This is a genomic window from Shewanella sp. GD04112, from assembly GCF_029835735.1.
In the GTDB taxonomy this organism is placed as follows: domain Bacteria; phylum Pseudomonadota; class Gammaproteobacteria; order Enterobacterales; family Shewanellaceae; genus Shewanella.
Genome location: NZ_JAOEAL010000002.1, coordinates 57,085 through 114,755, shown reverse-complemented (window position 1 = coordinate 114,755; position 57,671 = coordinate 57,085). Strand labels below are relative to the sequence as shown.

Below are 57,671 nucleotides of genomic sequence, written 5' to 3'. Positions count from 1 at the left end.
TACATCACCATCTTCATCGGAAATGCAGCAGGTGTTCACAACGAACTCCCAAATGCCGCAGTTATCCGCGTCATGGTTCTTGCGATGCGTATACGTCGCGATTTCTTCAATCCATGCCCAGACAGGCGTTTGCTCTGGCGTATCGTATTCAACGTATTCAGCCACATTGATGTCAGCAATATTCAGTATATCCACTACCCTTCCCTCTCAGAATTATTGAGCCATTTGACTCATGCTCATTAACTCATATCGGGAAATTCACGCAAAAATTTGGGGTTCCCAGGCTCGATACTGCTTACTCTGTTAACCTATCACTTAAATATTTCTGGTCATCAAATATGACTGTAAATTACGCACAAAAAAACCGCTCCAATGGGAGCTGTCTTTGAAGCGCTGGGTTATTTTCGTAATCGTCTAGCTAAGGCGAGGAAAACGAGACTGATATACCCTAATGACCCGCCACCACTAGATGATTCCGGCTCTGGTGTTGTTGGGGTGGTTGGAGTAGTCGAGGTAGTCGGCGGAGTCACCACAGGTAGTACATCGTCATTGTTGATAGTGATCGCCATCGTACTGCCCGTCACCTTCAATAGTCTTGGGGTAACAAGTTCCGCCACTAAACTACTGTTTTCAGCGGTTGAGGCATTGTCTATGATGCTTACTACAACAGATTTAGTGCTTTCACCGGCGGCAAACTTCACATCAATAAAATCTGAATCCAGCAGTGTTACCGCGTTATCAATGAACACTTTCACCGACGCTGACTTTGATAAATCGCCGTTACGAGACACAACAAAACTCAGGCTTTCATCGCCACAAACACTACCATTTACAATCACTTCAGGGGATGAATAATACAGTTTGGTGTCCGGAGATGATTGCCAAGTCATTACCGTATAACCGCCATCACAAGGGGAATCAGTAGCACGTTTAAATTTAGCGATATTATCGGTATTGCGGTGCGCTAGGTCATGATCGGCCAAGTACACATACCCTATTTCATGCACAACGGTGTTCGGGCAGGTATTTACACCATGGGACGTAAGCTGTGCAGCGTTAAATCCAGCTGAGCCACAGAGTGTTTTTTCGAAATCACTGTATTCAGGCTCGGCTAAACGACCATAAATTTCAATGTCTGGGCTGTAATCTAACAGCATCTTGGTATCTTCTGGCAGAGTCTCAATACCCATTCGCCCACTTAAATAAAATGGTAAATAGTTCCACGACAGATTTAACATCCCTTCAGCGCCATAATAATACTTAGTCCACTTTTCACCTTGGTAGGTGTAGCTAGATGAACGATTGTTATAGGCATCGAAGCTGTTTGGCACTTCATCCAAACCCACAGCGAGTAATTCTTGGTATTTTTCTTCCCCGCCATATAAAGCCACTTCGAAATCTCGATAGCCAGCAAACGTCGGCTCTTCAAATGCTACCAGTTTGAGCTGTGCAGGAGTATTTTGAGCTAACACCCTATTTGTTGTAGCTATTTCTTCTCTGATTGCTTTAAATGCCTGCCCCTTCGATGGCATTTGCTCCATCCAACGAGGGTGATAAAAGAAAATCACATCTGCTACGGTCTTGGAGAGATCAACAGGTACAGTGGTGCAATCCTGAACCAGTGTTTGAGAGTATTTACCACGAGGATATGGCTTGCAGTTAATCTCTGCGTTCTCAGCATCAGCGTTTATATTGATGTTAGCCGCTGACAACGCTACCGCCTTTGCAATAATCGAAGGAGAACCCCCTGCTTGCTTGAGCTTTGTCTCTATAGACCTATCCAATGGAATAGAGTCAGCGGGTCTGTCCAACAACATCGGTAACTCACTTGCGTGGATTGGGCCAGCAAGAGAGACTGTGATGGCCAATGATAACATCTTGTATTTCAGAGAAACATCCTTATATAGCACTATAGAATAATTTAAGATTAATGTTTGCGGATAACATCGATTTCTTTCAAGCAAGCATAAATTCGCTTTCCTTTCTCCCGAAGCCATTAAACCCATATTCGAAAACCTTTTGGCTCCGACTTATTGGGATCGGCCAGTTAAAGGCACGGCGCCGCAGGCTTTATGAGCCCCTGTGGACAGAACAAAAGCCGCCCGAAGGCGGCTAGTTCAACAAACCCTAAAGGTTAACGGTGGTAGTTATAAGCCTGTTGCTGAGTATTTTGTTGGTGACCGCCCTGTGGTTGCGCCTGATAACCGCCTTGCTGCGGTGCATTTTGCTGGTATCCATGCAGCAGCGGTGCGTTTTGCTGGTAACCTTGCTGCTGTGGTGCGTTTTGCTGATAACCAGAGCTTTGGCCTGCATTATCCTTTGGTGAACCACCTAAAAGCTGTACTTGACCATCAAAGTCCACGACAACTTCTGTTGTGTAGCGTTCTTGGCCATTGGCATCTTTATATTTGCGAGTCTTTTGCTTGCCTTCGATGTAGACCTGACGGCCTTTTCCACCGTATTGATTGATAATCTCAGCCAGCTTGCCCCAAACAACAATCTTGTGCCAATCGGTCACCTCTTGCTGAACACCCTGTTGGTCTTTCCAAGTGTCACTCGTGGCCACACTGAAATTTGCTACGCTTGTACCGCTAGGAAGTGTCTTAAAATCAATTTCCTGACCGATATTGCCAACAATGATAACTTTATTAACTGAACCCATTTTGCTCTCTCCAAAGAAGTAATTAACGAGCACATTAAAACACAAACTCATAATCACACAAATTTTGTATATTTAAATATTTATTGCCACCAGTTCCACACAAAACGGTGATACCGCCCTACCTACTCGCTTAGAAATCGCTTTCATTAGCAGAGTAATCTGCACGTATGCGGCAATTAGCTTGCTACGACTCGGATCTTCTAGTCGTATCCAGAGAGAATGAAATGGGTCGTTTACGATGTTGCTTTGACAACCGTTAGCCAGCTGTAACAGATAACCCTGTACATCCAGCCCCGAACCGGACTGCAATGATGAATACGATTTCACAGTTAATGGCTGACGATCACCGGCATGGATACACAAGCGGAAATCCTGATTGTCGTGAGTAAACCCTGCATCGGCACCATAAAAACTAATTGCTTTTCCAATGGGGTCGAGATTACCGCTCGATAACTCTGAATAGACAGCCTGAACAAACAACGTCTTTTGAGCGGGAGTAATATCCGGCGTTGGCTGCTCGCATACTCTGGCGCCGTGATTAATTAACGTGTCAAACAATGAAAGCAGACCTTGTAAGGCGTTAACTTCGTTATTGGGCCAAACGGAAGACAGTAAATCGGTTAACTGGCTAGAACTGGATACTTTCATGAATGCCTCGCAATCGGGGAAAGATGGCCCGATATTGGCCTCTGAATCAATTCACGCAAATTTGCGCTCCCCTCCCTGCCACGATTTACTTCAAAATTCCAATAAATAAACCGTGTGAGCCCGAGATTTTACTCGTCTACTCATAGATTTTTCTCGTCATCTTTAGAGTGTCATTCACAGTTGGGTTGTCAAAATCAATGCTGATACACAAATATTTATATCGAAATCTATGTAAACCATTAAAAACCCTTTTAAAACAATACCTAACGATTTTTTTTAGACTTCATTTTGCCTTTAAATAATCTGATTCAAAAATTTAACATATTTGTGCAAAAAAAATACAGATTTTTACTTGCAAGATCCCGTTGTTCACCGCCCACACTTAACTCTTATATAACAATAACTTACATTTACAGAGTTAATTTTGATCACAATTTAAGACGAGTAAACTATTTGGATTACACGAATAAAATATAGGTATATGACGAGTAAAATATTGTGTGAACACGAAAAAAATATGGAGATACACGAAGAAAAGATAGGGATTGAAATTTAATAGTTGGGTCAACACGAAAAAAATATGGAGGGAATACGAAAAAAATATGGAATGAGAAAATGGCGAACGCTATATTGATGCATAGGGAGGATGCCATGACAGATAAAGCAAACAACAAACAGGTACTACAGGGTTCAGATGGGGTAACTACAACATCGAAGAAAGTCAAAACTGACAAATTCGATGTACATCCAGAAGCGCAATTACCGCAGACGTATAAGAAAAACCACAACTTAATCTACAGTCGTATATCGATGACGACCCATGAGCAAAATCTACTTGCCCTATTTCTGATCCAGATGCAAAAGACAGAGTGGAAAGAAGAAACCCAGCTCGAAATTTCTATCCCCGCCTCTAGGTTGGCTGATTGGCTTCAAGTTGAATCCAAAAGCCTTGCGGCAACAATTAAACCTGTCGCTCTTAGGCTTCAGAAACGAACGGTTTTAGCAGAGCATCCGACGACTCATGAATTTGAATCATCCGTCCTTTTCCCGACAGTGAAATATGCACGTGGAAAGTTAACAATGGTACCAAATTATGACTTGAGAGACTTTTTTCACGACGCGTCAAAAGGATACGCTTCCGTTAACGTGGCTAGATTCCTACGACTGAGGGGAAAATACTCTAAACCAATGTATGACCTATTATCGAGGTTCAAAACCCCTGAGAAGCAGTTGTATAAGACAGACGTTATGACTCTCAAAGGTATTTTCGGGTTAGTTGACGACAAAGATAACTATCTGCCAGGCAAGAAAACCATGAAGGACACATCGGTATTCGTCAATCAGGCGCTGGTAAAGTCGATTGAAGAAATAGAGGAGGCTTGTAGTGACGAGGTAATGTTTTTCAACACAGATCCTTCTGGTAAAAAACGTCATGGCATCATTGAAAACAAAACAGGCAACAAAATTACCAGCATTGAGTTCGAGTACCTTTGGATAGATCAATTCATCAAATTGCATCCAATGGATCTTGAAGCAGCAGCGGAAGTCGCAATGAATGCAGAGAATCGTCTGCGTATGAAAAAAGAAACGCTTACTCAAGAAGAGACTGAGCAGCTGGCCGTAGCTTACTACGTTCTCTCATCACACTATGAGAAATACAGACCGCGCTGTAGAGAATTATTTTACGACATTTACAAACACTACCGAAAAATATCGATTGAGAAAGCAGAAAACGAATCTGAACAAACTGAACGACCAAAACTGAAGAGTTCTGCACTCGATAAGTTAGATTTCTTGTTAAACGTCAATACCTGATCCCCCTCCCCTCCATATCAAACCTTTGGTCTTTCTCAATAGTTTACTCAAATACGAGTAAACTATTGGGTTAGTGCACGAAAAAAATATTGAGTTGGTCACGAATAAAATATAGACATGGGTACGAGTAAACTACAGGTTTAGGAGCGAATGAACTACAGATAAAGGAACGAGTAAACTAATGGTTATAGATGCGAGTAAACTATCGACATGTGAACGAGTAAACTATTGATATAGAGGCGAGTGAACTACAGACATATAGACGAGTAAACTATTGATATAGAAGCGAGTGAACTACAGATACTTGAACGAGTAAACTATTGATATAGAAGCGAGTGAACTACAGATACTTGAACGAGTAAACTATTGATATAGAAGCGAGTGAACTACAGACATATAGACGAGTAAACTATTGGTATCGAAGCGAATGAACTACGGACATATAGACGAGTAAACTATTGATATAGTAGCGAGTGAACTACCGACATATGAACGAGTAAACTATTGGTCTATTTTTGGGTTATTTTAAAATTGGATGCGACAACGAACTGATTTTTCATAAATACGAGTAAAGTACAGTCTTTCACACGAATAAACTCTAGGGGTCACACGAATAAAACACATGAGAAAGTATAAAATTCAATCAATACAGGCGCATCTACTCTGTGTTTAGGGCAATAAACAACCAAAACTCTTTACTGTGGATAACTACACGAGTAATACTTATGGGTAACACGAGTAAAATCAGTGTATTAAACGAGTAAACTTTTGATCTGTCACGAGTTAGATCTTGGCATAAAGCGAGTGAGATCTGGGAACCTGACGAGTAAGATCTAGGTGTAAAGCGAAAAAACTATTTGAAAAACACGCATAACATATTGATTCAAAATAAAAAAACTCTACCCTATAGATCTTTATATCTTTAATAGATCTTAATAAAAAGATCATATCTTTTTATATTCCCAAGCAGATAGATCTTGTTTTTGATCCTTTTAAGATCAAAAGAAGAAACAGGATTCTATTCGATTCTAGTTCAACTTCCCGAATGCTCCATAGCAAACAAGTAAACCTACAACCTACAGTCTTCACCTATAAAGCATCATTGCCCTTTCATGATATGAAGCTGAGTGTATATCTAATATCATCAGACACTAACATCCAGGTGAGGAAATTAGCACACCATTAAATAGGTGCGGATTTTAATGTACCAAATATTGAAATCCACACCTTTTAGCTGTAATCTTATACGCAATTGATAAATGGAGTTAAATTGCTATGAATGAACACTTCAAAGCTCGTATGAGAACGACTGCTGACAGGGCACGAAAAATGCTTAACACCATGTCTGACTCTATTACACAGCACAAAATCGAATTTGGTTTAGATACATTTCACCAGCGTTACTCAAAAGGCGCATTAGCTAACCTGAGAGGCCTCACTCGTAAGATCGTAGAAAAATCGATTAATGAGATGGAAGCTACTGGTTACCAGTTCGATAAGAAGCTAAACGGTAGCGTTGAAGTTTATGATCTAACGGTTGAGCAAGTAGTCGATATTTACAAGCATCGTGGACATAAAGCATTGCGTGAGAAATTTGAACGCGGCTATGTAGTATTCCTTTGTAACCTCAAAGGCGGTGTAAGTAAGACTGTATCAACCGTAAATATTGCCCAAGCGTTACGTTGCCATTCTGAAATGCTTCAGCATGATTTAAAAGTGTTAGTACTGGACATTGATCCTCAAAGCTCAGCCAGTATGTTCATGAGCCATAAAAACTCCATTGGTACAATTGATAACACTGTCGTTCAAGCCGTATTTCAAGACTTAACTCGTGAAGAGCTGTTAGACGAGTTTGTCATACCTACTCAAGTGCCTGGTGTTGACATCATACCGTCAAGCATTGCAGATGCTTTTATAGCATCTCAATGGGAAGCTCTATGCGCTCAGCGTTTTGGTTCGGAAATTAATCCGTTTGAGGCGTTATCTCGCAACGTCTGTGAAAAGCTAATCAACGATTACGACTTTATCTTTATCGACTGCGGCCCACACTTAGACTCACTTTTAAAAAGTGCATTGTGTGCAGCTGACGTTTTAGTGACTCCACTTCCGCCCTCAACCGTTGATTTACATTCAACATTGCAATACGTGACTCGTATTCCAGAAATGCTGGATCATTTAGAAGCAGAAGGCGCAACAACGAATTTGAAAGGCCATTTGGCTTTTATGTCTAAGTATTCGCAGAGCGAGCAAGATATTAATAGCTCAATGATTGCCAACGCTGTATTTGCTGAAGACATGATGATGGCTAGTATTCCTGAATTATCTGCCTTTAAGCGCTGTGCAGAAACATTTGATACCGTTGTGTCAGTACATCCTGGAAGCTACACAGGGGACTCAAAAGCTCTTAAAAAAGCAAGAGAGTCGCTAGACCAATTTACTTTGGCGCTATTCCAACACATTTCAAGAATTAGAGGTTCAGAATATGGTATCTAATGCTAAAGAAGCGCGTAAGCGCGTTCCATTTGGCAGAGCCTTAGTTGACTCTGCTGGTTTAAATAGTCAATTACATCCAGAAACTACTGAGTCTGCATTTGTTGCTAATACTGATGTACTGAACGACTCTGCTACTTCAATTAAAATTAAATTGTCCAGTGGGCGTACTCTTACATTCACTCGTAAGCACTTAACGGCGGAAGAACTCAAAACAAAGTCTTTCGTACACCCATTTAACCCGCGTCCAGCCGGTGATGTAAAACCAAATTCATTACTGCGGATCCGTAAAACTATTGCAAAGGTGCAATTTTCTGATGCGTTGGCAACACGGGATTCAACTGGTTATCACTTGTTTGATGGTCAGCGCCGACGTATGGCAGCAATCTTAGAGAATGCTGGATTAAATGTGCTGTATACCGATTTTGTACTAACAGAAGAAGAAGTTCACGAAATCGTTAAATACGTCCAAACCTCTGAAAAGTATAGTTATCGAGATGCGGGTTTTCAGATGAAAAAGGCACTCGCGAAAAACGAGCTCGAGATTGCCAACAACAAAACAGTTAAGTTATCTCTGAGAGAGCTAGCTGCTCAATTCGACGTATCTTATTCGTATGTAACGAGAGCACTTAAAGCCGCAGAAATTCCAGATGAAATTATTGAGTTGTTCCCCTGTCCTTCTGCTTTAAGTTCAACACAAATTATGGCTCTTTATGACATTACTCAAAAGCATCAACTTTCAGCTTTATTGAGCGAGCAGTTACTTGAGAAAATTGAAAAAATTTGCATCGATGCAAATGAAGGCGAAACATCGGTAGCGGGACTATTTGATGTCGATGGCCAGAAAAACAGTCAGATACTGAAGGTGTTCGAAGACTTTGATAAACAATCAAAACCCAAAAAGCTGGCAAATGATAAAATTGCCGAGGGTGACGACCGCAATCGTTGGGCTAAATTATCGACCCAAAATCGAAAGACCAAGGTCGAAGTAACAAGATTGTCGGAGCAAGAGATTGAGAAGCTAAAACAATTCTTAATTGATTTAGTAGAAGCAAAAAACCAGTAGTAAAAGAAACTGACAGGCCGACCGCCAAGCCTGACCTGTCATGCACTAACAAACATACTTATTCGGAGTATTTATGTCAGCAGAAGTGATGTTAACACTAGCCACGGCCTTAAACAACGCGATTACCAATAAACTACCATTCAGACTTCCTGCAATGAAGTTCTATGAACTGGAAGAACTAAATCGTTGTAGCGCGAAAATGAGACAAACAGCCAATTAAGAAAGTAAAGCCAGCAGAGATGCTGGTTTTTTTATGGAGTGATTCGGTGGAATCAAGCGTTAAATTCTGAGTTTTTTAGCATAAAAACAATAATTTAACGAGGTTATAGCTTGGTGCTGCTTTTAGATGGAACGAAAATATCTGCACCAAGCATTTTTAATGGTAAAATGTTGAAGATAAAGAAAATTTTCGATTATTAAACCCGTGATTCCACCGAATCAAGCACAGATTAATACTGTCTAGCGCTTACATACTTTACAGGAACTTACTTCAAATGATTGCGCTGTAATGGGTGATGTACCCTATGTGGATTATTGAGATGAGAGTTTGTTATTCAATTCCGTAAATTATGGTGTGTTATTGTTGGTATCCTCTCCGCCTTTTAGGGCGGGCATTCCTACCGCTAGACGATTATACCCGACAGTAAGCATGTTCTTGGCTGTTTCGGACTACTTGCGGGGATTTCCCTACAGCACGAACAAGTTTGGGTTGTGTAACTTTCGTTGACCTCTTCAAAAACAACACCTGCGTGAGCGCATTTGTATTCCATCATTGTTTTCAACATCCACCTGCCTGCATCCAACGCTGATTTGGCCAGCTTGGTTTTGAACATCGAAAGGGAATTGACGTTACCAACGAAGATGACCGCATTGCTATCGACTAGCTTCCGATTTTATTTGTGTAATTCGTTCTTTCGACGTTTGCGGATTTTGGGGTGAATTGCTTTGACACCCTAGTTTGGGTGAATCAAAAAACTAATTTTTCCCATTTCATAGACTTGAATCTTCTCGACTGAGTTAGCATCATGTGCGCTTTGCACTAATCGGCAAAGTTTAGAAATAGACTTTACATTGTGTGTAGCAATATTGTGTTGGAATCGTCTCAATTCACCCAATGTACATGCACGGTAAGCTCTCTCGATAATTTTGTTCTTTTCCAGAAGACGCTTTTTTTCCGGGGATACTAATTCCAAAAGTTGCAAAATTTTGCTTATTTTATCGCGCAAATGTTCGATAGCATCAATTTCAGTCTCTACACCATATTTTTTCCACACGGGTTCGTGATGGGAAACCCTGTTTCGGAATTCTCTTACGGTTTTGACCAAAATGCGCGACAAGCCCCGTGCTTTTAGCGCGGGGAAGGATAGCGCAAGTTGCGAAGCAACTTAATGCGGCCTATCTTGTTGCTCAATATATTGCCTTAATACGTCTATTGGAGCGCCCCCAACAGATCCTGCAAAGTAGCTGGGCGACCAAAGTGCATTTTTCATGTAGGCTGGCTTATGAAGATTTGGATAGTACTGTTTCAACTTCCTGCTAGAAACCCCCTTTAGACTATTAACCAGCTTCGATATAGCCACTTTCGGTGGGTAGTTCACTAACAGGTGAACGTGGTCTTGCTCCCCGTTAAACTCTACGATCTCAGCCTCAAAATCCGCACAGACCTTTTCCATGATGTCTCGCATCGTTTTTAGATGCGCATCCGTAAATAACTTGCCACGATATTTAGCAATAAAAATAAGATGCACATGCATCATAAATACGCAGTGCCTTCCTCTTCGTAATTCCATAGGCCAACCTTTACAATCAAGCTTAAAGAACCTATATTAGTGCATTATGAGCATTCAGACCAAAACTTTAAGTGTTAGGGTAAAAGATAAACATGCGAAGCTGTTAAGACAGATGGCGTATGAAGTAAATCAATGCTTTAACCTGGCCAACGAACTAACCATGAAAGCGAGTCGCAACTATAGCGATGCTGGCGCGGTTAGACCTGTCTGGATGTCGGCTTACGATGTGCAAAAACCGATTCTAAGTTTTAGGAACGAATCTGGATTTATTATTCCATCCCACACAGCTCAAGAGGTCTGCGCCAAACACGCCCAAGCAAGAAAACAATTCAAACGAGCGAAGTTACGTTGGCGAATAAGCTCAGGCTCTAAACGCTCTCTTGGCTTTGTGCCGTTTAAAAAAGGTTCTGCTAAGTGGAAGAGTGGGCAAGTCTTATTCGCAAAACAGCACTTTAAGGTTTGGGATACCTACGGGCTTTCACAATACGAGTTTACTTCAGGATCTTTCTCTGAAGACTCAAGAGGACGCTGGTACTTTAATGTGTGTGTTCATGTAGGCGCCTCAGCGCCCACCTCTGGAAAGACAGCCATCGGTATCGATCTAGGGTTAAAAGATACGGCAACTTGCAGTGATGGGGCTAAATTAGAACGGGGGAACTTCTACCGCGATCTAGAGGCGGATTTAGGCGTTGCCCAAAGAGCAAATAAGAAAAAGCGAGTCAAGGCCATTCATGCGAAGATCAAGAATCGTCGCAAAGATGCTTTGCATAAATTTAGTACGCGGCTGGTCAATGAAAATGCCGCAATATTTGTTGGCGATGTGAGCAGCTCCAAGTTAGCGAAAACTAAAATGGCAAAATCGGTTTTAGACGCAGGCTGGTCAATGCTCAAAACACAATTGGAATATAAAGCGATAGCGCGGTCAGTTGTGTTCGAAATAGTCAATGAATCCTACTCCACCCAGACCTGTTCGAGCTGTGGGGCGATCCCCGTCAGCAGTCCGAAAGGTAGAACTGGTCTTGGAATAAGAGAATGGGTGTGCTCTGAGTGCGGAGCAGAGCACGACCGCGATATAAACGCGGCAACCAATATTCTCGCGGCGGGGCATCGCCGTCTAGCTGTAGGAATCCCCGTGCTTTAGCGCGGGGAGGATGTCAATAGATCTTTTGTATTGATTAGCAGCTCTTTGGTCTTAGTTGTGTTCCATTCTCCTTTGAAAACGGTACCCAGGTGAGTTGGCCAAATCAAACCTGGCCCCATGAACTCTTTACTAAGAATGTACTCCCATGTGGAAAATTCAGTTTTTGCTATTATCTCTTGATGCATCGGAGTTGGATTGGCAATGTTATAACGTTTCTTTTTGTCTTGTTGAACTTGCTTTGTAGCCTTAGAGAAGTTTTTTCTGATAGCTTCGACTTCAAATGGAGGATTCTTATCAGGCTGTTCTGGGTCGAAACTTTTAAAATGGAGTTTGTTCTTCTTCCACCAAAAGTAACCTAAATCCGAAGAAGTTAGTGCAGAGTCAATTGCGTTGCGTAGCGCCACTTCTGTGGCACTAAGCAAAGGGTATATAGCAGAACAAACGTGGGTGTTCCATAAGTAAGCCCCGAGCAATTCAATATCGCTTTGAGTTTTAAACGTGACCTTATAACTTCTTAGACGTTCTTCTGTAATAAAATCTTCTATAATTTCCTTATAGCTAATTGTATGTGGCATTTATCGTTGCTCTCGAACTTCGTTGTTGACGTCGGCGTCAGTATTAAATATAATTTTTGTCAGGTTGACGTCTGGCTCTAAGGATTATATCCAAGACCTTGCGTAAAGACCTAAAGAATTTGCCCCAGCCTTGAGCTGGGGTTTTCAATTTCAGGAAGCCTAAAATTCTTTTCAAGTCTACAATGTTGGATTTAATCTATATATCTGCACCAGCTGAAACTGTGAATAAGTTACTGATAATAAATTGTATTTTTCACTTTTAAACCTCTGATTCCACCGAATCAAGCCCGAGTTTTCTGCCCAGCCCAGGTATAGTGTTAAGCTCTGACGGATTTCGTTCCGCCCAGTCCCGCATTATTTCAATCAATGCTGGATTGTTTTGCTTAAACGCTGCTGCATAAGCCTCCCCTTTTAGCACAAACCCGTTTGCACCGGCATTTAGTATCGCCTTAGCAATCTCAGGCTGATTTGATGTAATTGCCGCACGCAGCAAAACACCATCTTTGAAGTTCAATAGATTACCCGTGAGCCCTGCTGAGATGTACTTGGCCACCAAGTGAGGTTTTTTGTCGTAAATAGCCTTAAGTGCTTTGAGTTGCAGATTCATATTCCTTCACCACCCTATCGAGTTGCAGCCAGAGAAGATTTGCGTCTTGCCAATTTGATAACAGACTTACCTTGTTCGGTGTAGCCTCGGTACTCGTTTTTCTTAATGCTATTTTTCATATTCTGAAGAATGATTGGCAGATCTTGCTCAGCGATAACCCAATCATCATCGTGAAGCTCAAACACTTCACAAATTGCACAATCACCCGTTTCAACGGTGATGAGTGGGAATAGACGCTCTGCATACTCGGTTTCTTTCAAATGTGGCTTAATCACTTTTAAGTAAAACACAGCTTGCAAATCGTAACGTAAGTCTGCGAACTGGTAGGCCGCTAACGCTGGGTTAGCACTGCGCGTGGTTTTCAAATCGCAAGGAACAATGAAATTTTTAACGGCTGTTAACCAATCCACTTTGCACTTAAGCATCAATCCGGTCTCAGGATCTCTTGTAAAGAATGCGACTTCCGCCATACCGTTTTTACGATTTAAAAATTTGTTCGCGTGAGCGTTGCGTTCAATGGCTTGATTGAGTCCTATAACGCTATCAAACATCTCCTTTGACACTGGCAGCTTAAGCGCCTTCATCGCGATATGTTGATTATCCTGAAGTAATTTAATGATTGCTGCACAGGTCACCGCTGACTGTAGTTCTGTATCACATAACGCAAAACACTCGTCACCAATGTTCGCTTTGATCCACTCCAATTGACGTGACTCAAACGGTTTTTGCGGAGCGTTGGCTTGCTCAAGGCGTTTGATTAATTCAGCAATGGTGCCGCTGGTTGTTAGTTTGTTGGCTGTGCAGGCATCTTTAAGCTCGGTTAATGACTTTGGATCATCTGGGAATTGCTCTGAGTCGAGCAGGGCAAATCTGCGAGCATTAAATACATCGGCTCCCTCTAGTGTTAATTCGTGGCTTAGAACACCGGACTCGCGGGATTTGGCGCTGAACTGTTTACCTTTACCGTTGATATACGCTTGTTCGTATTTCATTGGGCTATCTGCATAGCACTTAACCTGACTTGAGCTAATGGCATCTAATGAGTGATACACATCGTTTGGAATGTCTGAGTAAACACCTTCGATAAGTTCACCGGTGTCAGATAAGAATTGTGGTTTGCCGTCCACATAACCAGGCTTGACTAAATGCGTCAGGCTTGCAGGGATGATGCTTGAGGTTTGCTGGCAGGTGATGGTAACCATGCTCACGCTGGCAGGGTCAAAAAATGCGTTCATAGCAGAATTTAACGCATCTAAATCAAAATCAAATGAACTCATGATACTCACTCCAAAAATCTAACTCTTCAATTGAAACCATCATTACACGGCTTCCTATTGAGGCAAATTTCTAGAAATGGAGCAAAAAAATGCCCGCAAGAGCGGGCTATTGGAGTGAGCTTTTAGCTATTAGCTATAAGTTCTAGTTGTTTTAATAATGACTGCATCATACCAATCAAATTTTAATGCACAAGAAATTCACGAAAAATGACTTGAAAATTGACTTGTGGCGGCAAAACTGCTGAAATATGCAACACACTTTTTAAGTTGTAAGTGCTATGAGTATCAAAAGAAAGGTAACCAAAATTGCGTTAGCAGTATCGCTTGGTTTGTGTCATCCGCTGGCTATGGCCAACAGTGGCTTAGATGCTTTGTTAGAGGCAAACAAATCAGCTAAGCAGGTACAAACACAGCCAGAGAAAATGCCGGAAAGTGAGGGTAAGGAGCTTATCAAGAATGCTTTCTCGATGTTAAACGACATCGTATGGTCTCAAGCGCTTCCCGTGAAAGGTATGGTGATGATGGTGTCTCGAGATGGTACTCAAGTGCTCGCCTCCACGGATGGCAGGATTCTCGTTAAAGGCGGCGAGGTATTCGATGGCTGGAACCGTTCACCTATAGCAACTGAAGCCAACGCAAAGGCGGTATGGCTTGCCAAGATTGATAAGGTCTTAGGGGTTTCTGTTAAGGATATGGCTGCATATTACATTGGTGATTTAGCAAAAACAGAGCCCGATCTAGTTGTATTTGTGGACCCTTTATCGAAGTTAAACGCAGACCTATTCAATAAGCTCCTTTCGATTAAAGGTAAGCAAATCGCGTTACTGCTTACCCCATTAGTGAATGGTAAAGAGGCTGCGATTAGAGCGAGGGAGCTGTGGTGCGCCAAAGACCAAAGTGAATCCCTACGTTTGCTAGTTAACAGTGATTTCACCACAGCCCCGGAAACCCTCGAAAACTGCGACATTAAAAAGCTATCCACCACGATTGGGGTTACTCAATTTCTACAGATCCGTCGTTTACCCTATTTCGTTAACGGACACGGACTGCACAACGTCGGATTACCCGATTCATTAACTGATTTCATTTCCCAAACGGAGAAATAATGATTACTCGAGCATTAAAATTAGGCATGGTCGCTGTTAGTTTGGCAACTATTTTTGGATGTCAATCGATGTTCGAAACGGGTGAGGAGCCTACGGTTTGTGTAAACACTCAAAACAGCGGATTACCCTGTACCACCACTAGAGAAATTCTGAAACTGGCTGATACGCCTGGCGGCATTGAGGCAGAAAAAGCGCGGCGAGCAGCTGAAAGCGATGAAGATTGCCCAGACTGTAAAGTACCTAAAAAGTCAGTGGCTAACTCCGGCGCCATGGCCGGCTATGGCTTGGACGCTAACGGCCAACCAATCACCCTGAATGAAGTCACTAATGCTTACATGTTTACGGCTGATAACAACCGTGCATTACCCGCTCCAGAGCCTATCGCTGTTCGGCAGGCGCCCAAAATGCTTCGTGTTGCATTTGCTCCATGGCAAGACGACAAAGGCCGTTTACAGAACGTCGGTTATGTCTATACCGAAATTGAAACCCGTAAATACACCTATGGCCGTGAAGCATTCAACATGCCTGCTCAAATCACTCCGCTTTATATTCGTCAGCAATCCATTGAAGAAGAGCGAAGGGGTAACCCAAGCGAAATTAACGGAGTTGGCATTAAGACAGGTAAACCTGGGCGTAATAATTTCAATGCTGATCTAGAAGCGGCAAAGGCCACTTTGGATCAAGCGCCAAAAGCTGTTCAAGAAGCGTTACGCGCTAACGGCAATTAACACGGGTGCGAAATGACAACTGTAAATAACTGGAAAAATAGTCTAGGCATTGAGAAATATTCCTCAATCATCCCAATCTTAGATGAATTTGTGAGTGAGGAAGGGGAACATCTTGGTTACATCCTAGAAGGGGGTTACCTTGGCGTAACGTGGCTATGCCCACCGTCAGGTGGTTATGGTGCGAGTACGATTTCCACGCTGGATTCGATTTTCAAAAAAGTCTATCCAGAAGGGACTGTGCTGCAATTCTCGCTAGTGGCTTCAGACGACTTAGTAACAGTGTTAGACAATTACCGACATTGCCGTGGCAAGCGTAATCGGTTCGATACGGTCATTGATAATGACAATATGACCGAATACATGGTTGATTATTATAAAGCGCTTGCTGATACCTCAATCCCTTCGCGAGATATGGAAGGTGTACCGCTTCGCAACTTCGAGGTATGGGCGTCAATCAAGGTGCCTATCAAGAAAGCAATGCCGTCTACAGAGGAAGTCGAAGATTTTGTCGATATGGCTAACAACCATGAAGCGTCATTACAACAAATCTTTGGTGTAGCGACCAAAATGCAACCGGAGATCCTAATTAACCGATTGCAGATGATCCACAACCCATCCCCGAATGCAGTTTGGCGCCGTGGAATTAAAGTAGATGGCAGACAAGGCTGTTACCGTTCTTCTCAGCCCATCCGTGCGCAGTTACTTGAACCTGGCACTGAGGTCAAAGTCGATGGTTCTGATTACATGGCGATTAAAGCGGAAGATGGTTCTAAACGATTTATTCAAAGTGTGAGCATTAAAGAGTTCCCAGATTCCATTTACCAAGGCACGTTACATTTAATGACTGGCGATTGGTTGAAAGGGGATGATGGCGCTATTCCCGGCAATTTCATGATCAACCTCGTGGTTGAAATGAGCCCTAAGAAAGTAGCTAAGGATTACTCCAAGCGCCGCCTAATGGCTAAACAGATAGGTGAAGGCCCGTGGGCTCGTTGGATTTCGTCTTTGAAATACGGCCTGCAAGATTTTGAATACTACGAGCATTATCTAGAGCGCGAAAAGGCTCAGCATTGCCGCTTTCATTTAAACTTTCAAATGTGGGGACCGACTTTAAAGTCAGTTAAGAACAGTACTAAAAAACTAATCACGCGCATGGAAGGCTTTAGTTGGTCAGCTGGCGTGGATAGCTTGATTGGCCGTTTCACTTGGCTAAATGGTCTGCCAATGTGTACCTCAAGTGAAGTCAGTAGTTTCATTGAACGCTTTGACTTTCTCCCGAGTAACTTGGTCAAGTTCTTCGTTCCTATGGTGGCATCGTGGCCAGGGAACGCAGTGCGACATCCTGTGCTGACATACATTGCCCGTGATGGTCAGTTAATCACCTTTGACCCATTAAAGTCAGACTCCAATTACAACATCTTTATAACCGCAACCTCTGGCGCTGGGAAGTCGGTCTCTGCTAACTATTTGATTGAAGGTCTACTTTCAACCGGAGAAAACCGTTATCCAGATGCACTTGGTAATATCCACGGTGATCCTGATGGTGGCCGCGTGTTCATCATCGACTCAGGCCGCTCATACGTTAAAACAACAGAGTTGTACGCAGGACAGTTCGTTGAGGTTATGCCGGACAACCGATTTGCGTTTAACCTATGTCCTTTTAAGAGTATCGACGAATCTCAAAAAGATACTGATGAAGGCGTTGTAGATAGTGACGCTAACAACTATTTAGGCGCTCAAGGTGAAATGCTGTTGAACGTCCTGAAGTTGATGGCTTTCCCACTTGGAGACTGTAACAGCTATCAATACTCTGCAATGTCAGTATTGCTCATGCAACTGTGGAACGAGAAGGGTAGGGAAACCACTATTGACGATTTCGCTGATGCTTGTGCAAAACATCCCCGTGAAGAAGTGCGGCAAATCAGCGACCAATTGACTCCTTGGTGTTACTTACGCGGTGGCCAAAACAGTTGGATGTTCAACCCTAACAAGCCGCCCATTCAGTTTGAGAAGGATTTAGTGGTGCTAGAGCTTGACGGACTTAACGGTTCAGACCAGCTCAAAGCAGTGTGTATCATGCTGTGTATTCAACGTATTCAACAGGAAATGTTTAGGCATGACCAACTGCATATTGTGAAAGCCTTTATTCTCGATGAAGCGTGGGAGTTCTTGAAGGAAAACAAGGGTGTAGATGAGCAGACCCGTCAGGTTCTTCAAACTCTGGCAAAATTCCTCGAATCAGGTTGGCGTCGTTTCCGTAAGTACAACAGCTTGGGTGTGTGTATTTCGCAATCGATGAAGGATGCCAACGAATCGCCTGCGGGTATCGCGATGGCCAGTAACTCGGCTCACTTATTCTACCTCATGCAAAACGGTGAGGAACTGGCCCGACTCAATAAAGAGGGTAAGTTCATTGAGCAGGATTACCTTTTACTGAGGAATATCAAGACGGTTAGGCCGTTTTTCAGTGAAGTTCTGTTATGCAGTGGCGGAACAAAATCTGTAGGCAGGCTATATCTGCCAAGGGCTAAAGCACTGACTTACTCTACCGCTCCAGACGAGAAAAAACAGATTGAAATCATGATGAAAGACAAGGGGGTCGATATGTTTACCGCTTGCCAGATGATTGCTGAAAGGGAAGGAAAAGATCTAGTCGGGACATGGCGACGTCGATTCGACGCCGAAAATGAATCTTAGGACTGATGCTCGCAGGCCTCCCGAAAGTACTTAAAAGAATAGATTAGCGTTGATACTGGAAACAACTTCTATAATCTGTCTCTCAGGGAGGCTCGAATCTACTCCAGGGAAGGGGGATAACCGATGTTTATGGGCAACAGCGGAAATCGCTAATGCGATACTCGAATGATCATTGGCAAGATACAGCTCAATTGCTTGCAGTGTTTCTTCAGGGAATGACCAGTGTCGAATGAACACAGGAAGTAGTTCAAGGTTGAGTGCTGTGCATTCACCAATTGTGACATTAATACCCATGTGATCAGCGTAACCAGCTACCAGCATAGCTCCACCGAATAACGCAATGCCTGTGATATACGAACTGGGCTTGCGCTGAATGCTGTCGAGTGCGATGGCGGTATCGATTGAATAGTCTATGAGTTGTGTACTGACGTCATAAGCGGAGCTAGGCAACAGTTGTCTTAGCATGTAGGTAATGATCAGATTGACACTTCTGAGCGTTCCTAGTTTGGTGATTGCACGTTTTAAATCATCAAAGTTTTTAACGACGGGTAATGAAGCTGAATTTGCTACACGAAGGAACAACGCAGCGAGAGCAGCATCATTACGAACAAGTCGGTAAAGTTCATTAATGGGATCGTCGTGCTTCAAAATTTCCCTAATCTCCGGCACGGGAACATTTTTGATAAGTAAATCAAACTGAGCGCTTTGGGTAGCATCAGTTATTGATTTAGCCGAGAGGGTGTAGTTAACCATGAATCATCCATTAATTACCGCTTAGACTGAAGAGTATCATGAAACACCTGATTGAGTGTAATCGTACATCAGTATCTATAACGTACAAAAAATTAATTAGTAGAAACTACTTTAACTATGGGGGCCGCATGTTGCGAAATATAAATTATATGGTGTTAGGTTTGGTGCTGTCTGTTTTTTATACGTTCACGGCGCCAGCATTCGCATCACCTGCGCCTAATGAGGCTGAAAGCTGTGCTGTTGCTATGGCCCAGTTTCGCTATTACGCACATGGTTATGAGACAGGGGCTAAATGGATCCCTGGCAGTTTAGAGGCTCCTAAGTACGCTGAAAGCGAAGTCAATCCAGAAGGGGTGATTATTGATTATTACATTGCTAAAGAGTACACCGAGGGTAGCAATCAGATCCCTGTTGAAATTACTCGTCGATTAATTCACACGGCCTATAACAACTATCAATCGGGTCATAGCGCATCGTTTGGGAGCTACTGGACGTTGGCCTCGTGTATGGGGGTTATTAATAAGCCAATCGAGTTCCTAGGACGCTGTGACGAAAGAGAAGCGCAGCCGACGAAAAGGGGATTCCAAGAGTTCGTTCAGTGTGCAAGTCCCAACCGCTAATTCTCAAAATTTGCCTCAATCAAGAAGCGTGATCTAATGGAGACATAGAACACGAATCGGATTGGGGCATGACAGACACGTCTTTAGAGCAGTTATCCAAGTTTGGCATAACTGAGTTATGGCAAGTTGGACTTGTCATGCCTCTGCAATACAAAGATTTACGCCTTGTTCAATATGACTTGAATCCCTATCAACGCTTCTCTGGGATGACACTTTTCGGCGGTCATATTCACTCTGTATCTGACATCAAGTTAGGACGCACTAAAAAACGCAGTCCCTTCATCATTGTTGAGCTGACAGACCAACTGGGGTTTCGACTTAAAACCTTCGTTTACGACACAGCTGAAAATCTAAAGTCGTTGAGCAACGGGCTCGCGATGGCTAATCAGCATCACCCTATCTATGTCTATGGCTTACCGGAATATCAAAACCAACAACTGATCTTAAAAAATCAGGAGTTTATTGCCCCCGATGATTTAGGGCGTTTGCATGTGTGCTATGAACTGGCCAAGGGAAGGAGCAAAGCGGAACCCAATGTAATCGATTTTCTCAGCCGCTTACTGTCAGAACGTGATGTTATCAAGGAGTGTGCTGACAAGATTAGAGAGCTGCTTTCAGCTACCACCGTAAGTAACAAACGACTAAAGCAATTTCTGGGTGCAGCCCCGAGTGACAACATCGAGCAGATGTTACAGGAGATCCATTTCCGCGATTGTGTTCAACGAGGTTACGCACGGATTCGGCAAGTCAGTAAGTTAGCAGCAGTCCTCATTGGTGCGGAGGCAAAGGAATTGGCGTCACAGTGGGGAGTAAAGCGTGTCCCGTTGCATTTTGAGTCAGAGGCGATAGATAACCGCATTAAATCGTTACCATTCCAAATGACCGAGGAACAAAAATCCGCGGCATTAAGTATGGTCGCGCAAATGACCTCGGCAGTATCTCAACACATGATGTTAATTGGTGACGTTGGCACCGGAAAAAGCTGTGTGATTGGCACCTGTGCCGCCTCAGTTGTGGATGCCGGTGGGCGAGTGGCCATTATGCTGCCTACTTCGAATTTAGCGCGTCAGTTACATAGAGAGTTCTCTGAGTATTACCCTGACATCAGCCCGACGTTAGTCATTGAAGGGGAGATCATTGAAGAGATTTCCCAATGTCGAATGTTGATTGGTACCACGGCGATTTTACACAAACAGTGGCCATTCACATTTGATCTGACCGTCGTGGATGAACAGCACAAGTTTTCAGTTGAACAGCGCGAGCTGTTTTGCGCTGACGGGGCGCATTTACTGGAATCGACAGCAACCCCAGTACCGCGAACAGCGGCTTTGCTAAAACATGGAGTGCTGAAGGTGTACGAGCTAAAGCATTGCTTCGTAGATAAGCGTATTGAGAGTCGTTTGTTAGAGCATTACGCAGGTCGAGACCTGGCAATAAGAGCGTTAGCGACGCTTCAAAGCGGCCAAAAGTTATTGATCGTTTGCGCCCTAAAAGATGAAAGCAAGTGTGAGGCATTTGCGGATATTCAGAATGCGACAGAGACATACGAGAAATGGTGCCGATTCATCCATAGTAATCGCCACGTCCTACCGGATGGTAGCGGGGTTGTTCTGGCGCATGGAGGGCTAACAAACGAAGAAAATGCAGCTGCAATCGATGCGCTCAATACGGGTGATGCAAACGTGCTGGTCGCGACGACATTAGTTGAAACTGGGCTGACTATTAAAGGGTTAACCCACTGCATTGTGATGAATCCAGACAGGCTAGGTCTTGTCCAACTCCATCAGCTTAGAGGGCGCTTAGCAAGGCACGGAGGGGTAGGGTACTTTGATTTACTGTTACCCCCTGAAATAAGCCCAAAATCAAAGGATAGGCTTGAATTAATTTCTCAAATTTCACATGGCGTGACGCTAGCGATTGAGGACATGAAACTGAGAGGATTTGGCGATTTAACCAAATCAGGTCGCTCGCAAACGGGAGTTAATCAGCGATATTTGTTCGGTTACAAAATCAATCTTGATGATTTAAACGATGCAATTGAGTTGATTGATACCTCAAGTTAGGTCAGAATCAACACAATTTTAATAACTCAAGAGCTTTATGGTTTATGGGTAAGGTATGAAACTACAATCGTTAAGTAAAAAATCGTTCATCGCATTTATTGTTATCTTGGCTCTTGCCCTTCTCGTTTGGGTAGTGAGCCAGTTCAACAGCTATAAAACATCACTACCAACGGGTGTCGCCAAAGATGGCCCTCCGGCCCTAGCAACTTTGTTAAGCAGTAACGCCAATAACAAAGTGATCCAGAAATGGAGTGTCACCGACGGTTCGCAAAATATCACGGGTTGGCTGGTGGATCTGAGTGGCCAAAAACAAATTTATTGGAGCACGGGCGACTTTGTTATTGCTGGTGGTCTGGTGGATGCGAATGGCGTCAACTTAACGGAGCAGTGGGCGACGACGCTGGGCATCTCCGAAGCCGATAGGAATCAGCCACAACAAGCAGGTCGAGCACAACGCGCACCTGTTGCTCAGCAAACTTACACTGAGCAGGATTGGCAAAGTCTCACTGCGGCGAAATACATTCAACTGGGCTATGAACAAGCGTCAGCTGAGAAAGCGATTTATGTATTCTTTGAACCCTTCTGTAGTGCTTGCAGTAACTTACTCGCACGTTTGAAACCCGAGATTGAAAGCAAACAGTTGGATGTGCGCTTGGTGCCGTTAGCGTGGATCAGCGCCAACTCTGTCCCAGCAATCCAAGCCATGATTGATGGCGGTAAGGACGCGGTGTGGAAGCACGAAGAGGCGAAGCAAACTAAAGCTGCTTATGCCACTGCAACCCCAACCCCAGAAACTAAGATGGCCATCATCCAAAACTCTGAGCTCATGGGTACACTGGGCATCCAAGGTACGCCGACGCTGTTTTATCGCAATGGTGGTGAAATGGTCAAAGTGGTGAATAACTTTGCCGCAATCTCCCAAGCCATAAACTCGCTACAACTCACCGCATCAGTCAATTAATTTCCCAACTCCATAAGGAGATCCCATATTGGGATCTCTTTGGTGTTATAAGCACATTTGATTAATTTAATGTGCATTAATTCATCGCAAAATTCCCATTAATTGCTCAAAAAATGGGTAAATAAATTTATCCATTTATATAATTCTGATAACCTATGTAATCATAAAAAAATGTTGGGTTCAGAATGCGCGACTTAACTTTCAGTAAATCCGCTATAGCGCTACTTATACTAGCGCAATCGGCGTGGTCATTTAACGCTTTAGCTGTATCCGGTGTAACCATCACTGGTGAACTGTCTGCAAAAATGCCCGAAATCGTCTTGACCCCACCTTCAGGAGTGGTGGCAAACGTCCAGCAGGTGCAAATCAAACCAACTCAAGGATCCGGTGCGGGTTGTAGCTTAACGACGGATGTAGCGGCGGCAAAAGCCTTTACGCAATCCCAAGGTAACATGCTCTGTTTACTGGAGTGGAGCTTGCCATCAGGGTTAAGCACTTACAGCGATGGTATTCAGGGTTACTTTAATAACTCTGGCAATAACATCATCGGGTATACCGTAAGTATTTATTCTGGCAGTGGCAGTGAAAAAGTGCTGGTTGAAACAGGTTCGATGACTGTGGAAGCGGCGCAAGCTATTTCCCCAAACATCGTTGAAATCGTAAGTGACTTAACCACTGGTATCCAGTTAGGTTCGGACGTAACCAGCAACAGCAAGGGAAACATCCTCAAAACCGTCCAAGTTAAGACCGATTCAAGGCCATATACCCAAGTAGTTAATGCGCCGAGTCTCGGGGCGTGTACCATCCCGATTGGCAGCACATCATGTACCATGTCCACAGCTGGCACGACTATTGTTACCGACACAAGCAGTTCGACGGGCTCAACCAACTACAGCATGAGCGTAGATTCGGATAATGGCTATTTCAAAACCATCAATGGCCAATATCAGTCGCAATACAATCTCGCATGGGACTTCAGGACCGCGACACTCGACGATTATATGATGCAAGCGGTGGCCTCGGGTAACGAGGTGCCAATCACTAAAACATTTGCTGACGGCACGACACTAACTATCGATAACGAAAAAGCGCTATTAACAGTAGCTACCCCTCACGCGGGTAAATCCGGTACGTGGTGGCATCCACAGGCGACTATTACGCTAAAACCAGATCCACAGTATTCAATCAAACAACCAAGCTATAACCTGGCAGGAAATGACATTCTCTCTACCGATGTTATTACCTTACCTACGGGAGAACTTAAGCTGAGCCCTAAGCTCGTTGAGCAGCATTCCGATGTATGGGCATTCGAGTTTGACCTGTCTTCGCTTCCAGATGGCGTTTACATCCCATACGCGACGTTGACGGACGCTTACAGCAACACCTGGGAAGGTGTCGTAGGTGAGTCCAGTAACATCGATAGAAATCCTCCAACTATCAGGATTTACAACACTAACGGCGGCATTGTTAACGCTGCCGACCCTATTTATTTCTTTGATGATATTCTCGTTGCGGCTGTTGATTCCATGTCTGGTGGGGGGAAGGTGATTGCTGCGTCAGTGGATGGCCAATCAGTTCTTGGAGATGGTATTGATGAAGGGATTGAGTATTTAAAAATGCTCAAAACTCCAGATACTCCATTAGAGCCCAATACTGATAAATTACTATCTGTGGTAGTCCAGGATAATGCTGGTAACACATCAGTACAGGAAGTCTCAATTCGATATATGCCAGTAAAATGGCAGATAGATGACAGAAGCCAGACCTATCGAAGAGGTGTTCAAGCGGTCTCTATGCCACTCAAAAACACCGAGGGGGTTGGTTGTCGCATGTATGCGTCAGCTGAGCAGGCACGTAAAGCTGGTGGTCAGTTAAATTATCGCTGTTTTATTGAATGGCTACAATTCCCTGATGGCACAGGCTCTCAATGGTCTAACTCTCAGCAAGTCCTCGCGGGTACGTTCCAAAAAGCGACCAGTACATCCTCACTTAACGAGGCTAAGTACAAGGTTTGGATGATCAACCGAAAAAACTCAGAAGCGCTCAGCTTTGTGGGTTCGCAAGAATTTAAAGTGACTGAGCCGGAGCCGCCAGTAGTAACTGTTGCTAAATACCGTGAATTTAAACCTGACATTTTTACGACGACAGTTGATGGTGGGGTGATTACCTCCACGTCAGCTGAGTTTATTAACGGTGATTTAACTTTTTCAATCACTAGCAGTGATGGCACTCAGGTGTCATACCCTTACACACAATCAGGCTCAGCTCAGTCTAAAAAGCGGATTGGTAAAGTTTTAAGTGTGGGGGCATCTGCCTTGTGGACCACAAGAGATATTGAGCTAAAAGCTCAGTACACTGGGGACAAAACCGCGTTAGGCACTAAGAAGGTTAAAGTTCTGACTGTGCCAGCTAATACTATTGTAGCGAAGCTAGAAACCCCCGAGGTACTTCAAAACACTCAGTCTACGATCACTGCTAAAGTGAGTATTGGCTCTCTGGACTTCTTAACTCGAAAAATGACTTACGATAAAGAGACTATGGGTGATTGGTCTGCGGTCATTGCATTGGAGTCGCGAAACAAAGAAGGTACTAGCTATCAAAACCTAACAGAGCCATTAAAGCTTAACAGTGAAGGTGTGGCATCTGCGGAAATCCCATTCAAGGACTTTTCTATCGGCAGTTCTCGCTTAGTGGCTCTGGTGACTGTGGACAGTAAACTGGCTGATTACCAAAAAACGATTAAGAGTAATTCTGCATTTTTCCAGATTTATAAAGGTGAGGCTATTGACGGAGATATCCTGATAAAGCGCATGGCGGGTAAAGCGCCATTCCCGGCTCAATTGCTATACGTACCTAATACACTAAATGACCGTCGTGCTAAAGGCGACGTGACTTGGGAAATGTCGAAAGATAGTGGCGGTACATGGGAAGAAATTGCCACTAACAAAGACTTTGTGCAAATCCTGTTATCTAACAAAGGTATCTATCAATTTAGAGCCCAGATTGCTAACAAGTACAGCGGTATTAAACAGACCACCGATTTCCAAGAGGTGTTGGTGTACGACCAACCAGAACTGAAGATTGAGGGTGTTAGTGCATTACATGCTGGCGAGATTGGCCAATATAAGCTGCTTGATAATGATGAATCAGTCGATTTGACATCAACCGAAGTAGAATGGTCGTTAGATGGCGTGAACTGGGTGAAAGGTGATGATAGTTTCACGTTAACGATGGACAGTGAAACTCGCTATAACATCTATGCTCGCGCAGCTTATGTGAATACTGATTTGGCTGGCGACGCCAGGTATGCGAAGGCTACTAAGATTGTACGTGCCGCACGTTTACAACCTGTGCGAATGGCATTGCCGGTGATCAAGGCGATGGAAGAAGGCGTTCCGTACACACTGGAAGCGACTACGAAGCTAGCGGATACCGCTGCGGGTACGCCAATCATCACTGAGTGGACATTACCAGACGGCACCAAGACGTTAGCGCCGTCCATCAGTTACACGCCAACGGCTGAAGATGTCACTAATAAACTGGTGAATATCCAAGTGCGATCATGGGCCGAAGGCTATCAGACTGAGACAGAAAACCTGAAGCGCTTAACTCCAGCAGCATGGCGTTATAGTTTCCCATCGTTTGAGATTATAAGTAAGACGAGCAGCAGCTATGCGCCGACGTCAGGCTCTATGTTGATTAACACTCCGACTGACCTTCCTCCGTACTACTCGGGAGTGACGTTCTCGGTTGAGTGGACAATTCCCGAGACATTTGAGGTGGTGCGCAAGACCGACAAACAAGTAGTGTTCAACGTAAAAGAAGCGGGTACAGAGAATGTGCAGGCGACTATTACTGACAACCGTGGTAACGCTAAGGTCGTTTCTAGCTACATCGGCACCAACCAAGCGCCGGAGCCGCAGTTGAACATTGAGCCACGTTATAGCAACACTATGATGCGTGAGCCACTAACCGTGATTGCAAACTTGTCGGGTAAAATGGGCCACCCATTAGACCGCATTAATACGGTCAGTTGGTATCTCGATGGCAAGCTGGTGGAGCCTACCAATCTGAGGGTGGTGGTAAATGGCGTTGAAGCGGGTGTACATAGACTAAAAGCGGTTATGACATCTGTATTCAACATCCAACGGGAGTACGAAATGGAAATCCCCGTGGCCAAAAACGTAGAACCCAAATGTAACGTGAAGGAAAGCAATTATTCCAACATTCGCCGACTAGATCTGATATGTACTGACGAAGATGGTAAGATGGCGAAATACGAGTGGAGCATTAACGGTGAAATATCACCCTACATTGGCTCTTATATTTACGTAAGTAAGTCGACTGGTTATAGCGCTGTGATTATCGCTAGAGGCGTGGATGACTCTGGCGCTTACTCAAATTCTATTGAGAAACATTACACAAATTAAACCGTTCAAATAAAGAATCCCGCTATTGTTGCGGGATTTTTTATAACTAGATTATCATGTGAGACATTAAAATTTGTCAAATGAGACTTGTAGTGCGATAATTATACATAAATTTGGAATGCAGGAGTCATTGATATGGCAGTTCAACAATTACGTGAGTTCAGATTAAAACCTAAAGTACATCAATCTATCTGGGCTAAAGTGGGGTTGCCTGCTGGCGAAGGCCCTGTGCTAAGTGACGCAATAAATCATGGGTTTAGTATTGATGTTGTGAATCGCTTTGCCGAAGCCGTTTCCATGCCCGTTACGAACCTTGTCCAGTATGCCGGTTTAAGCCGGGCAACCTTCGCCCGTCGGGTAAAGGATAAAGAACATCGACTGAAGCCTAGTGAAAGCGAAGCGTTTGCACGGATGATACGAATGTATGAAGCAGCAACTTTGATGCTTGGTGGAAACAAGGCTGATGCTATTCAATGGCTCAATGAACCCGCAATTGGATTGAACGGTAAAAGACCAATTGAGTTAATGGGCTCTGAGTCGGGCACAGTAGATGTCATTCGTCTAATTAATAGATTAATGCACGGAGTTTACATGTGAAGCTCTATCGCATTGTATCAAAGCAGTACGTGGATTCTGCATGGAATGGACAAGGGGCTGCAATGTATGGGGGGCGCTGGAACTCATTGGGAGTACCGATGGTGTATACCTCTCCTACACTATCTCTAGCAATCCTAGAAGTCTTAGTGCATCTCAATTCACCCCGAAGATTCGATAACTTCGTCACGCTTGAACTGGAATTGCCCGAAAGTGAATTGATGATGTTGCCACAAAGCGAATTGGCCGAGGGGTGGCGATACAACGACATAATGTCCAGAGGGCTTGGAGATTCGTTTATAGAGTCTGAATCGGCGGCTGGACTGATGGTGCCCTCGTTTATTGTGCCCTTGGAGCACAATGTGTTGGTCAACCCTTCCAATCCAGTTGTAATTGAGTCGGTTAAGAATGCCGTTGATTTAAAATATCAAATCGATCCAAGACTAATTTAAGTTGTTGATTAGCTAGCATAGACAACTCGGTTAAGCGGGTTCTCATTTTATTTATCGGATAGTGCGGAAAACCTCGCCGTTCAGGGCGAGGATGAATAGCGCAACGGCGAAGCCGTTCTGAGGGCTACGCCGGAGTTTGTTGCTGCTCAATATACTGCCGGATGATCTCAATTGGCGCACCACCACAGCTCCCCGCAAAATAACTGGGCGACCAGAGCGCACCTCCCCAGAGTTTCTTTTTGATCGAAGGGTAATTCTTTTTTCGGATCATCCGGCTGGATACACCTTTGAGACTGTTAACCAGATTCGACACGGCCACCTTCGGCGGGTAATTCACCAACAAATGCACATGGTCGTCTTCACCGTCGAACTCAACCAGCTCTGATTCAAAATCAAGACAGACCTTTTCAAAAAAGATTTTTAGATCATCCAGCACTTCTTTGGTAAAGACATTTCGTCGGTATTTTGTTACAAAGACCAAATGAACGTGCATTTTAAAAACACAATGCCTGCCATGCCTTAAATCGCTTTCAATTTCCATAGACCAATCTATAATTGAGTTGTATTGACACAGTATGAGCAAGCCATGCAACGACTGCAAGCCTACAAATTCGAACTGATTGTCACTGGAGAGCAGCAGCGCCAGATGCGCCGCTTCTCCGGTGCTTGTCGGTTTGTCTATAACAAGGCGCTGGCGTTGCAAAAAGAACGACATGAGCAGGGTGAAAAGAAACTATCGGCCTTTGAACTGAATAATCTGTTACCACAATGGAAAGCAGAGCCAGAAACAAAATGGCTGTCTGATTCACCTTCTCAAACGCTGCAACAGTCGCTGAAAGATTTAGATCGGGCGTACAAAAATTTCTTTGCCAAACGAGCAGACTTCCCGCGCTTCAAAAAGAAGGGTCAGTCAGATAGCTTTCGCTATCCACAAGGGGTGAAACTGGAGCAAGGCAATAATCGACTCTTCCTGCCCAAGCTCGGCTGGCTGCGTTACCGCAACAGTCGGACGGTGGAAGGTGAGATTAAAAACGTCACGGTCAGTCAGGTTTGTGGTAAGTGGTATGTATCGATCCAGACCGAGCTGGAAGTTGAAATTGCCGTGCATCAGGGCGATGCCATCGGCATTGACATGGGCATTGCCCGCTTTGCCACCCTGTCCGATGGCCGTTTCTACGCCCCGCTCAACAGTTTCAAACGGCACGAAACCGCTTTGCGCAAGGCGCAGCAGGCCATGAGCCGCAAGGTAAAATTCAGCAATAACTGGAAAAAGGCCAAAGCCAAAGTTCAGCGCATTCATTCCAATATCGGCAACAGCCGCCGTGACTACCTGCATAAAATATCAAACGACATTAGCAAAAACCACGCGATAGTCTGTATTGAAGATTTGCAGGTCAAAAACATGTCAAAATCAGCGGCAGGAACCGCCGAGCAACAGGGTAGGAATGTTAGGGCGAAGTCAGGCCTGAATAAAGCCATTCTTGATCAAGGCTGGTTTGAGTTCCGTCGCCAGCTCGATTACAAGCTGGCATGGAATGGCGGCCACCTGATCGCCGTTCCACCGAAAAACACCAGCCGGACGTGTCCGTGCTGTGGTCACATATCGAAGGATAACCGCGCCACGCAAGCTCGGTTTGCCTGTGTGGAATGTGGCTTTGAAGAAAACGCCGATGTCGTCGGCGCGATCAATGTATTAAGGGCGGGACACGCCCGATTAGCCTGTGAAGTGAGTGGTGCAACAATGCCGCCAGCAGCAGGAACCCACCGAAGCGAGTCCGGCGTTCGCGCCTAACCGCAGTAGGAATCCTCGTCGTTTACGGCGAGGAGGATGTCAAGACAAGTAAAATCTAACCCAAACCAAAAAAAACCGAGGTGGTTGAGGCCTCGGTTAAATGGGTCTAAACGGAAGATGGTTGTTCACTATTGAGCTAGTTTGCTTAATGAATCGATCGAAATATCGGATATTGAATCATTAGCAGCATTTGCGGTTGCAACTTCAATTTGCATAAAGTAGCTAAGAACATAGGTATCATTAGGGCTGCTGGTGCTGTTGAATAAACTAAATGTGGGGTCTAAATAGTAGTCGCCACGCTTTAACCATCGATGATCTAGCGCGATTAAATTATCACCTATCGCGACAATCACGATCCCTTGCACTATAAGTTCAGCATTCAATATGCTCTGAGTTCTACAGCAATTCACAAAACTCTTCCCACATTCTACGTGTGCGGAAATGCGGTCCAACTCTTCAATTGTAAGACCTGTAATATTCACTGGGATCAGTGTTGTCGGGTCAATTCCTAGTTGATTCAAAATTAGCTCTAAGTCATTCACAGTAGATTTCATCGCCGCTCTCGTTGTTGCTGAACTGCATTCCGTCTAGTAATATACATGAACTGTATACTAATAGAAATGTGTAGATGATCAAATTCGACAAGGCTCACTGGCGTCACACGTATTTACTTCCATTTTGTATTGCTGCCGTCATTACAGCTGCTACTACGTGGTTTAGTCATAGCTATAAACTGATATTGGTACTCAACAGCGATAAATGCATTCCAGGTTCAGTATTCGTGGTAGACACACGACAAAAACACGTTAATAGCGGCGAGCTGGTGATGTTCATGTCTCCTCAAACCGACATTCTTCCGTCAGGGATCAACATCATAAAGTTAGTGGCAGGTGTCGAAGGAGACCTCGTAGAAATAGGGAGGTTTAGTGTGACCAACAAAAAACACAGGTTCCCAGCACCTATCGACAATGCGGCGAATGCGCTGAATATCGATGTACAAAAGCTCATTGGTACTCGGACTGTAGAGAATGGCGGGATCTTTGTGTTAGGCACAGAACCTGGCAGTTATGACAGTCGTTTCTTTGGTTCAATCAAAACTCAGCAGGTGATTGGTCGTGCTTACCTCATTATCTAATAGACAGTTTCTTGTTAGCTTGTTTGTGGCGGTAACGATGTCTGCCATTTATTTCGATGCAATGGCTACAGACGATAACCAGCAGTTTATTCTGGATGCAAAACGACAGATGGATGAAGTCCGTAGCCAAATCGAGGCTATGAGGCAGAACAATACCCAGCAGCCCCAAGGTGGCCTCCCCGCTGCTTGGGGGCAGCAATCTTACATTTCACAAGCACAAATGCTCACCCAGCAGGCCGATGCGATCAGGCATCAAGTGCTGCCAAAGCCAGAACCTGTCACGCCTGTTGTGCAGCAAGAGATAGCCGCAAACGGAGAGGTATTCATTTTCGCTTCATTCGGTATGCCAGCATACACGCTGAAATCAGCGCTGAGAGCAGCATCTCAAAGCCAAGTTAAAACAACAGTCGTATTTAGAGGCCTGAAAGATGAATCTGAAAGTCTGCGTGATGCCTCCAACGCCATTCATAGAGTGATAGATGAAGCAGATTTAGATGTTACTCCAAGAGTTATCATAGACCCTCGTTTGTTTAATACCTATGCAGTCGAAGTAGCGCCAACAATGGTGTATCGCAACGGTGGCAAAGTGGTTACCGCGACAGGGCTACAGTCATTAGAAGATTTCGTTAAGCAGTCCGAAGGCTTGTTGCAAAGCGGCTCGCTCGGGAAGTTGTCAGACACTTACGACATTACTGAGATGGACATGCTCGAACTTATCCAACAGAAGCTCAAAAAAGTAGATTGGGAAGAGAAAAAGCACGAGGCCGTTAGCCGATTCGTTAACCGTAAAGAGGTTCAGTTGACAGAGAGCCTTAAAGACGAGGATGTGCGTTACAAAATTGACCCGCGTGTTCGCTTTACCCAAGACCAAACAACGCCGGATGGCCAGTATTTTGCCAAGGCCGGTGATGTTGTAGATCCTACAGCATTACTCCAAATGGAAACCCGCTTATTCATGATTGACCCAACCAGTGAACGTCAGCTGGCGTGGATGAATGATGTACTTTCCGTGACTGAGCACAAGCAAGTTTACGTGCTGCTATCTGCGCTGCCGGCCGGTAGCGATTTAACCGAATTTAACCGGTTGCAGACAAAACTAGGCCGTCGCTTGTACTTGATGCAACCGACGATGGTGTCTCGTTTTCAGCTTGAGCATTTACCCGCATTGGTTGATTTGTTTAAGGGAGAAATCCGCGTCACTGAGATTGGTCAACGAACTCTGAGTAATGCGGGATTACCGACACTATTAGTAGCTCCAAATGGCGGTGCCAAATGATGAAGAAGTTCGCAAAAGTAGCTGTTTTTCTGGCTTCCATGATGTCCGTAAATGTGAGTGCGAACAGTAAGCCGGACTCGGTTTGCCCCGATGCTGGCTATTTCTCAAACCTGATTAACTCTTTTTGCTGGTCATGTACGCTACCTTTTAACCTCGCCGGATTCTCGGACAATGTGCCTAAAGGGGCTAATTCGAGTCGTTTATGCTCATGCTCGGATGCTCTGGGTGTGCCGGAGCTTGGGGTATCTCTGGGTTACTGGTCACCTGATCATTTAGTTGAAGTCTCTGCAACGCCATGGTGCAGTCCAACGCTGGGTGGAACCTTGCTACAAAATGACATGACGATGCGGGGGAGGGCATCCAACCCAGAAACTCAATCTGCCGAAACGGTATCGTTCTTACATTACAACTACATCATCAATCCGGTTTTCAAGATGTTAGGTCTTTTCTTGTTGCCTGAGTGCGACACATCCCCTGGTTACTTTGACCTCGATATTGCGTACATGTCAATCCTCGATGTCACCTACGAAAACTCGGCGCTATCATTTCTGTTCACTCCTGACGCAATTCCGATTGCGAATCCAGTTGGCCGCGCCATTTGTGTTGCCGATGGGATGATCACTGCTAGTAGCGGCAGTGCTAACGAGGCACTGTGGTTCTGCGCTGGTTTAGATGGTCCCTTGTATCCATTAACCGGCTTTATTGGGGCCGACAATGATTTTATCCGCAATACTCAGTTAATCACGACTCGTTCACTTGCTGCGCTACATCGCAGGGGGTTAGCGCGAAAAACTTACGGTAAAGAGGCGATGTGTAACGCCGAGTACAGTCCAATGATCCCTAAGGCGCAGTACAAAATTTCTATGATGTATCCGTCTCCTGAAGCTAATCCTGCAGCAGCATCAGCTGTGAAACCCACGAAGGCTTTTAATATTGAGGATCTACAAAATCCTGAAACTGGCAATTACGACAACAGCGAAGATAAAAATAAATCAACCCTAGATGGTTCATGGGATGAATGTTGTCACCCTCTCGGTTGGCCTACGATTTGGTGGGGTTCAGGTAGAAAGTCTCCTGGTAATGGAAAAGACCAACACGCGGTTTATTCAATTTTCAGATACACCGATTGCTGTGTGAGGGTTCAATAACAATGGAAGATAAACTGGTTACGTGGTGGGAAAAGGCAATCTCTTACGGAATAGGAAGCATTTACTTATTCAATATTTTAACTATGAGTTTTCTGGCGCTATTTCTCACAAGTAGCCCTGCATTTGCAGATCTCCCATTGCCAGTATCTCTTCAGTATTCCTGCCCAACAGGGTGGAGCTTTTCAAATGGCACTTGTGTTAAGTACACCTATGCAGCGCCAGTAGTGACATGCCCTACAGCTGGTTATTCCGTCACCACTGTTGATGGCTTACAAACATGCGCCAAAAATGAGTCCCGGACAACGATTAACAGTTGCCCCACTGGGACTAACTGGCTCGATATCCAGCAATCGTGGAATTATCAAGACCCACTGTATCCCAATTATTGCTCTGCAAGGCAAAGCGCATCCTCATTAGCGAATTGCCCCAGTGGGTACACGACATATAGCAATGGGATCTGTTTTAAGCTACAAACTCCATTGGGAAAAACGTGTCCAAATGAGGGCGGAGCCTCTGAAAAGGTTGAGCAAATCTGTCCCCAGACCTATGTAGACCTCGGACTCTGTAAAAAAGACGAGACAGTCACTGTGTCACTGCCTGACCAAAGCTGGCAAAAGCAGAATGAATCTACTTGTAAGCGCACTCTTTACGAAGGTACGGTCTCCACCTGTCCAACGGGTTACACCCCTGCCGGTGATGACAACTGTGTGAAAGTGCAAACAACCCCGTCTACGGTAAGCTGTTCGTCCGGCTATTACCAAGATGGCGGTCAGTGTTCACCTGGGACGGCCCCGAGCTGCCCAGCAGGAACGTCGTATAAGAATGGCTCATGCGTGAGCACGTCAGGTACAGTAACCAGCTGCCCAGCAGGAAAAGAGTTAGATCCCTACAGCAATACCTGTATTACGGCGAAGGGAAACTTATCAGATCCTGATTACTTTATGCAGATGGGCCGCGATTTTGGCAAATCCGCGGTAGGCGCCATTGAGCTGCCAGGAGGTACAACTAACAATATTAAGCTTAATTACCGGAATGTTGGTCAAACAGATATGACCACATCTAATATGACCAATGCTGATATGCTCGGGCTTGACTCCAATAACGGTTACAACGTATCTGCAACAGGTACTTATCAGGACGAAAAGGCGCAACAAAAATCGATTAAAGAGGCCGTTGAGCGAAACACGGCTTATGGAAAGTCAGAGCCCGTTGTTGGGGCAAATCAAGATGAAACGAATGATGCGCAAGATCATAGTGCCAATGCTTATCTAACCTTGCTTGATGCTCAAAACAAGAACCCGCCACACACTATTGGAAAGGATGCTTCATTCCTTAAATCTGGATCACAGGAGCAGCAAAATATTCTTAATGGTAATGGCGGTCAATTCTTTGGTGACTGTACCGCGTCTACCGTTACTAAGACCACGGTAGATGACTCCCTCGTACAGAGTACAACGCAGGAGTGTTTTAAGCCCAACCGCAACAACCTATCAAGTTGTAATAGGGAGCGGGTGTTAACTCCGCCCAATGAAAACAAAATATTTGGCTCTGGCTACGGTTTGTGTGGAAAGAGGTGTATTAGCGTAACTATAGGACAAGAAGGGGATAATTATCTGACGGATTATCCCGATGGTACTTGTAAGAGGTATACAGAAAAGAAAGCGTTTCGCCTTGCAGATGACGTCAATATTGTATCGGCAACCATTGGTAAATCGATGTATGACGATTGGTACAGACTGTCGCTTAACGGCGTATCCCTGCGTGAATCTAGTAAACTACCTGAAGATGGGACAAGCTGTGGTGAATTGAAAAACACATGGCATAAAAATCCTGAAGATATTACCACTACCGTTAAGGCGGCGCTGGCTAAAAGCCGAACCTTGTCATTTGAACAAATTGTAGCGGTTAAAGACGTTGGTGAAGGCTATGCCACAATCACGATTAATACTGATAAAGACCTAATAGCAAATTGGGAAGAAGAAATTATCGAGAGCCCTGAAGGATGCGAGGCTTCGTTGTCAACGCCTGACAGTTTTTGTACGGCTTCTGATTGGAAATGCGATGCTCGGTTAGATTCAGAGTTAATCAACAACGGTGGTGTTCTGAATCTATCGGATATTGAAGGAGCTCCGGGTGTTCAGGCAGTTTCCGGGCCAAATGACGTAGTATTAATGGTTATGCGTAGGGATTTTGAACCAAGTTTGGCAAATGGGACTAATTCAAACTGCGGTAACATAGTTGGCACCACTGACTCCGAGGGCGATAATAAAAACGATGACGGTCTATGGGTGTGTAAAGAAGGCATCGGATTCCAAACCCACAGTATCTATAGTGGCCCAGGAATGTACGGGACAGAGTTTGTAAACGTCTTACCCAAGAGGAACAAATGGTCTGTCTTCGCTGTAAAAATTAACAATGGTCTGACATCTCGGTTTTACAATGAAAATGGTCAGATATTTAACGCTAAGCAGATGTATGGTGGAAGCTTTGACTCATTAAAGCAGCGTCGAATTATCATTGGTCGAGGGAATACCTCACAGGATTGGACCAAACGTGCGAATGCGCCACTCTATCTGGCTCATTGGGAAGTGCTTCGTGATATTACCTCGGATCAACAAGTGCTCGACGCACTAGAAAAAACCAAGGATATGTTTGCACTGGTCAACTTAGACCCCTTATATGAGGGTGATGATGGTCTTACCCCTTGCATGTACGCACATATGGAAGATTATGTGTGTGATCCTCTCAAGGGAAATCGATTACCGCTTAATGGTGGTTCAGTTGGTTATTCTGACATTCGCACAATGGGTGACCAATGTACCCAGTACACTTCAGATGAAAAGTGCAGTATTGAATCCTCTACGTGTGCGGAAGGTTGGCTAGATTCAGCAACGAATACCTGTTTTGGTTGGGATGTCACGTATCGCTGCGAAAGCGGTTCGGTCATAACTAAAACCGAAACCGTGGAGAATAATACTTGTTTCACTGATGCATCTTGCGTTGATGGAAATTGCGAGACAAAAGCTAAAGAGACCAATACAGACTTTGTTCAAACCGCGGCGATGTATGCGGCGATTAACGAGTTAGATAACGGATCATCATGTACTGACCCAACTAATCCTGATACCTGCCAAGTGTTCGTCGGCAGTGTTGAGCAATGTAGTTGGGATCAACTCAAGGTAAATGACTGCTGCTCCACCAAAGGCACCGATACCACATCCAACTTATTTAAACTGTCATTAATGACCTTTAAAGCTGGGCAAAACGCAGTGTCCAGTGAGAACGCGTGGGTGAATGAGTATTTAGGCGGGGAATATGCCAAAAAAGGCTGGAGCATGGTAAAAAGTGGTTGGAATGATGCCGTCGATTGGGTATCTGACTCAACTAAACCAGCGACGGAGGCTGCAAAAGGTGCATGGGATTATCTAGGTAAATCCTTTTCGTCTGAAGCTACTGCTACAGCAGGTAATGCGACAACTACCGTATCAGGAGAAGCAGGATCCGTTGTTACTGACTTTTTTACGGATTTGGCTACCTCAATCGATACGGTAAAAACAGAAATCTATCAATGGGTTTACGATGTGATGCCAGAGGCAATGCAAGAAGCGATTCTAGCTGGCGCCGAAGCGCTTGGGGTTGAGATGGCTGGGAAGGAAGCAGGTGCTCAAGCGATGGAAGGGATTGTCAGCAACCTCGTCGCAGCACTTTCTTTCGTTATGATGCTTTACACCATCTATAACATGCTGAAATTGCTTTATACGATATTGACGGCCTGTGATGACGATGAGCTAAAAATGGGTACAGAGCTGAAAGAACGAAAGTGTTTCTTTGTCCGTAAGGTTCCTTGTAAAAAGACATTAGGGATATGTACCGACAAGGCCCATAACGAGTATTGTTGTTTCAAGAGTACCTTGGCCAGAATAATTATGGAGCAAGTAATTGTTCAGTTAGGTCAAAATCCGGTGTCATGGCATGACAACGAAACGTGTCGCGGATTGACTCTAGACGAGTTAGCAAATATCGACTTGGGTAAAGTGGATTTCAGCGAATGGGTAGGGTTGATGACTGAATCAGGTATGTTCCCTGAACCAGACATGGAAAAGACGGGTAAAGATGCTGTGGTTAACCGAGAAGCTCGAGATAGTGCCGATGACAGGATTAAAAATCAGTTAGGGGTTGACACTGGTGTTAAAGTTCGAGAAGCGTTCCAGAACGCATCACCTGCGACTAACTTAGATTGTTCAGGTTTCCCAAGACCGCCGAGCTGTCCTGTATAAAAACAAAGGCCGTTACAGCGTTTATTGTAACGGCCTTTTTGTTAGGCTTTAGGTTTGATGAATAAATGGGTCTGTTTTTTATTCAGGTCGATTACCTGCTGATATTTTGCTCTCAAATTATCAGCATCGGGGCAGTCTCTATTCGCAACAGCATCCACCGGAGGCACATATAGGTAAGTTGGATAAGTGGTCGAGATAGCATTTAACTTATCTAGCAGCACGAGCTCTCCGCAAGTGCTCACTGACGTTGTAACTACTAAATAGTCTCCAACATCAAATGATTGATCAAATAAGGAAGAAGCCTGTTCAGCATTTAATGATGTCGCTGGGGTGGCGACGCCATAAGTTAACCATGCCCAACCTGCTTCTTTCTTGTTTGGCGCTAACTGGGCTTTAGAATCCTTAACAAACATTGGGTGAGTCATTTTGCTCCCAATTTTTACACTTCCGATCTTATATTCAGTTCCAACATCTTTGCCTAAATAGTCGGCTAATTGCTGAGAATGTCCTACCAAATCTGCGGCAGGAATCACTTGAATAAGGTTAAACTTTGCTAAAGGCTTTTTGTTCGTAGTTCCGAGAAAGAACAAGCCTGCATTCATTAAACCGCCACTTAATCCACTGCCACCGAATGCGCCAATACCAGCAGTGCCTGCAGCCATATTCATCGCCATGACAGAGCCTGAAGCACCATTAACCTTTTGCCAATCTTCCGCAGATAGTTCAGTGTCTTGAGTGTTTTTATCGCCTCCAGCTGCTTTTAGCACTTTTAGAGCAAACGAATCGTCTGATTGAATATCGAGTTGAGAGACTGTTTTAGGTGCTGATTTGTCAGTTGGTGTTGACGCGCAACCAGAGAACAATGCGGTGCAAGCAAGAACAGCGGCAAGTGAGTAGGTCTTTTTCATGGTGAACTCCTGATAGAATTACCAACAATGTTAACACAGGCTTAATACTTGGCAAATTTCTTGAAATATAATATGAGTGGTTAAAGGTTGATTGTTTTGCCTGTGAAAATTATCATTCGGACAACACATAAATTTAATGGTGAAGTTTAAATGGGCTCAACAAAAGATCAGGGGTTAGTCATCGAGCGTGACGACAATACCCTTGTTTGTGCATTACCTGGAAGCGGCAAAACCTATGTTTTGGTAGAGCTGACTAAGCGTTTACTGTCCAGAGATGGCGCCTATTCTGTCCATTTACTTACGTTCACGGATGCGGCTCGTGTTGAGCTCACTGAGCGAATGCTTCACGCCCTTACCCCACGAGCTATGGAACGGGTAACTATCAGTACCTTTCATTCAACTGCGTTAGCGATGACTCGCGGCAAACTTAATCGCCGGTTATTAATGGCCAATGAGTTAATGCTGTTCGTTAAGTCGGTGCTCAATGAAGCTGACCATTTAGACCTCATTGATAAGTTCAGATTTAAGGTGCCGGACGTTGTTAGGCTGTTTGATGAAATGGGCCGAAGCCAAGACCTGTCAAAAGAGTATAGTGGCACAGAAGTTGCCTTGTACGAGCTTTACAAAGATATGCTGATTAAGCAGGGCAAGACGGATTTTAACGTCGTATGCCAACTGTCCGTGAGTTGGCTGGCGCAAAGTGAAATCCCTCCTGTGTCGGCTACGCATATTCTGGTAGACGAATTTCAAGATACCGATGCACTGCAATACATGTGGCTACGTGAACACGCGCTGCTTGGTAAAAAGCTGGTGGTCGTTGGTGATGACGATCAAGCTATCTACTCGTTTAGGGGTGGCCAAGGATACGACAATATGGTGGCCTTTCAGTCAGAGTTTAACGCAGATGCTTACGTGTTAAGAGACTGCTTTAGATGCTCAAAGGAAATCCTGAATCGAGCGGGGATGCTGATTAAGTTCAATAACCCCGATAGGATTGATAAGCCGATGAATGCGGTTAGGGAAGAGCAAGGTACTGTCAAAATCATTAAGTCTGGCACGATGGATAACCAGCTTAACCAGATTTTAGATGCGGTGAGCAAAGAGCCTCATACGTGGGCAGTAATTGCGAGGAACAATGCCATCCTTGACCGCGTTGAAACGGTTATTCAGGGTCATGGCATTGAGTACAATCGACGCGGCGGTAAGTCGTTTTTTGATGGCGTAGCACCCTACAGCTTGATTCAAATTGCCTCTGTGATTTCAGGCAAACATGATGACCATACCCTGCATCGGGCTTTGGCGGCTTTGTCAGTGCCAGAGGCGGAAACGGCAAGAATTATTGGTTTATGCCGGACGGCGAAAACGACCTTTGGCGGCCTTAAACATGCGGAGATTGGTCATCATGCTGACCTGCAAAAGTTCCACTCATTAGCTGAAGCCTGGCATGACATACCTGCAGGGCGTGAGGATGCTAAGCGAACCTACATGCAATCTATCGTTAAATTGTTAGCCATACACCTCGATAAGCGGGACCAAAAACATGCTCAAGTCGTCGGTGATGTCATTGCTGGACGTCACTGGGAGAGCCTGGGCGAAAGTATTGCGCAACTGAAGTCTTCGTTAGACTGCAAAAAGCGTAAAGACCAATCAGAAGAGGCCGCACCTAAGCTGTCATTGATCACTATGCACTCTTCAAAAGGTTTGCAGTTCGACAACGTGTGGATTGTGGGGAGCGACACAGGAACCATCCCGAGCAAAGAGGCGTTAGCAGAGGGTAAGATAGCGGAAGAACGTCGATTAATGTATGTGGCCATGACCCGCGCTATCTCGTCGCTCACTATGAGTTACACCAGTGAGCCCAGTGAGTTTCTGTACGAGGTTAACAAAGAAAGGGTTGTAGAGCTGGAGTCTGGATATGAAGACGATGCTGACGATTTTGACGCCGCTTGACATCCTCCACCCCCTAAAGAAGTGTGGGGTTTTACGCTTAAACTGACAGATTGACAAACCAGTGAAATTAAAATAATGTGTATGTGGGCGGATGCCCTTCGCCTTTCTAAGTGTTCTACTTTTCAGTAGGCATTCTTTTCAGGGCCATGATGTACACACCTGTTCATGGCTTTCGTATCGGTGGCTTTAGCTATTTCTGATTTACCTCCAGTTTCACTAGGAAATAACGATTTCCTAGTGCAATTGCGCAGCCGAACCTCCCACCTAAACGTCTGGCTCGCTGAATATCAGCTTTCCATTTCTTTACGAAAAATCTATCACTGAAAAATTCAGTTAGATAGATTCGGCGTTTAGTTCAAAAGGTGTTGCTACGCAGCAACCAAAAGTCTCCGTTAGCCTCGGACTCAGACTCAATTCAGATTAGCGACCTGAAACCAGATGTTTAGATTTTCTAAATATCTTCCCTTGTGGGTGAATATTCCCCCACAGGGATTGTTCACCCAATTTTTAATTATTGGAGTGAACTATGAATAGTATTTTTTCGGCCGAGAGTGTTCTGCATCAGATCACCCTTAATCAAAAAATCACACTTTGTGACGCTGAAGGCGAGATTCAAACTGCTTCAGCTCAGATTGCCTTGCTTAACGATTCTCCGTTTCGTGATGTCAATTCAAAAATTCAAAAAAACGCCAAATTCCATGCTGATTTAGCTGGTGAGTTGTGTGGGACCCTTTATTTATCTGCGGCTGAATCTTTGAAATCAGAGATGGTTGCGACATTTAAAGAACTAATGAATCGACTCCCTTTAGAGCTTCAAGACAGTTTTACGTATGCCTTGCTTGACTCTGGCGCACGTACACGCTTGGCCAAACGGAATCTATTCAACTTGTTACATTGATTAACAAACCTACCTTTTTGGGGTGATGAATTGCCCTAAAAGGCGTTCTCACCCCTTTTCTTTTTTATTTTATTAAAACTGGAGTGAGACTATGGACGCTATCGTATTTGCGGCAATCTTTATGGGTTTTATGACTATCTATCTGTTTTTAGTTAGACCTGTATTAGAGAGATTGGGCCTAGTTTGGTAATGCCAAATTAACCACTGTAAATCGACATCACTTAAGCGTCCTCTAGGACTGTTTATGGGGTGTCACTAATGCTCTTTCGCAATAGACAGCACTAGCGACACTCTATAAACAGGAATTTTACTTATGTCTACACTATCTGCGATTTTCTTCTCTGATCTGAATGTGCTCGTTACCGCGTCTGAAAAATGTGTTGCTATTACATCAAGCAAGGTTGGTTTTGATGTGAGCAGCAGTGATCATGGCGAACTGGCTGAGCGTTTATCAGTTTGGGCAAAATCTCAAAACATTCTGTCACCAGAGGAAACTCTAGGTGTTATCTAACCGGCTAGTAAGACCGTCTTACGGACGTGTCAGCCAATCAGTGCCGGTGCTGATTGGCACAACTAACCAAAGTGGGTTTTTTCAAGCCTATTTTGCTTAGTACCACTCCATGCTTCCTCACAACAACTCCCAATTAAGCGCTGAACATCAGTATTCCAATCGCCTACGCGAAACTGGAATTTAATTGCCGAGTTGTTGTTTGGTTGTGGTGCGTCTACTAGAGCATCTAGTTTGACCATCACAATCTCCCGAAAGGGCGCTTTGATGCTGCGTTAAGCATTTTTTCCCTTGTGGGTTCTGCCCACTAAAGGGCCGTACCCGCAACTTATTTATTTGGAGTGGGTATGGCTAAAAAATATCAAACCCGCGAGAAATCGTTGGGTGAATTAGGCATTCATGAATCTGTTGATTGGAGCGCTGAACAATGTCGCGCTTTTTGGGACGGAATCATTTCTGCAAATCTGGAGTTACTGAGAGATTCGGTGACTGAAGCGGAAGACATTCTTGACTGGGTGTTTTCAGAGCAGTTTCTAGTTGCTTGTCGTTATGCTGGTTTAGATTGTGATTTACTGAGGGATGGTGTCTTAGACGTCGTTGACCCAGTTGAAATCGTCAATGCCAGAATAAAGCTCAACAACGAAACTTGGTCTAAAAAACGCACTAAGCAGCAATCGCAATTGCGAAATGGCGAAGGCGTTTGGCAGACTATTTCTTGGGGCGAATCATTGGCACTATTTTGAGTCAGTATCGCTCCAGCATATCCAATTGCATCAGTAAAATCCGAGCCATAAAACGCCAACGGAGTTTGACGGCTGCAGCTGGTGAACAAATCAATTTATTAACCCTTGGGGTGAGTTTTGTCCCCCCGGGGCAGACTCACCCTTTTTTTATGCCTAACGGGCATATTTGGAGTGAGTCATGAAATTTAATACCGCAGGTAACATCGCTGCACGTCAGGCCAAAATTGCTTCATTGCAAGGCCAAAAAGGTCTCCATCTGTCTTTAGATTTCTCGTCCTTTTCGGGCAAGAAGTCAGAGAAATCATCAAAGGTATTTGATGATCAAGGTGGGGACGTGTCAGAAGTCACAGAGAAGCCTCGTAAGTTCTTGGTTGATAAATCAGCCCTTAAATTCGTCAGTAAATATTACATGAGAGCTAAGCGACTCATGGATACTGCTGGCATTCCTGTTTGGGGTGGGTGGTTAGTCCCTGAGAGTGAGTTCGATACCTTAAAAATTCGCTTTGAAGCAATTCAGCGTGCTTTTAATGAGGAAGCAGAAGCCTTCGTGAAAGATTACGAAGAGCTGCTGGATAACCAGTGTGCGGCACATCCTGAAGCGGCAAGATTCATTCGCCGTGATGCGCCTACTGTCAGTGACGTGGAATCACGCTTCTATATGAGCATGAGCCCACCAATGTCTATCGTTATCGGTTCTATGTCCGATGATGAATCGGCTGCTGCTGATACTCACTTGGATAAAAAGCTGCTTCAAGAATTTGCGGATTTGTCAGAGGATGTGTTGAATAAGATTGGTCGCGGCGACGTGATTGGTCAAAAGGCAATTTCATTCCTTGCTGATATGGAAGCAAAGGCGGCGAACTTCAGTTTTCTTTCTGATACTTGGGTCGGACTTGCGGCATGTCTCAATGAGATGCGCAACTCGTTCCCTAAGAATGGGCAACTGGATAGCAAATCGTTAGGTTTGTTACGGCTGTTACTAACGTCATTAAGCAACAAAACCGCGCTTGAAACTCTGTTAACGTCATACGACGAACTAGGCTTGGAAGCGATGGTTGAGCCTGAAATTGTTAACGAGCCTATGGCTGAGATTGATGAAGATGTCGCTCAGTTGCTACATGCGTTACGCGGATCCACAGAAGACAGTGGTGAAACGGAAGTTACAACGGCAAAAGTGACTGAAGAAGTGGAGCACTCGGAATTAAGTGCCGAGTTAGATGCCGCTTTTGCTGCGTTTTTTAATTAATTTTTAAACCCTTGGGGGTGAGTTTTGTCCCCATGGGGCAGACTCACCCTTTTATTTTAATGCCTTACGGGCATTTCTAAAATTTTGGAGTGAGTTATGTCTATTAAAGCTAAACAAGTATCCGGTGCAACAGTATTCCCATTATGCCCAACTTTAAGCGGTAAAATGGTCGCTGTTTTTGAAGGTATGGCTAACGTGCCAAAAGTGAACCCCAAGTACAGACCAAACGAGCGTAATTTGCTCATTGCGCTGACTTGGATGTTCGGAAAGAGCCGTAACATGTCACTGGCTTGTTATGGCGAAACAGGTACGGGTAAAACGGAGTTTGTCGCGTTTCTTGCGGCTTCTCTTGGCTTATCTCTGCACCGAGTATCCGTGAGTGAAACCATGCGCCCCGAAACGCTGAAGGGCAACATTGGTATCAAAAATGGTGAAACCGTTTTTGAAGAGAGCGTGGTGGTCAAAGCGTATCGCGAAGGCGGTATTCTGTTGCTGGACGAGCTGGATAAAGGCTCATTCGACCTGCTAGCTAGTCTTCACCCAATCCTCGAGGGCAAACCTCTTGCGATTGAGAAAACTGGCGAGGTGGTAAATCCTCACCCGCTCTTTAGAGTAATTGCAACGTGTCAGACCCCAGGTATAGCCGACATGTCTGGCCGTTACGGTTCGATTTCATCCGATATGGACGAGGCGGTTAAACGTCGCTTCCTTTGGATTGGCTTTGAATATCCAGCAATTTCTGTGGATACAGATATTCTCGGTGATATGACTAAGCTGTCTTATCGTATTCGTCTTGCGATGGCGAAATTTGCCAAAACGGTACGTGATGCGATGAACACCGATGCTGTCAACGGCAATTCTCAGCACTGCATTCAATCAGCACTATCAACTCGTGTTTTAGTTGATTGGGCGGTAATGTGGGAGTTGTTGCCTGACTTCACGATGCAGGAGGTGTTTGAGATTGTGTTTACAGCCGCTTCAACTCCTGAAGAGCGTCTAGCGCTTAATGAGTTGGGCAAGCTGCATTTAGCTGAAATGTTTACGCAATCGCTAACAGCTGCGAATGCTTAATTTAACCCTTGGGGGTGAGTACGCCCCCAAGGGCTTTCTCACCCCATTTTTTTTTACCTTACGGGTGCAATTGGAGTGAGAAATGAAAAGAAATACTGAACAAGCGTCATTCTCGATGCTGTCGAATGCGTTAACTCGCAAAGGCGTTAACGTCACGATTGCTGGTGGCAGTTCTTACACCAACGGTAAAAGAATTGTCATTGGGGTTGGCCCGTGGGATCAGATGGTTTGCTCGTTACTTCACGAGTCGGCCCATCTCAATCACACCAACTTCAGTGCAATCGGAAACGTCATGCAGCAGACCAGTACAGCGTTGAAAAACGCAATCAACGTGCTTGAGGACATAAGAATCGACTTGCGCAATATCAGGGAATTTCCTGGCGCAATACAGTCTTATCAATCAAGCCGAAGAATATTGGTAGACATCATTACCAAGCGTGAGTTTACAAACTGTCTCGACGACATTTTGTATTACGTACTTCTAGTCGGAAACCTTGAAAACGGGATTACTGCGATCAAACCAGCATTAGCTGGATTTGATTGGGTAACACTGGAGCTTGATAAGTTGTGTTTGAAATACGCACAGCTTGCACAAACGGCGAAAGACACCTTAGAAGTGCGTGAGTTGGCAGAAAACCTTCTGTTAGAGCTTGCGGCAATGCAACAGGCTAATCAGCAAGAAGCTGAAGGTGAAGCTGAAGGTGAAGGTGAAGCTGAAGGTGAAGCGGAAGGTGAAGGTGAAGCTGAAGGTGATGCTGAAGGTGATGCTGAAGGTGATGCTGAAGGTGATGCTGAAGGTGATGCTGAAGGTGAAAGCAACGGCAAGCCAAGCGGTAAGGCTCTTAGCAATAGCGCAGGGTTCAACGAAATCGATTTGGAGCAATCTTTCGAGGACTTGGACGTAGGCAAACTGTTAGAGGCTCACCGAGATCAGCAAGATATGAGTAACTATTCTCGTGTTCCTAAACCAATCAAAGTCATTCCTTACACTGTGCAGGAGTTGTTGCGTGGTAATCCAAACAGTGTTTTCCCTGCGGCAAATCTGCAGGTGAATGGCGCTGTCACCAATGCTATTAAGGTCATGTTTCGACAACGAAACATGAAATTATCCGGCGTGACGCAGTTTGGAGAGTTAGACGAGGATCGGTTGGTCGATGCTTATCTGGGTAACCCTGGCGCCAAAAACATCCGTCGTGATGTCGCGGCAAACCTTTCAGTTGGTGTGTTGCTTGATGCTTCAGGTTCTATGGGGTATCCGTGGGACGACACACACCGCTCTTATGTAGCAACAAAGGCGGCAATGGCAATGACACAGGCTCTTGAAAAACAGAGTGGTGTTTTGACGTCATTATCGTTGTTTGGTGATTTTTATCTGGAGCTAAAAGGTTTTGCTCTGAAGAAGACACCTTCGGTTTTGCCATATGTAGAGCTCGGCGGCACAAGTACTGGAAGTGCGATGATGGAAATGGGCAGCAAGCTCATTTTACAGTCATCGCAAAAAAAGGTGATGTTTGTGATTACCGATGGTCAACCGGACGTTCCGCAGGAAGTGGTTGGTTCTCTCGATTGGTTAGCTCAGCATGGCGTTGTGGTTTTGCCTGTCATCATTGGTCAGGTGGACGTAAGGTTTACTGGTTTTAAAGACCTTAAAGTAGCCTGTATCGACCACGTCAACGAGTTACCGAAACAGTTAATGCAGTTGCTTAAGCAACACATTTAACACTTTAAATCCCTAGAGGGGCGTACTTCCCCTCTAGGGAGAAGTGCGCCATTTAGCGCATGAATACGCAGTTTGATTGCTTCCCTGCAATCGCTCTCTCTGTGTGTTCGTCCTAGATTTCCCTCGGGGGATCTTTGATGCGTTCTCTAGTTAGTGGGTATCAAAGATCCCCTGAGTAAAGGAGCATTTATGGACGCAATACAAAAAATCCAAGCTATTCGGTCTAGCGTTAATCCGTTAGACATTTACGGCAAAATTCCGGCGCTCAGCGAAGCGCTACGCAAGAAACCATCTCAAGTACCTGATCCTCGGACGGGGAGTGGGACAACCGTGTTTCGAATTGCATCCAATGGTTCAACTTACCTCAACGGGGTTGGTTACATGGATGTGATTGATACGGTGGCATACGTACTTGATCTACCGAAGATGAAGGCCTGCGATGAAATCAGTCGTTTGGCTAATCTGAAATTAGATTCTGAGTACGTGGCATCGGGTTCTAGCAAACCTGCCGAGTACACATTACCTCCTGAAGATGTTGCAAAACGAACCGAGTCATTACGCAAGGTGTGGTCAAAATCCGTTCTCGCAATGGAAGCTGATTATGTGAAGGCTTATCTGTCTAAACGCGGTTTAGATGTATCTGACTTACCCAATACACTGCGCGGAATTAAATCGTGTCTGAACGTCAGCAATGTCGATGGGAAATTGGTGAAAAGCTGGACTCCAGCGATGTTAGGCGTTTATTTCGATAAAGAAGGCAAGCCCCTGACATTGCACCGGATCTACCTGACACCCGAAGGTAATAAGGCCAATGTGGAAGACGTAAAAAAAATTATGTCGCCACCAGGTGATATAAGAGGTGGAGCTATCCGCCTTGATTATCATCCTGGGGAACACTTGGCTGTTGCTGAAGGCATTGAGACTGCTCTGGCAGTGCGAGAGATGTCCGGTTTACCGACGTGGGCGTGTTACAGCGATAGATTGTTAGAAGCTGTTCACATTCCATCGAGTGTAAAACGAGTCAGCATTTTTGCTGATAAAGACGTTTCTGGCGCAGGTCAGGCGGCAGCGGAAAATCTCAGGAAGCGGTTAGAATCGCATGGTGTTGAGGCTCGGGTATTTTTCCCCAAGCAAGCAATACCAGCGGGTTCGAAAGGCATTGATTGGCTTGATGAATACAATCAACTATCAAAACCGACAGCGGCTTGAGTCGTAAATGAATACCTTACAAAAGGTGTTCATTTTAAAGTGGATTAATAACAGTCTACTTTGAGATGAACACCTAAATACCACACACAGCGAGGGCGAAAGCCCTCAATGGGAAGCCCTCACTCTATAAACTAATGGAGTGAATATGAGTCAAAACGGCTTTCCAAACTGCCCAACGAACTACGTTGATGAAGTGAGCTTTTTCCTTGAGTTTCAGCCGATACCGAGCAAGAAATCTACAGGAGAAGAAATCCACATCAACGGAAAAAACTACCTGCACCCCGGCGTGAAAAAGGAGGAATCCTGTAGCGTATGGCGGTTCATTGAGACAGACGGTGAGCGAATGATCACAAGCTCTCACACCGATTGCGGTGAAGTGCTTGGATACGTTCTTAGCCGGAAGTCACCCCCCGCAGGTATCACTATCAGGGTTCCCTTTGATAGTTAATTCCAAAGCCCTGCCAACGCGGGGCCGTTACCGAGTGGCCAACTTTGATGACTACTCGGTAACGGCCTCAGTGCTAACCGAGCAACCCTTCCAACCTTGTTTAAGACCGTCGTAAATCGACTACTTTAAATACAGTTGGATTTTGCATGACTAATGTACTTGATGATTCTTGTACTGCGGTCATGTATTGGCGAAAGCCCGTCGAACCTACGTTAAGGTCTAACAATGCTTTAAGTACCGCTTAAAGCCAAAACCCTTGAGGTGTGCATAGCCTCAAGGCCTGCGCACCATTTTACTTTTTTACTAATTAATTTTTAGGAGTGAGTTATGGGCGCAGGTCATTTTTGTCTAGCAAACGCAAGTACCGTACATATCGAATTACCATTTGATGAAGCTTGGGAACCTTGGGAGTTGCACGACGAGACTCAGTGGTTTATTGAGAACGTAAAAAAGACAGTTCAGTCTCTTTTACCGAAATCATTCACTGAGCCAACATTTAATGTTCGCACTAGAGATGGAGAAATTATCGCTGAAAACGGCTTTTATAAAGTGCTGTTAACCAGCTGGTGTAGCTACATCGCTATCAGCGTACAAATCAAAGAAGCGAATTGGTCAGAACCTTGGGAATTTAATCCTTTGGCTCTTTTCCATCATGCTTCTGCAAGTACAAAACTTTTCGATGAGTTAAGTGAGCAATATGAAGTCCGAATCGCGACAAGCGCTTGGACTTCTGGTGCTTACATTCGAGAAGCCGCATAAATATAAATCAACATAGATTAACCATCCCTAGGGAATTTTGCCCTAGGGCGGATTCCCTTTAATTAACTTTATAGGTATCCGCTATGAAAAAATTCATTTGTGATGGTGAGAACTCAGCAAGGGTGATTGATGCCACTTCACTGAAAATGGCTCAAGAATCTTTTGAGTTAGCTAATTATGTTTAGTTGTTCCACAGGAGAATATTCATGTTACAACAGAACGTGCTACGATGCTCAAGTAAACTTTTTATACGAGTATCTAACATGCCATCAATCACAATTCGATTTGATGATCGTGACACTCTTCTTGCAGAATTGGAGGCCAAAGCTTCTCAGCTCGGTATTACAACTGAGCAATTGGTTCTACGTTTCGTTTCAGCAGGAATGCAGAGTGACTGTTCGCCATCGATCGCAGGAGAGTCCATTGAGGATTTCTTCGCGAGAAATGGGGTATTCAGCAAACCATAATTCAATCAAATTATTTCCTACAACTAGGTCGAGGTTCCTATGAGTAACCCTACGGCCCTAGTTGGGGTCATTCTATTTGCCTGGTTCCCTTCGGATGAACATCCTAATCGGCCAGGCCCCAAATTCCGTCCTGTTTTAGTTGTTGATGCAGACCCGTCTGGTACACAGTTGCGCTTGGCTTACGGCACAAGTCAACGAGTGGACGAAAACCACCGGGGAGAGCTCACTTTTAGAAGTCACGAGATGGAAAAATTAGACAAAGATACAAAATTTTGCCTCGGAAGAACTCGCTGGGTTCCTGTGACACCGGAATACTTTGTCAAAGATGGCAAACAAGTGATCATCGGCACCATACCTAAAAATCGCGTTAGAGACCTCTATTTGCGAGTACAGGAAGTGCTGTAACCTTAACGAATTTGATTTTTAAACCCTTGGGGGTGAGTTTTGTCCCCATGGGGCAGACTCACCCTTTTATTTTAATGCCTTACGGGCATTTCTAAAATTTTGGAGTGAGTCATGCAATTACAGAAAATCAGTTTCAAAGAAGCAAAACAACTTGTGGCTTTGACGGCACCACATTTGGACGTATTGATAAACCAAAAGCGTCAAACAATCGTGCTGTTTTACAAGGGGATGGAAGACATCCTTTATGTAAAAGGGTCTCAAGTCATCGTTGTAGATGATATAGAAAACCTGACAGGTTTTGGATTAGTTAATTCAATCCAGAACCTGAACAACATCATAATGAGAGCAGACTTTGATGATTACATATCCCTTATGAATTGGGCATCTTCGGAGCATCTTCAAGATGCAGAGAAGGTGGTCAATCAAGACAGGATATTGGAGTTTCATCAGAATGCCTCCCGCACTGCATTATTAGCCGCTTCGATTTATGAAAATCTTAAATTGATTCAAGCCGAAATGCGTAAATTCGAAACAACAATGGTTTGACACCTTTCAAGCGAGCCCAGCGCCGCTTAGTGAAAGAGCCTTTGTAGTCGATATTTAACCCCCAAGGGTACACAAGTGCCTTTGGGCTGCGTGTACCTTTAATCAGTAGTGAGGACACGCTATGAGTAAATTAGAAGGTGGCAGTAAAAGCGAGATTATGGATCGTCGAGAGCAGCGTTTTTTTGCGATTTTCGATGCTTCTTTTTTAATAACTGGGCTTTTTGGATATGTACTGCTTTTTAATGCGACCAAAGAGGATTTAATCGTTTTAATTGGGGTCGTTAATTCGTATGTGCTATTGAATCAGCTTGTTAAGGCAAGTTTCAACTTCAATTACATCCTCAAAGTGGCAGTTATATCTATCGTCTTTAGCGCGATATACCGCTTTTTAGCTTCACTAGCAATTTAACCAAGACAGTTAATGCTGCCATTGCAGCTTAACATCAAAATTTAACCCTTGGGGTGAGTAATGTCCCCTAGGGCCATAGCTCACCCTTTTTTGTTTTATGCCTTACGGGCATTTATGGAGTGAGTCACATGGCAACAATCATTAATACTAAAATTGGTGATTCCAAAGGCCGCGCTCGCGTGTGGGTCGAGGGTTCCAAGCTATCACGAGAAGGGTGGGATGCAGGTCGAAATTACACTATTCACGCAAACGGAAATGAAATCCGCTTAGCGGCAGATGAACAGGGTAAGTACACCGTAAGCCGTCGCAGTAAAAACGGTAATATCACACCCATTATCGATTTAACCTGTAAAGCGATTACAGAGGTTTTTGAAGGCATTAGCAAACTCAGAGTGTTGATTAAAGCAGGGGTAATCATTATCTCAGCGCATCATCAATCTGAGCGGGTTAAGAGTCGGGAATCACGATTAATGTCACGCCTGCAAAATGGTGAGTCATTGAAAGTGGCCTCGTTATTCCATGGCGGTGGCGTGTTAGATAAGGCTGTCCATCATGGATTAGAGTCGGCGGGGATCTCCAGCAAAATAGCTGTCGCTGTTGAGCTAGAGTCCCAGTACCTAGATTCGAGCCTGACCAACAATCCAGAGTTGTGGGATAGCAGTTCTATTGTGATTGAGTCTCCGGTTCAAGATGTGAACTTGCAGCAATGCAATATGGAGGTCGATGTGCTGGTTGCGGGTATCCCTTGCGTCGGCGCATCAAAAAGCGGTCGAAGTAAACTGAAGCTCCAGTTCGCAGAATCTCACGATTCGGCAGGCGCTTTGTTCTTCTCGTTTCTTCAGTTCGCGCAAGTGTTAAATCCGGCGATTATCTTGATAGAAAATGTGGTCGAATACGCCAACACTTCATCAATGACAGTCATCAGGTCTGTGCTGGGTTCGTTGGGGTACAACCTCCACGAAACCACATTAGATGGTGGCCGCTGGGTTTTAGAACGTCGTAAACGCTTAGCCGTTGTCGCTCTGTCGTCGGGAATTGATATGTCAGAGTTTGACATCTATTCACTTATGCCTTCTCGCTTTCCAGAGGCCAGTCTAGGGCATATTTTGGATGCGGTGCCGGACGGCGACGACAGGTACAAGCCGTTTGATTATCTGGCGGCGAAGGAAGAGCGCGATAAAGCGGCAGGTAAGGGGTTTGCTCGTCAGTTATTGACAGCAGATTCCGATGGCTGTGGTGTGATAGGCAAGGACTACGCGAAATGCCGTAGCACTGAGCCATTCATCATCAATCCAGTTGACTCCGCGTTATCAAGATTGTTCACACCGGTTGAGCATTGCCGCGTGAAGGGAATCCCAGTTGAAGTCATTCAGGGATTATCTGACACAGTGGCGCATCAAATCCTTGGGCAATCGGTGATATACCCTGCCTTTAAAGACTTGATGCAATCAGTAGGACAAACGCTTTTAACCAATACCGTTAAAGCTGCCATTGCAGCTTAACATCAAAATTTAACCCTTGGGGGGGGGCCATGCCCCCAAGGGCCATGCTCACCCTTTTTTTATACCTGCCAACGGGCAATAGGAGTGAGTTATGGGATTTTTCTCTTGGAAAACAGCTGACAAAAACGAGTCTATCTACAACATCTATTCTGGCTGCGAAGTCAAAGAAGTTTATATGTTGCAGCCTCACGACCAGCCACCAATCAAAGAACCCGAATATGAGGGTTGTGGCGTATTTGGTGGTGTAGATGCGTATGTCTGGCTAGCTCAAGCCAATGCGGAGCATTACGGTTTCGACAGTAATGAGCTAGACAGCGAAGAGCTACGCGGTCTCGGGATTGCGATTGAGTTAGGTGATGTCTTACAAGACACGCAAACAGGCGATTATTGGCATCTATGCAGTGATAATCGCATGTTAATACCTGGCAGATATGCAGCATGTAATTACGCTGAAGTGATCCCCGAGTTAGGTGATTGTGCAAACAATCTGATCCAATCAGGTCGTTTTAAGCAGGTGAGAATTAAGGCGATAAAGCCTGCACTTTACCTACTTAAGTTTTCACATAACCCTCGTGCCATTTACGAAGATTTACCGCCCTCAAAGCAATGCCCAAAACAGGGATTTTTCGTAAAGTGGTGAGAGCGAGTAATCGTTCCGTTGTTAGTCGTTTACATTTTTAACCCTTGGGGGTGAGTTTAGCCCCTCCGGGCCATAACTCCCCCTTTTTTAGTTTATGCCTTACGGGCATTTTTGAATTTGGAGTGAGATATGGAAAATTTAGTAGTTGGTGCCTGGGAAACAAGCACTAAAAAAATCGTGGCCTATGCCACTTTACAGGGTATAGAAATTGACCGTCGCCCTAAGCGCCATGTTTATCACATTGGTTTATATGAGATAAAACAATCAGGCGACGTGAGACTTGCTGCAGTTGAGACCGTGAAACTCGAAGGGAACCTACTTCCGTTTGAGATTCAGGATGAACTAGAACTCATGAATTTGTGCTTCTGGGGCTTCCGTATTGCGAAAGCAAAACCTACGTCTTTGAAGTCAATTAGCCGTGATGATATCGGGCTTATTGAGTTCTGCTATGCAATGTCTTCGAAACCTCAAGCCATTCCGTTGCCACTCACTGAAGAAGTGAGCTGGAACGGGATTGTGAGCTTCGGTCAAAACGCAGGGAGATTAGCACATGCTAAATAATTCTCATGCAAGCAAGAAAGCGTCATTGTTAAACATTAACGAGCTTAAAGAGGCGTTAAATAGTATCGATGGCAACCTGTATTGGTTCAGAAAAAGAGGTCCGAGATACATCTCAAGTAAGGAAATTGCTCAGCAACGATGGTTACGCCGACTCATTAAGAAGCGCATCCAAAAAGGGAGAGCAAAACCGGAGTTAAGTATGTATGGGTCTACAATGGTCAGAGATTTCTGGCCATTCGGCGGCTCATTAAACTTTGAGACCTCGCTTAAGAGTGGATGGGAGCGGGAGTATTGCGACGAGTATCAAGGATTATGGGTTAACCCTCAATCTCTCATGTTATGCACTTACACCGAAGGGGACGTGGTTTACGTCAACGCCCCTGACAAGCTTACGTACCAATCGGAATACAACCGGCACATCTGTTTCATCAACGATCTTTAGTCACGATTAATAACTATCGGGTAAGACCTTACCCGACGGGTGTGGCTTACTTTAAAAGGAGCAAGTCATGCTTATATCAATTGAGTCAGATAATAACTCCACTCTTCTTTTGCAGCTTGAAGTTAAAGGTATTTCTGTTTTTACTGAATGCCGAAGCGGTTACTGCGGGGCTTACAGCACCAAATTAGTTAATGGAGTTGTAAGCTATAAAGAAGAGCCAGTTAGCGTCAAAGCGGGTCATGTGCTTGTGTGTTGTGCAAAAGCTCACACTGACGTGACCTTAGAAGTTTAATTTTTCATTACCCCTTGGGTGAGCAATCACCCATTGGGGTAGCTCACCCTTTTTTGTAATAGGAGTGAGCCATGAAAGTCGATAAGGTTATTCGCTTGCCGAGAGAAGACGAGGGCGGTATAGGGATTGTCCGAATGGGGAATTTCAATATTGTAAGTAGTCTATCTCGCCGTAAAGCGATTACAAGAAAGCGATTTATGCGTAAAAAGCCGGTGACTATACAAAACCTTGAAAATGGGCTTTGGATATTGCGATATGCAATGGGCAATTCTGGCAACCTTTCACTAACGAAGAGTCAGATTGCTATAGATTACGATGGTATTCAGCAGCTCGGTTTAACGCTGCGTACAAATCCCGTCAATCTAAAAGTAACCGATTCTTCTCAGTTAGAGATTTTCCTGCATTTCTGGCTTCACCCAGATCTAAACATTCGTATTTCAATGCGAATGGGGGCGATAGGACTTTTTCTAGGCGCCATTGGTTTTGGGATCTCATTAATCACGATACTTTAACTTAACAATGCAAACGGTCACGCCGTTGCAAATACCCTAGGGTGAGACAACCCTAGGGTTGCTCGCCCTCATTTAATTTTTAAATTTTGGAGTGAGCACCATGAATTACGAATCAGAAATTAATACTGTTTTCGCTTCTATGACAGCTGAATCGAATCGATTAAACCTGCCGATTGTCTATAAAGATGATTTAAAGGTCGATCTCGAAACGCTTACAAGGTTCGCTGACAAAGGTATCAAGCAGTTCTTGTGGCAGCTGCGCGAAGGCGGTTCGGTGTTAATCCCTGTGGGACTTGGCGTAAACCCGGTATATGTGAGCTTTTGGCACAATGCAGGTTACCCAACAAGCCCTTATTTAATCTCAATTGATGACGGGAAATCATCGATAGAACCGATCTCAATTGAAAAAATGCTTAATATTGTTCACCGGAAACCGCATGGTCAGGTGGAGGATATTATTAAGCGTGGATGCGATTTAAATATCTGGGGACTATGGAACACTCCCAGTTTTGAATCGTTTTCAGTGGCAGGTTGGCGCGATTATTTTCAGTATGCAGGCAATAAACTGATGGTGGATTTAATCAAGCAACATCTGCACTAAAGTGTAGAACGACGTTGGAATGCTACGGCATCCCTTCGTCGTTTTTTTTTGGGATTTTTTGGCTAGTTAATTTGAATAAACGGTCTTTAACGCGGCTCTTGCCATCGAAAACCAACCCGCAAAGGCGCTGGTGGCGGGTGACATTTTAAATGCACGATTGACCTTGAATAAGCGATTAAACGCGAGGCCTGCGCCGACTTCTGCCAACGACAAACTGCAGCGGTGGAATCGGTGGAGCACATCTTCTACTTCATCCACTGAAATAACCCCCGTTAACAGCAGATTGCTATTATCACTGTACACGGCGGCAAACCCTTCCAGTTCCGCATTGGGCGCAACGTTATATTGCTCAGGCTCGCTCATGGCATCAATGTTAGCTGTAGTGAACTCTTCCCCTTTGGAAATGGCTTTGACGCGGAATTCCCCAGCTGTATCCGATTTATACAACCGGTTGTAGCCTCGAGCAGTGAGTATTGGGTAAGGCTCTGCAATGCCTGGTATTGAGACTAAGGCCAAGTCTGAATGGTGAGGGTGCAGGTTAATCTCTTCGTCAAATAGGAGCTTAATTAGTTGCTTTAAATGCTCTTTATTGACCTGTTCTGGCGCGAGACCAATCAATCTTAAATGAACCTCCAAGAACACCAAACGACTCGGCGCACTGTTGCAGCCTAACTCCACTGCCAATTCGGAAAATAGTGGATGAATTGTAATGCGCGACATGCTTACCTCAAGATGTAAATTTGTTATGTGAACTTTATCTCACAGAAAAATTTTTTCGCAAATTTAGGAGAACAGACCAAGTTTTAACAAAAAATATCTACCCAATTTTTTGTTATCCTGTATTATGCTCATGATTGGGTAGATATTTTGTGATGCACGTCACCACGGTTGTTAAGAGGATATTCTAACCAACTGATTTAACTGGATAATGCAGCAAAATTTGCAACGTTTTAGAACTGTGATGAAATGATTCTGGTCGTAAAATTTAACAAACAAGGAATTACTAGATGAAAACTCAACACAAATTAACAATCGTAGCATTATCTGTTTTAGCTCTGTCTGCTTGCAGCTCAAACCCTGTTTCAGATTATGTTGAAGCACAACAAGAGCTAGTAGAACAAAAAAATGAACAAATGAACGACGCTATAGAAAAGGCGCCTGAGTGGTTCTTAAACCCTCCTGCTTCGAATGGTGATGGTGTTTACGCGACGGCAATGGGCCGTGCTGATAACTTGATGGCCGCTCGCAATATTGCGAACTTAAATGCGGAATACGCGATTGCTAAGACAGTATCGCAGGAAGTTTCTGGTCGTGAGCGTCAAAACACTGAAGTGCGCAATGGTCGCACTAATCAGTTGAATGATGAAACAATTGTTAAGCTAGTAAATCGTGCAAAAGTCGTTGGCTATAACCACGTTAACACCCAAGTTCGCGTCGAGAACGGGCTGTACGTAGTGTATATGCTGTTACACCTGCCTTACGACAAGCTGGAGCGCATGATTGAACTAAACGATCGCAGCTTTGAAGAGCGCTCTAAAAAGGCTTATTCAGAAGTTGAAGCATTAGTGAAACCTTCTCCGACTGTGAGAAATGTAACAGCTGCGGAAGTTGTAACCCAATGAGATATGCTGCTCATGTGGGCCTAGGAGTGGGTTGTTGGGGCGTTTACGCTGCTATCGTCAACTCCTATGCCCCTGAGACAGTAATCGGTGTTGTAGATGCCTGTTTGAT

54 protein-coding genes (2 of these 54 only partly in view) are annotated in these 57,671 nt (G+C 44.5%); 40 read left to right on the top strand and 14 right to left on the bottom strand.

Annotation, left to right across the window (positions count from 1 at the left end; genetic code table 11):
• The 4 genes from N7386_RS21995 to N7386_RS21980 form a co-directional block, all read right to left on the bottom strand.
• Window positions 1-195, bottom strand: the 5' portion of a protein-coding gene (locus N7386_RS21995) for a hypothetical protein (RefSeq protein ID WP_279771198.1). 93 nt of this gene lie to the left of the window's left edge; only the first 195 of its 288 coding nucleotides appear in the window; it begins with the start codon at window positions 193-195; its stop codon lies off the left edge, out of view.
• Window positions 196-398: 203 nt separating this feature from the next.
• Complete coding sequence (locus N7386_RS21990) at window positions 399-2,006, bottom strand: hypothetical protein (protein WP_208660785.1); 1,608 nt, start codon at window positions 2,004-2,006, stop codon at window positions 399-401.
• Between the two features lie 128 nt (window positions 2,007-2,134).
• Window positions 2,135-2,662, bottom strand: a complete 528-nt coding sequence (locus N7386_RS21985; RefSeq protein WP_011711566.1) for a single-stranded DNA-binding protein — start codon at window positions 2,660-2,662, stop codon at window positions 2,135-2,137.
• 72 nt (window positions 2,663-2,734) lie between these two features.
• Window positions 2,735-3,310: a hypothetical protein gene (locus N7386_RS21980; RefSeq protein ID WP_011711565.1), complete on the bottom strand. Its 576-nt coding sequence runs from the start codon at window positions 3,308-3,310 to the stop codon at window positions 2,735-2,737.
• 651 nt (window positions 3,311-3,961) lie between these two features.
• Here N7386_RS21980 and N7386_RS21975 point away from each other — a divergent pair.
• The 3 genes from N7386_RS21975 to N7386_RS21965 all read left to right on the top strand — a co-directional run bounded on the left by N7386_RS21975 (window position 3,962) and on the right by N7386_RS21965 (window position 8,681).
• On the top strand, window positions 3,962-5,125 hold the full coding sequence (locus N7386_RS21975; protein ID WP_140906695.1) for a replication initiation protein: 1,164 nt from the start codon (window positions 3,962-3,964) through the stop codon (window positions 5,123-5,125).
• Window positions 5,126-6,400: 1,275 nt separating this feature from the next.
• Window positions 6,401-7,618, top strand: a complete 1,218-nt coding sequence (locus tag N7386_RS21970; RefSeq protein ID WP_011711563.1) for an AAA family ATPase — start codon at window positions 6,401-6,403, stop codon at window positions 7,616-7,618.
• Window positions 7,608-8,681 carry a hypothetical protein gene (locus N7386_RS21965; RefSeq protein ID WP_037426883.1) on the top strand — a complete coding sequence of 358 codons (1,074 nt, stop codon included), beginning with the start codon at window positions 7,608-7,610 and terminating at the stop codon, window positions 8,679-8,681. Before N7386_RS21970 ends, N7386_RS21965 begins: the two co-directional genes overlap by 11 nt.
• A gap of 953 nt (window positions 8,682-9,634) precedes the next feature.
• On the opposite strand, the gene N7386_RS21960 is transcribed toward N7386_RS21965, so the two are convergent.
• Together N7386_RS21960 and tnpA (N7386_RS21955) are read right to left on the bottom strand one after the other, a co-directional pair.
• Complete coding sequence (locus N7386_RS21960; protein ID WP_208660783.1) at window positions 9,635-9,955, bottom strand: hypothetical protein; 321 nt, start codon at window positions 9,953-9,955, stop codon at window positions 9,635-9,637.
• A gap of 111 nt (window positions 9,956-10,066) precedes the next feature.
• Window positions 10,067-10,471 (bottom strand): IS200/IS605 family transposase, encoded by a 405-nt coding sequence (gene tnpA, locus N7386_RS21955; RefSeq protein WP_069453179.1) that lies wholly within the window; start codon window positions 10,469-10,471, stop codon window positions 10,067-10,069.
• A 46-nt stretch (window positions 10,472-10,517) separates the two neighbouring features.
• Between tnpA (N7386_RS21955) and N7386_RS21950 the strand changes: the two genes are divergently transcribed.
• Window positions 10,518-11,612, top strand: a complete 1,095-nt coding sequence (locus tag N7386_RS21950; protein WP_069453180.1) for an RNA-guided endonuclease TnpB family protein — start codon at window positions 10,518-10,520, stop codon at window positions 11,610-11,612.
• Here the strand turns inward: N7386_RS21950 and N7386_RS21945 are convergent.
• From N7386_RS21945 to N7386_RS21935, 3 genes are all read right to left on the bottom strand, one after another.
• Window positions 11,609-12,187 carry a hypothetical protein gene (locus N7386_RS21945; protein ID WP_208660781.1) on the bottom strand — a complete coding sequence of 193 codons (579 nt, stop codon included), beginning with the start codon at window positions 12,185-12,187 and terminating at the stop codon, window positions 11,609-11,611. The two genes, N7386_RS21950 and N7386_RS21945, sit on opposite strands and share 4 nt — an antisense overlap.
• A 259-nt stretch (window positions 12,188-12,446) precedes the next feature.
• The gene (locus N7386_RS21940) at window positions 12,447-12,794 is read right to left on the bottom strand and encodes a hypothetical protein (protein WP_011711559.1); all 348 of its coding nucleotides are present in this window, start codon (window positions 12,792-12,794) and stop codon (window positions 12,447-12,449) included.
• Window positions 12,795-12,808: 14 nt separating this feature from the next.
• The gene (locus tag N7386_RS21935) at window positions 12,809-14,071 is read right to left on the bottom strand and encodes a PD-(D/E)XK nuclease-like domain-containing protein (protein WP_208660779.1); all 1,263 of its coding nucleotides are present in this window, start codon (window positions 14,069-14,071) and stop codon (window positions 12,809-12,811) included.
• A gap of 278 nt (window positions 14,072-14,349) precedes the next feature.
• Between N7386_RS21935 and N7386_RS21930 the strand changes: the two genes are divergently transcribed.
• From N7386_RS21930 to N7386_RS21920, 3 genes are read left to right on the top strand one after another with little or no spacing between them, the layout of a single operon-like run.
• Window positions 14,350-15,177, top strand: a complete 828-nt coding sequence (locus N7386_RS21930) for a hypothetical protein (RefSeq protein ID WP_208660777.1) — start codon at window positions 14,350-14,352, stop codon at window positions 15,175-15,177.
• Window positions 15,177-15,905, top strand: coding sequence for a TraV family lipoprotein (locus N7386_RS21925; protein WP_208660775.1), 729 nt, complete (start codon window positions 15,177-15,179; stop codon window positions 15,903-15,905). The genes N7386_RS21930 and N7386_RS21925 overlap by 1 nt, the downstream gene beginning before the upstream one ends.
• 12 nt (window positions 15,906-15,917) lie before the next feature.
• On the top strand, window positions 15,918-18,602 hold the full coding sequence (locus N7386_RS21920; protein WP_208660773.1) for a TraC family protein: 2,685 nt from the start codon (window positions 15,918-15,920) through the stop codon (window positions 18,600-18,602).
• Between the two features lie 30 nt (window positions 18,603-18,632).
• Here N7386_RS21920 and N7386_RS21915 read toward each other — a convergent pair whose 3' ends face one another.
• Window positions 18,633-19,355: an HDOD domain-containing protein gene (locus tag N7386_RS21915; RefSeq protein ID WP_011711554.1), complete on the bottom strand. Its 723-nt coding sequence runs from the start codon at window positions 19,353-19,355 to the stop codon at window positions 18,633-18,635.
• A gap of 128 nt (window positions 19,356-19,483) precedes the next feature.
• Here N7386_RS21915 and N7386_RS21910 point away from each other — a divergent pair, with 128 nt between their 5' ends.
• From N7386_RS21910 to N7386_RS21885, 6 genes are all read left to right on the top strand, one after another.
• Window positions 19,484-19,975 carry a hypothetical protein gene (locus N7386_RS21910; protein WP_011711553.1) on the top strand — a complete coding sequence of 164 codons (492 nt, stop codon included), beginning with the start codon at window positions 19,484-19,486 and terminating at the stop codon, window positions 19,973-19,975.
• 179 nt (window positions 19,976-20,154) lie between these two features.
• Window positions 20,155-22,038, top strand: coding sequence for a helicase-related protein (locus N7386_RS21905; protein ID WP_279771189.1), 1,884 nt, complete (start codon window positions 20,155-20,157; stop codon window positions 22,036-22,038).
• 55 nt (window positions 22,039-22,093) lie between these two features.
• Window positions 22,094-22,999, top strand: coding sequence for a thioredoxin fold domain-containing protein (locus tag N7386_RS21900; RefSeq protein ID WP_208660769.1), 906 nt, complete (start codon window positions 22,094-22,096; stop codon window positions 22,997-22,999).
• Window positions 23,000-23,184: 185 nt separating this feature from the next.
• Window positions 23,185-27,429: an Ig-like domain-containing protein gene (locus tag N7386_RS21895; protein WP_279771185.1), complete on the top strand. Its 4,245-nt coding sequence runs from the start codon at window positions 23,185-23,187 to the stop codon at window positions 27,427-27,429.
• A 135-nt stretch (window positions 27,430-27,564) separates the two neighbouring features.
• Window positions 27,565-28,026 carry an antitoxin Xre/MbcA/ParS toxin-binding domain-containing protein gene (locus N7386_RS21890; protein ID WP_011711549.1) on the top strand — a complete coding sequence of 154 codons (462 nt, stop codon included), beginning with the start codon at window positions 27,565-27,567 and terminating at the stop codon, window positions 28,024-28,026.
• Window positions 28,023-28,475, top strand: coding sequence for an RES family NAD+ phosphorylase (locus N7386_RS21885; RefSeq protein WP_037426858.1), 453 nt, complete (start codon window positions 28,023-28,025; stop codon window positions 28,473-28,475). Before N7386_RS21890 ends, N7386_RS21885 begins: the two co-directional genes overlap by 4 nt.
• A gap of 124 nt (window positions 28,476-28,599) precedes the next feature.
• On the opposite strand, the gene tnpA (N7386_RS21880) is transcribed toward N7386_RS21885, so the two are convergent.
• On the bottom strand, window positions 28,600-29,016 hold the full coding sequence (tnpA, locus tag N7386_RS21880; protein ID WP_037426855.1) for an IS200/IS605 family transposase: 417 nt from the start codon (window positions 29,014-29,016) through the stop codon (window positions 28,600-28,602).
• 45 nt (window positions 29,017-29,061) lie between these two features.
• On the opposite strand from tnpA (N7386_RS21880), the gene N7386_RS21875 reads away from it, so the two are divergent.
• The gene (locus tag N7386_RS21875; RefSeq protein WP_279767801.1) at window positions 29,062-30,267 is read left to right on the top strand and encodes a transposase; all 1,206 of its coding nucleotides are present in this window, start codon (window positions 29,062-29,064) and stop codon (window positions 30,265-30,267) included.
• A 128-nt stretch (window positions 30,268-30,395) separates the two neighbouring features.
• On the opposite strand, the gene N7386_RS21870 is transcribed toward N7386_RS21875, so the two are convergent.
• Entirely contained in the window at window positions 30,396-30,821 is a 426-nt protein-coding gene (locus N7386_RS21870) for a hypothetical protein (protein ID WP_083848303.1), read from the bottom strand.
• Between the two features lie 74 nt (window positions 30,822-30,895).
• Here N7386_RS21870 and N7386_RS21865 point away from each other — a divergent pair, with 74 nt between their 5' ends.
• From N7386_RS21865 to traN, 4 genes are read left to right on the top strand one after another with little or no spacing between them, the layout of a single operon-like run.
• Window positions 30,896-31,402 (top strand): S26 family signal peptidase, encoded by a 507-nt coding sequence (locus N7386_RS21865; protein ID WP_037426844.1) that lies wholly within the window; start codon window positions 30,896-30,898, stop codon window positions 31,400-31,402.
• Window positions 31,403-31,439: 37 nt separating this feature from the next.
• Window positions 31,440-32,678, top strand: coding sequence for a TrbC family F-type conjugative pilus assembly protein (locus N7386_RS21860; protein ID WP_239642740.1), 1,239 nt, complete (start codon window positions 31,440-31,442; stop codon window positions 32,676-32,678).
• A complete protein-coding gene (locus N7386_RS21855; protein WP_050991310.1) occupies window positions 32,675-33,826 on the top strand; it encodes a TraU family protein in 1,152 nt (383 codons plus the stop codon). Before N7386_RS21860 ends, N7386_RS21855 begins: the two co-directional genes overlap by 4 nt.
• 2 nt (window positions 33,827-33,828) lie before the next feature.
• Complete coding sequence (gene traN, locus N7386_RS21850; protein ID WP_279771177.1) at window positions 33,829-38,103, top strand: conjugal transfer protein TraN; 4,275 nt, start codon at window positions 33,829-33,831, stop codon at window positions 38,101-38,103.
• Window positions 38,104-38,144: 41 nt separating this feature from the next.
• On the opposite strand, the gene N7386_RS21845 is transcribed toward traN, so the two are convergent.
• Window positions 38,145-39,011 (bottom strand): hypothetical protein, encoded by an 867-nt coding sequence (locus tag N7386_RS21845; RefSeq protein WP_259216106.1) that lies wholly within the window; start codon window positions 39,009-39,011, stop codon window positions 38,145-38,147.
• A 150-nt stretch (window positions 39,012-39,161) separates the two neighbouring features.
• On the opposite strand from N7386_RS21845, the gene N7386_RS21840 reads away from it, so the two are divergent.
• The 20 genes from N7386_RS21840 (at window position 39,162) to N7386_RS21745 (ending at window position 55,940) form a co-directional block, all read left to right on the top strand.
• The gene (locus N7386_RS21840; protein ID WP_279771172.1) at window positions 39,162-40,961 is read left to right on the top strand and encodes an ATP-dependent helicase; all 1,800 of its coding nucleotides are present in this window, start codon (window positions 39,162-39,164) and stop codon (window positions 40,959-40,961) included.
• A gap of 526 nt (window positions 40,962-41,487) precedes the next feature.
• Window positions 41,488-41,859 (top strand): hypothetical protein, encoded by a 372-nt coding sequence (locus N7386_RS21835; protein ID WP_037426830.1) that lies wholly within the window; start codon window positions 41,488-41,490, stop codon window positions 41,857-41,859.
• A 313-nt stretch (window positions 41,860-42,172) separates the two neighbouring features.
• Window positions 42,173-42,370, top strand: coding sequence for a hypothetical protein (locus N7386_RS21830; RefSeq protein WP_037426827.1), 198 nt, complete (start codon window positions 42,173-42,175; stop codon window positions 42,368-42,370).
• A gap of 344 nt (window positions 42,371-42,714) precedes the next feature.
• A complete protein-coding gene (locus N7386_RS21825; RefSeq protein ID WP_011711540.1) occupies window positions 42,715-43,110 on the top strand; it encodes a hypothetical protein in 396 nt (131 codons plus the stop codon).
• A gap of 178 nt (window positions 43,111-43,288) precedes the next feature.
• Complete coding sequence (locus N7386_RS21820; protein ID WP_011711539.1) at window positions 43,289-44,356, top strand: DUF3150 domain-containing protein; 1,068 nt, start codon at window positions 43,289-43,291, stop codon at window positions 44,354-44,356.
• A 96-nt stretch (window positions 44,357-44,452) separates the two neighbouring features.
• Complete coding sequence (locus N7386_RS21815) at window positions 44,453-45,427, top strand: AAA family ATPase (protein ID WP_011711538.1); 975 nt, start codon at window positions 44,453-44,455, stop codon at window positions 45,425-45,427.
• Window positions 45,428-45,509: 82 nt separating this feature from the next.
• Window positions 45,510-47,147 (top strand): hypothetical protein, encoded by a 1,638-nt coding sequence (locus tag N7386_RS21810; protein WP_279771165.1) that lies wholly within the window; start codon window positions 45,510-45,512, stop codon window positions 47,145-47,147.
• A gap of 189 nt (window positions 47,148-47,336) precedes the next feature.
• Complete coding sequence (locus N7386_RS21805; RefSeq protein ID WP_224022287.1) at window positions 47,337-48,356, top strand: toprim domain-containing protein; 1,020 nt, start codon at window positions 47,337-47,339, stop codon at window positions 48,354-48,356.
• Between the two features lie 145 nt (window positions 48,357-48,501).
• On the top strand, window positions 48,502-48,804 hold the full coding sequence (locus N7386_RS21800) for a hypothetical protein (RefSeq protein ID WP_086904914.1): 303 nt from the start codon (window positions 48,502-48,504) through the stop codon (window positions 48,802-48,804).
• A gap of 327 nt (window positions 48,805-49,131) precedes the next feature.
• Window positions 49,132-49,563, top strand: coding sequence for a hypothetical protein (locus N7386_RS21795; RefSeq protein ID WP_088212894.1), 432 nt, complete (start codon window positions 49,132-49,134; stop codon window positions 49,561-49,563).
• Between the two features lie 506 nt (window positions 49,564-50,069).
• Window positions 50,070-50,435: a hypothetical protein gene (locus N7386_RS21790; protein ID WP_011711534.1), complete on the top strand. Its 366-nt coding sequence runs from the start codon at window positions 50,070-50,072 to the stop codon at window positions 50,433-50,435.
• Window positions 50,436-50,546: 111 nt separating this feature from the next.
• Window positions 50,547-50,981, top strand: a complete 435-nt coding sequence (locus tag N7386_RS21785; RefSeq protein WP_011711533.1) for a hypothetical protein — start codon at window positions 50,547-50,549, stop codon at window positions 50,979-50,981.
• A 121-nt stretch (window positions 50,982-51,102) separates the two neighbouring features.
• On the top strand, window positions 51,103-51,390 hold the full coding sequence (locus N7386_RS21780) for a hypothetical protein (protein WP_011711532.1): 288 nt from the start codon (window positions 51,103-51,105) through the stop codon (window positions 51,388-51,390).
• Between the two features lie 128 nt (window positions 51,391-51,518).
• The gene (locus N7386_RS21775) at window positions 51,519-52,892 is read left to right on the top strand and encodes a DNA cytosine methyltransferase (protein WP_086903604.1); all 1,374 of its coding nucleotides are present in this window, start codon (window positions 51,519-51,521) and stop codon (window positions 52,890-52,892) included.
• Window positions 52,893-52,983: 91 nt separating this feature from the next.
• Complete coding sequence (locus N7386_RS21770) at window positions 52,984-53,532, top strand: hypothetical protein (RefSeq protein WP_037429958.1); 549 nt, start codon at window positions 52,984-52,986, stop codon at window positions 53,530-53,532.
• Between the two features lie 129 nt (window positions 53,533-53,661).
• The gene (locus N7386_RS21765; RefSeq protein WP_037429956.1) at window positions 53,662-54,093 is read left to right on the top strand and encodes a hypothetical protein; all 432 of its coding nucleotides are present in this window, start codon (window positions 53,662-53,664) and stop codon (window positions 54,091-54,093) included.
• On the top strand, window positions 54,083-54,535 hold the full coding sequence (locus tag N7386_RS21760) for a hypothetical protein (RefSeq protein WP_086903606.1): 453 nt from the start codon (window positions 54,083-54,085) through the stop codon (window positions 54,533-54,535). Before N7386_RS21765 ends, N7386_RS21760 begins: the two co-directional genes overlap by 11 nt.
• Window positions 54,536-54,602: 67 nt before the next feature.
• Window positions 54,603-54,827: a 2Fe-2S iron-sulfur cluster-binding protein gene (locus N7386_RS21755; protein ID WP_279771152.1), complete on the top strand. Its 225-nt coding sequence runs from the start codon at window positions 54,603-54,605 to the stop codon at window positions 54,825-54,827.
• A gap of 71 nt (window positions 54,828-54,898) precedes the next feature.
• Window positions 54,899-55,339: a hypothetical protein gene (locus tag N7386_RS21750; protein WP_011711527.1), complete on the top strand. Its 441-nt coding sequence runs from the start codon at window positions 54,899-54,901 to the stop codon at window positions 55,337-55,339.
• A 100-nt stretch (window positions 55,340-55,439) separates the two neighbouring features.
• Window positions 55,440-55,940 carry a hypothetical protein gene (locus N7386_RS21745; RefSeq protein WP_166485396.1) on the top strand — a complete coding sequence of 167 codons (501 nt, stop codon included), beginning with the start codon at window positions 55,440-55,442 and terminating at the stop codon, window positions 55,938-55,940.
• A 66-nt stretch (window positions 55,941-56,006) separates the two neighbouring features.
• On the opposite strand, the gene N7386_RS21740 is transcribed toward N7386_RS21745, so the two are convergent.
• Complete coding sequence (locus tag N7386_RS21740) at window positions 56,007-56,660, bottom strand: hypothetical protein (protein WP_011711525.1); 654 nt, start codon at window positions 56,658-56,660, stop codon at window positions 56,007-56,009.
• 287 nt (window positions 56,661-56,947) lie between these two features.
• On the opposite strand from N7386_RS21740, the gene N7386_RS21735 reads away from it, so the two are divergent.
• Together N7386_RS21735 and N7386_RS21730 are read left to right on the top strand one after the other, a co-directional pair.
• The gene (locus tag N7386_RS21735) at window positions 56,948-57,562 is read left to right on the top strand and encodes an LPP20 family lipoprotein (RefSeq protein WP_011711524.1); all 615 of its coding nucleotides are present in this window, start codon (window positions 56,948-56,950) and stop codon (window positions 57,560-57,562) included.
• Window positions 57,559-57,671 carry the 5' portion of a metal-dependent hydrolase gene (locus N7386_RS21730; RefSeq protein WP_037429945.1) on the top strand. It continues 352 nt past the right edge of the window, so the window shows 113 of its 465 coding nt (coding positions 1-113); the start codon lies at window positions 57,559-57,561; its stop codon lies off the right edge, out of view. Before N7386_RS21735 ends, N7386_RS21730 begins: the two co-directional genes overlap by 4 nt.

Bases quoted from the DNA above. Each gene is read 5' to 3' on its own strand.
- N7386_RS21800 (WP_086904914.1), top strand. From the start codon at position 48,502: ATGAGTCAAAACGGCTTTCCAAACTGCCCAACGAACTACGTTGATGAA.
- N7386_RS21825 (WP_011711540.1), top strand. From the start codon at position 42,715: ATGGCTAAAAAATATCAAACCCGCGAGAAATCGTTGGGTGAATTAGGC.
- tnpA (WP_037426855.1), bottom strand. From the start codon at position 29,016: ATGGAAATTGAAAGCGATTTAAGGCATGGCAGGCATTGTGTTTTTAAA.
- N7386_RS21985 (WP_011711566.1), bottom strand. From the start codon at position 2,662: ATGGGTTCAGTTAATAAAGTTATCATTGTTGGCAATATCGGTCAGGAA.
- N7386_RS21775 (WP_086903604.1), top strand. From the start codon at position 51,519: ATGGCAACAATCATTAATACTAAAATTGGTGATTCCAAAGGCCGCGCT.
- N7386_RS21780 (WP_011711532.1), top strand. From the start codon at position 51,103: ATGAGTAAATTAGAAGGTGGCAGTAAAAGCGAGATTATGGATCGTCGA.
- N7386_RS21920 (WP_208660773.1), top strand. From the start codon at position 15,918: ATGACAACTGTAAATAACTGGAAAAATAGTCTAGGCATTGAGAAATAT.
- N7386_RS21975 (WP_140906695.1), top strand. From the start codon at position 3,962: ATGACAGATAAAGCAAACAACAAACAGGTACTACAGGGTTCAGATGGG.
- N7386_RS21870 (WP_083848303.1), bottom strand. From the start codon at position 30,821: ATGAAATCTACTGTGAATGACTTAGAGCTAATTTTGAATCAACTAGGA.
- N7386_RS21810 (WP_279771165.1), top strand. From the start codon at position 45,510: ATGAAAAGAAATACTGAACAAGCGTCATTCTCGATGCTGTCGAATGCG.
- N7386_RS21755 (WP_279771152.1), top strand. From the start codon at position 54,603: ATGCTTATATCAATTGAGTCAGATAATAACTCCACTCTTCTTTTGCAG.
- N7386_RS21930 (WP_208660777.1), top strand. From the start codon at position 14,350: ATGAGTATCAAAAGAAAGGTAACCAAAATTGCGTTAGCAGTATCGCTT.
- N7386_RS21765 (WP_037429956.1), top strand. From the start codon at position 53,662: ATGGAAAATTTAGTAGTTGGTGCCTGGGAAACAAGCACTAAAAAAATC.
- N7386_RS21990 (WP_208660785.1), bottom strand. From the start codon at position 2,006: ATGGGTTTAATGGCTTCGGGAGAAAGGAAAGCGAATTTATGCTTGCTT.
- tnpA (WP_069453179.1), bottom strand. From the start codon at position 10,471: ATGGAATTACGAAGAGGAAGGCACTGCGTATTTATGATGCATGTGCAT.
- N7386_RS21895 (WP_279771185.1), top strand. From the start codon at position 23,185: ATGCGCGACTTAACTTTCAGTAAATCCGCTATAGCGCTACTTATACTA.
- N7386_RS21750 (WP_011711527.1), top strand. From the start codon at position 54,899: ATGAAAGTCGATAAGGTTATTCGCTTGCCGAGAGAAGACGAGGGCGGT.
- N7386_RS21830 (WP_037426827.1), top strand. From the start codon at position 42,173: ATGTCTACACTATCTGCGATTTTCTTCTCTGATCTGAATGTGCTCGTT.
- N7386_RS21735 (WP_011711524.1), top strand. From the start codon at position 56,948: ATGAAAACTCAACACAAATTAACAATCGTAGCATTATCTGTTTTAGCT.
- N7386_RS21815 (WP_011711538.1), top strand. From the start codon at position 44,453: ATGTCTATTAAAGCTAAACAAGTATCCGGTGCAACAGTATTCCCATTA.
- N7386_RS21770 (WP_037429958.1), top strand. From the start codon at position 52,984: ATGGGATTTTTCTCTTGGAAAACAGCTGACAAAAACGAGTCTATCTAC.
- N7386_RS21785 (WP_011711533.1), top strand. From the start codon at position 50,547: ATGCAATTACAGAAAATCAGTTTCAAAGAAGCAAAACAACTTGTGGCT.
- N7386_RS21740 (WP_011711525.1), bottom strand. From the start codon at position 56,660: ATGTCGCGCATTACAATTCATCCACTATTTTCCGAATTGGCAGTGGAG.
- N7386_RS21915 (WP_011711554.1), bottom strand. From the start codon at position 19,355: ATGGTTAACTACACCCTCTCGGCTAAATCAATAACTGATGCTACCCAA.
- N7386_RS21935 (WP_208660779.1), bottom strand. From the start codon at position 14,071: ATGAGTTCATTTGATTTTGATTTAGATGCGTTAAATTCTGCTATGAAC.
- N7386_RS21945 (WP_208660781.1), bottom strand. From the start codon at position 12,187: ATGCCACATACAATTAGCTATAAGGAAATTATAGAAGATTTTATTACA.
- N7386_RS21845 (WP_259216106.1), bottom strand. From the start codon at position 39,011: ATGAAAAAGACCTACTCACTTGCCGCTGTTCTTGCTTGCACCGCATTG.
- N7386_RS21860 (WP_239642740.1), top strand. From the start codon at position 31,440: ATGTCTGCCATTTATTTCGATGCAATGGCTACAGACGATAACCAGCAG.
- N7386_RS21840 (WP_279771172.1), top strand. From the start codon at position 39,162: ATGGGCTCAACAAAAGATCAGGGGTTAGTCATCGAGCGTGACGACAAT.
- N7386_RS21835 (WP_037426830.1), top strand. From the start codon at position 41,488: ATGAATAGTATTTTTTCGGCCGAGAGTGTTCTGCATCAGATCACCCTT.
- N7386_RS21865 (WP_037426844.1), top strand. From the start codon at position 30,896: ATGATCAAATTCGACAAGGCTCACTGGCGTCACACGTATTTACTTCCA.
- N7386_RS21855 (WP_050991310.1), top strand. From the start codon at position 32,675: ATGATGAAGAAGTTCGCAAAAGTAGCTGTTTTTCTGGCTTCCATGATG.
- N7386_RS21965 (WP_037426883.1), top strand. From the start codon at position 7,608: ATGGTATCTAATGCTAAAGAAGCGCGTAAGCGCGTTCCATTTGGCAGA.
- N7386_RS21980 (WP_011711565.1), bottom strand. From the start codon at position 3,310: ATGAAAGTATCCAGTTCTAGCCAGTTAACCGATTTACTGTCTTCCGTT.
- N7386_RS21795 (WP_088212894.1), top strand. From the start codon at position 49,132: ATGGGCGCAGGTCATTTTTGTCTAGCAAACGCAAGTACCGTACATATC.
- N7386_RS21805 (WP_224022287.1), top strand. From the start codon at position 47,337: ATGGACGCAATACAAAAAATCCAAGCTATTCGGTCTAGCGTTAATCCG.
- N7386_RS21940 (WP_011711559.1), bottom strand. From the start codon at position 12,794: ATGAATCTGCAACTCAAAGCACTTAAGGCTATTTACGACAAAAAACCT.
- N7386_RS21875 (WP_279767801.1), top strand. From the start codon at position 29,062: ATGCAACGACTGCAAGCCTACAAATTCGAACTGATTGTCACTGGAGAG.
- N7386_RS21820 (WP_011711539.1), top strand. From the start codon at position 43,289: ATGAAATTTAATACCGCAGGTAACATCGCTGCACGTCAGGCCAAAATT.
- N7386_RS21900 (WP_208660769.1), top strand. From the start codon at position 22,094: ATGAAACTACAATCGTTAAGTAAAAAATCGTTCATCGCATTTATTGTT.
- N7386_RS21790 (WP_011711534.1), top strand. From the start codon at position 50,070: ATGAGTAACCCTACGGCCCTAGTTGGGGTCATTCTATTTGCCTGGTTC.
- N7386_RS21970 (WP_011711563.1), top strand. From the start codon at position 6,401: ATGAATGAACACTTCAAAGCTCGTATGAGAACGACTGCTGACAGGGCA.
- N7386_RS21950 (WP_069453180.1), top strand. From the start codon at position 10,518: ATGAGCATTCAGACCAAAACTTTAAGTGTTAGGGTAAAAGATAAACAT.
- N7386_RS21925 (WP_208660775.1), top strand. From the start codon at position 15,177: ATGATTACTCGAGCATTAAAATTAGGCATGGTCGCTGTTAGTTTGGCA.
- N7386_RS21910 (WP_011711553.1), top strand. From the start codon at position 19,484: ATGTTGCGAAATATAAATTATATGGTGTTAGGTTTGGTGCTGTCTGTT.
- N7386_RS21890 (WP_011711549.1), top strand. From the start codon at position 27,565: ATGGCAGTTCAACAATTACGTGAGTTCAGATTAAAACCTAAAGTACAT.
- N7386_RS21760 (WP_086903606.1), top strand. From the start codon at position 54,083: ATGCTAAATAATTCTCATGCAAGCAAGAAAGCGTCATTGTTAAACATT.
- N7386_RS21745 (WP_166485396.1), top strand. From the start codon at position 55,440: ATGAATTACGAATCAGAAATTAATACTGTTTTCGCTTCTATGACAGCT.
- traN (WP_279771177.1), top strand. From the start codon at position 33,829: ATGGAAGATAAACTGGTTACGTGGTGGGAAAAGGCAATCTCTTACGGA.